50 protein-coding genes (2 of these 50 running past the window's edge) are annotated in these 56,811 nt (G+C 65.3%); 24 read left to right on the top strand and 26 right to left on the bottom strand.

The window, feature by feature from the left end; all coding sequences use genetic code 11:
• Window positions 1–367: the 3' end of an ABC transporter permease gene (locus tag DEM26_RS05225; RefSeq protein WP_109171865.1), read on the top strand. It extends 395 nt beyond the left edge of the window; only the last 367 of its 762 coding nucleotides appear in the window; its start codon lies off the left edge, out of view; the stop codon is at window positions 365–367.
• 140 nt (window positions 368–507) lie between these two features.
• Here the strand turns inward: DEM26_RS05225 and DEM26_RS05220 are convergent, their stop codons facing one another.
• Both DEM26_RS05220 and DEM26_RS05215 read right to left on the bottom strand, forming a co-directional pair.
• Complete coding sequence (locus tag DEM26_RS05220; RefSeq protein ID WP_233243026.1) at window positions 508–3,765, bottom strand: efflux RND transporter permease subunit; 3,258 nt, start codon at window positions 3,763–3,765, stop codon at window positions 508–510.
• Window positions 3,755–4,744 carry an efflux RND transporter periplasmic adaptor subunit gene (locus DEM26_RS05215; protein WP_088719001.1) on the bottom strand — a complete coding sequence of 330 codons (990 nt, stop codon included), beginning with the start codon at window positions 4,742–4,744 and terminating at the stop codon, window positions 3,755–3,757. Before DEM26_RS05215 ends, DEM26_RS05220 begins: the two co-directional genes overlap by 11 nt.
• A gap of 200 nt (window positions 4,745–4,944) precedes the next feature.
• Here DEM26_RS05215 and serS point away from each other — a divergent pair, with 200 nt between their 5' ends.
• Together serS and DEM26_RS20320 are read left to right on the top strand one after the other, a co-directional pair.
• A complete protein-coding gene (gene serS / locus DEM26_RS05210; protein ID WP_075776060.1) occupies window positions 4,945–6,234 on the top strand; it encodes a serine--tRNA ligase in 1,290 nt (429 codons plus the stop codon).
• Window positions 6,235–6,357: 123 nt separating this feature from the next.
• The gene (locus tag DEM26_RS20320) at window positions 6,358–6,531 is read left to right on the top strand and encodes a hypothetical protein (protein WP_158275081.1); all 174 of its coding nucleotides are present in this window, start codon (window positions 6,358–6,360) and stop codon (window positions 6,529–6,531) included.
• 83 nt (window positions 6,532–6,614) lie between these two features.
• On the opposite strand, the gene der is transcribed toward DEM26_RS20320, so the two are convergent.
• From der to DEM26_RS05190, 3 genes are all read right to left on the bottom strand, one after another.
• Entirely contained in the window at window positions 6,615–8,129 is a 1,515-nt protein-coding gene (gene der, locus DEM26_RS05200; protein ID WP_075776062.1) for a ribosome biogenesis GTPase Der, read from the bottom strand.
• 49 nt (window positions 8,130–8,178) lie between these two features.
• Complete coding sequence (locus DEM26_RS05195; protein WP_075776063.1) at window positions 8,179–9,501, bottom strand: outer membrane protein assembly factor BamB family protein; 1,323 nt, start codon at window positions 9,499–9,501, stop codon at window positions 8,179–8,181.
• Window positions 9,502–9,572: 71 nt separating this feature from the next.
• Window positions 9,573–10,250 (bottom strand): hypothetical protein, encoded by a 678-nt coding sequence (locus tag DEM26_RS05190; protein WP_109171864.1) that lies wholly within the window; start codon window positions 10,248–10,250, stop codon window positions 9,573–9,575.
• Between the two features lie 197 nt (window positions 10,251–10,447).
• Here DEM26_RS05190 and DEM26_RS05185 point away from each other — a divergent pair, with 197 nt between their 5' ends.
• A complete protein-coding gene (locus DEM26_RS05185) occupies window positions 10,448–11,614 on the top strand; it encodes an efflux RND transporter periplasmic adaptor subunit (RefSeq protein ID WP_109171863.1) in 1,167 nt (388 codons plus the stop codon).
• Window positions 11,611–15,165 (top strand): efflux RND transporter permease subunit, encoded by a 3,555-nt coding sequence (locus tag DEM26_RS05180; RefSeq protein ID WP_109171862.1) that lies wholly within the window; start codon window positions 11,611–11,613, stop codon window positions 15,163–15,165. The genes DEM26_RS05185 and DEM26_RS05180 overlap by 4 nt, the downstream gene beginning before the upstream one ends.
• 158 nt (window positions 15,166–15,323) lie before the next feature.
• Here DEM26_RS05180 and DEM26_RS05175 read toward each other — a convergent pair whose 3' ends face one another.
• Window positions 15,324–17,171: an ABCB family ABC transporter ATP-binding protein/permease gene (locus tag DEM26_RS05175; protein WP_088719006.1), complete on the bottom strand. Its 1,848-nt coding sequence runs from the start codon at window positions 17,169–17,171 to the stop codon at window positions 15,324–15,326.
• A gap of 137 nt (window positions 17,172–17,308) precedes the next feature.
• A complete protein-coding gene (locus tag DEM26_RS05170) occupies window positions 17,309–18,880 on the bottom strand; it encodes a LysM peptidoglycan-binding domain-containing protein (protein ID WP_109171861.1) in 1,572 nt (523 codons plus the stop codon).
• A 135-nt stretch (window positions 18,881–19,015) separates the two neighbouring features.
• Between DEM26_RS05170 and DEM26_RS05165 the strand changes: the two genes are divergently transcribed.
• On the top strand, window positions 19,016–19,570 hold the full coding sequence (locus DEM26_RS05165; RefSeq protein WP_088721883.1) for a TIGR00730 family Rossman fold protein: 555 nt from the start codon (window positions 19,016–19,018) through the stop codon (window positions 19,568–19,570).
• Here the strand turns inward: DEM26_RS05165 and rarD are convergent.
• Window positions 19,556–20,497: an EamA family transporter RarD gene (gene rarD / locus DEM26_RS05160; RefSeq protein ID WP_088719009.1), complete on the bottom strand. Its 942-nt coding sequence runs from the start codon at window positions 20,495–20,497 to the stop codon at window positions 19,556–19,558. The genes DEM26_RS05165 and rarD overlap by 15 nt on opposite strands.
• A gap of 133 nt (window positions 20,498–20,630) precedes the next feature.
• Here rarD and DEM26_RS05155 point away from each other — a divergent pair, with 133 nt between their 5' ends.
• Window positions 20,631–21,476, top strand: a complete 846-nt coding sequence (locus DEM26_RS05155) for a DUF1206 domain-containing protein (protein WP_075776071.1) — start codon at window positions 20,631–20,633, stop codon at window positions 21,474–21,476.
• 220 nt (window positions 21,477–21,696) lie between these two features.
• On the opposite strand, the gene DEM26_RS05150 is transcribed toward DEM26_RS05155, so the two are convergent.
• The 5 genes from DEM26_RS05150 to DEM26_RS05130 form a co-directional block, all read right to left on the bottom strand.
• On the bottom strand, window positions 21,697–22,152 hold the full coding sequence (locus tag DEM26_RS05150; protein WP_075776072.1) for a baeRF12 domain-containing protein: 456 nt from the start codon (window positions 22,150–22,152) through the stop codon (window positions 21,697–21,699).
• Window positions 22,152–22,379 carry a hypothetical protein gene (locus DEM26_RS05145; RefSeq protein ID WP_088719011.1) on the bottom strand — a complete coding sequence of 76 codons (228 nt, stop codon included), beginning with the start codon at window positions 22,377–22,379 and terminating at the stop codon, window positions 22,152–22,154. The genes DEM26_RS05150 and DEM26_RS05145 overlap by 1 nt, the downstream gene beginning before the upstream one ends.
• A 191-nt stretch (window positions 22,380–22,570) precedes the next feature.
• Entirely contained in the window at window positions 22,571–23,170 is a 600-nt protein-coding gene (locus DEM26_RS05140; protein ID WP_075776074.1) for a superoxide dismutase, read from the bottom strand.
• Between the two features lie 102 nt (window positions 23,171–23,272).
• Complete coding sequence (locus DEM26_RS05135) at window positions 23,273–24,118, bottom strand: DMT family transporter (protein WP_088735314.1); 846 nt, start codon at window positions 24,116–24,118, stop codon at window positions 23,273–23,275.
• Between the two features lie 124 nt (window positions 24,119–24,242).
• Complete coding sequence (locus tag DEM26_RS05130; protein WP_075776076.1) at window positions 24,243–25,262, bottom strand: ribose-phosphate pyrophosphokinase; 1,020 nt, start codon at window positions 25,260–25,262, stop codon at window positions 24,243–24,245.
• Window positions 25,263–25,373: 111 nt separating this feature from the next.
• Here DEM26_RS05130 and DEM26_RS05125 point away from each other — a divergent pair, with 111 nt between their 5' ends.
• The 5 genes from DEM26_RS05125 (at window position 25,374) to purF (ending at window position 30,377) form a co-directional block, all read left to right on the top strand.
• Window positions 25,374–25,973 (top strand): 2-hydroxychromene-2-carboxylate isomerase, encoded by a 600-nt coding sequence (locus DEM26_RS05125; RefSeq protein WP_088735313.1) that lies wholly within the window; start codon window positions 25,374–25,376, stop codon window positions 25,971–25,973.
• Window positions 25,974–26,789, top strand: a complete 816-nt coding sequence (locus DEM26_RS05120) for an alpha/beta fold hydrolase (RefSeq protein WP_109171860.1) — start codon at window positions 25,974–25,976, stop codon at window positions 26,787–26,789.
• Between the two features lie 4 nt (window positions 26,790–26,793).
• Window positions 26,794–28,158 (top strand): DNA repair protein RadA, encoded by a 1,365-nt coding sequence (radA, locus tag DEM26_RS05115; RefSeq protein WP_109171859.1) that lies wholly within the window; start codon window positions 26,794–26,796, stop codon window positions 28,156–28,158.
• 22 nt (window positions 28,159–28,180) lie between these two features.
• Window positions 28,181–28,792 carry a CvpA family protein gene (locus tag DEM26_RS05110; RefSeq protein WP_075776080.1) on the top strand — a complete coding sequence of 204 codons (612 nt, stop codon included), beginning with the start codon at window positions 28,181–28,183 and terminating at the stop codon, window positions 28,790–28,792.
• Between the two features lie 106 nt (window positions 28,793–28,898).
• The gene (gene purF, locus DEM26_RS05105) at window positions 28,899–30,377 is read left to right on the top strand and encodes an amidophosphoribosyltransferase (RefSeq protein ID WP_075776081.1); all 1,479 of its coding nucleotides are present in this window, start codon (window positions 28,899–28,901) and stop codon (window positions 30,375–30,377) included.
• Window positions 30,378–30,445: 68 nt separating this feature from the next.
• Here the strand turns inward: purF and DEM26_RS05100 are convergent, their stop codons facing one another.
• Genes DEM26_RS05100 through DEM26_RS05090 form a run of 3 tightly spaced genes read right to left on the bottom strand, consistent with a single transcriptional unit; the run spans window position 30,446 to window position 31,810 of the window.
• Window positions 30,446–30,868 (bottom strand): MliC family protein, encoded by a 423-nt coding sequence (locus DEM26_RS05100; protein WP_109171858.1) that lies wholly within the window; start codon window positions 30,866–30,868, stop codon window positions 30,446–30,448.
• Complete coding sequence (locus tag DEM26_RS05095; protein WP_075776082.1) at window positions 30,865–31,242, bottom strand: cell division protein ZapA; 378 nt, start codon at window positions 31,240–31,242, stop codon at window positions 30,865–30,867. Before DEM26_RS05095 ends, DEM26_RS05100 begins: the two co-directional genes overlap by 4 nt.
• Window positions 31,235–31,810, bottom strand: coding sequence for a hypothetical protein (locus tag DEM26_RS05090; RefSeq protein ID WP_088719018.1), 576 nt, complete (start codon window positions 31,808–31,810; stop codon window positions 31,235–31,237). The genes DEM26_RS05095 and DEM26_RS05090 overlap by 8 nt, the downstream gene beginning before the upstream one ends.
• 201 nt (window positions 31,811–32,011) lie before the next feature.
• On the opposite strand from DEM26_RS05090, the gene tkt reads away from it, so the two are divergent.
• Genes tkt through DEM26_RS05075 form a run of 3 tightly spaced genes read left to right on the top strand, consistent with a single transcriptional unit; the run spans window position 32,012 to window position 35,846 of the window.
• Complete coding sequence (gene tkt, locus DEM26_RS05085; RefSeq protein WP_109171857.1) at window positions 32,012–34,030, top strand: transketolase; 2,019 nt, start codon at window positions 32,012–32,014, stop codon at window positions 34,028–34,030.
• A gap of 41 nt (window positions 34,031–34,071) precedes the next feature.
• Entirely contained in the window at window positions 34,072–34,959 is an 888-nt protein-coding gene (locus DEM26_RS05080) for a DMT family transporter (protein WP_158275080.1), read from the top strand.
• A gap of 11 nt (window positions 34,960–34,970) precedes the next feature.
• Window positions 34,971–35,846, top strand: a complete 876-nt coding sequence (locus DEM26_RS05075) for a lysophospholipid acyltransferase family protein (protein WP_075776085.1) — start codon at window positions 34,971–34,973, stop codon at window positions 35,844–35,846.
• Between the two features lie 51 nt (window positions 35,847–35,897).
• On the opposite strand, the gene DEM26_RS05070 is transcribed toward DEM26_RS05075, so the two are convergent.
• The 5 genes from DEM26_RS05070 to DEM26_RS05050 all read right to left on the bottom strand — a co-directional run bounded on the left by DEM26_RS05070 (window position 35,898) and on the right by DEM26_RS05050 (window position 41,180).
• Window positions 35,898–37,499, bottom strand: a complete 1,602-nt coding sequence (locus tag DEM26_RS05070) for an APC family permease (RefSeq protein ID WP_109171856.1) — start codon at window positions 37,497–37,499, stop codon at window positions 35,898–35,900.
• Window positions 37,500–37,618: 119 nt separating this feature from the next.
• Window positions 37,619–39,034 (bottom strand): aldehyde dehydrogenase family protein, encoded by a 1,416-nt coding sequence (locus DEM26_RS05065; protein WP_109171855.1) that lies wholly within the window; start codon window positions 39,032–39,034, stop codon window positions 37,619–37,621.
• A gap of 61 nt (window positions 39,035–39,095) precedes the next feature.
• Window positions 39,096–39,881, bottom strand: coding sequence for a metal ABC transporter permease (locus DEM26_RS05060; RefSeq protein ID WP_088719021.1), 786 nt, complete (start codon window positions 39,879–39,881; stop codon window positions 39,096–39,098).
• Window positions 39,874–40,674 carry a metal ABC transporter ATP-binding protein gene (locus DEM26_RS05055; protein ID WP_109171854.1) on the bottom strand — a complete coding sequence of 267 codons (801 nt, stop codon included), beginning with the start codon at window positions 40,672–40,674 and terminating at the stop codon, window positions 39,874–39,876. Before DEM26_RS05055 ends, DEM26_RS05060 begins: the two co-directional genes overlap by 8 nt.
• A complete protein-coding gene (locus DEM26_RS05050) occupies window positions 40,671–41,180 on the bottom strand; it encodes a Fur family transcriptional regulator (protein WP_369907736.1) in 510 nt (169 codons plus the stop codon). The genes DEM26_RS05055 and DEM26_RS05050 overlap by 4 nt, the downstream gene beginning before the upstream one ends.
• 91 nt (window positions 41,181–41,271) lie before the next feature.
• Here DEM26_RS05050 and DEM26_RS05045 point away from each other — a divergent pair, with 91 nt between their 5' ends.
• From DEM26_RS05045 to DEM26_RS05035, 3 genes are read left to right on the top strand one after another with little or no spacing between them, the layout of a single operon-like run.
• Complete coding sequence (locus tag DEM26_RS05045) at window positions 41,272–42,222, top strand: zinc ABC transporter substrate-binding protein (RefSeq protein ID WP_109171853.1); 951 nt, start codon at window positions 41,272–41,274, stop codon at window positions 42,220–42,222.
• A 32-nt stretch (window positions 42,223–42,254) separates the two neighbouring features.
• Window positions 42,255–43,019 (top strand): 2-dehydro-3-deoxygalactonokinase, encoded by a 765-nt coding sequence (locus DEM26_RS05040; protein WP_109171852.1) that lies wholly within the window; start codon window positions 42,255–42,257, stop codon window positions 43,017–43,019.
• Between the two features lie 35 nt (window positions 43,020–43,054).
• Entirely contained in the window at window positions 43,055–43,585 is a 531-nt protein-coding gene (locus tag DEM26_RS05035; protein WP_075776093.1) for a GbsR/MarR family transcriptional regulator, read from the top strand.
• Between the two features lie 34 nt (window positions 43,586–43,619).
• On the opposite strand, the gene DEM26_RS05030 is transcribed toward DEM26_RS05035, so the two are convergent.
• Complete coding sequence (locus DEM26_RS05030) at window positions 43,620–45,263, bottom strand: CTP synthase (RefSeq protein WP_075776094.1); 1,644 nt, start codon at window positions 45,261–45,263, stop codon at window positions 43,620–43,622.
• Between the two features lie 182 nt (window positions 45,264–45,445).
• Complete coding sequence (gene secG / locus DEM26_RS05025; RefSeq protein WP_075776095.1) at window positions 45,446–45,898, bottom strand: preprotein translocase subunit SecG; 453 nt, start codon at window positions 45,896–45,898, stop codon at window positions 45,446–45,448.
• A gap of 292 nt (window positions 45,899–46,190) precedes the next feature.
• Between secG and DEM26_RS05020 the strand changes: the two genes are divergently transcribed.
• From DEM26_RS05020 to DEM26_RS05010, 3 genes are read left to right on the top strand one after another with little or no spacing between them, the layout of a single operon-like run.
• Window positions 46,191–47,486: an adenylosuccinate synthase gene (locus tag DEM26_RS05020; RefSeq protein ID WP_075776096.1), complete on the top strand. Its 1,296-nt coding sequence runs from the start codon at window positions 46,191–46,193 to the stop codon at window positions 47,484–47,486.
• Window positions 47,487–47,490: 4 nt separating this feature from the next.
• Window positions 47,491–47,730 carry a DUF2842 domain-containing protein gene (locus tag DEM26_RS05015; protein WP_075776097.1) on the top strand — a complete coding sequence of 80 codons (240 nt, stop codon included), beginning with the start codon at window positions 47,491–47,493 and terminating at the stop codon, window positions 47,728–47,730.
• Between the two features lie 42 nt (window positions 47,731–47,772).
• A complete protein-coding gene (locus tag DEM26_RS05010) occupies window positions 47,773–48,951 on the top strand; it encodes an amidohydrolase (RefSeq protein WP_109171851.1) in 1,179 nt (392 codons plus the stop codon).
• A 55-nt stretch (window positions 48,952–49,006) separates the two neighbouring features.
• Here DEM26_RS05010 and DEM26_RS05005 read toward each other — a convergent pair whose 3' ends face one another.
• Entirely contained in the window at window positions 49,007–51,763 is a 2,757-nt protein-coding gene (locus tag DEM26_RS05005) for a hypothetical protein (RefSeq protein WP_109171850.1), read from the bottom strand.
• A 141-nt stretch (window positions 51,764–51,904) separates the two neighbouring features.
• Here DEM26_RS05005 and DEM26_RS05000 point away from each other — a divergent pair, with 141 nt between their 5' ends.
• The gene (locus tag DEM26_RS05000; RefSeq protein ID WP_109171916.1) at window positions 51,905–52,558 is read left to right on the top strand and encodes a thiamine diphosphokinase; all 654 of its coding nucleotides are present in this window, start codon (window positions 51,905–51,907) and stop codon (window positions 52,556–52,558) included.
• A gap of 6 nt (window positions 52,559–52,564) precedes the next feature.
• On the opposite strand, the gene DEM26_RS04995 is transcribed toward DEM26_RS05000, so the two are convergent.
• Window positions 52,565–53,515 (bottom strand): LysR family transcriptional regulator, encoded by a 951-nt coding sequence (locus tag DEM26_RS04995; protein ID WP_109171849.1) that lies wholly within the window; start codon window positions 53,513–53,515, stop codon window positions 52,565–52,567.
• 166 nt (window positions 53,516–53,681) lie between these two features.
• Here DEM26_RS04995 and DEM26_RS04990 point away from each other — a divergent pair, with 166 nt between their 5' ends.
• Window positions 53,682–55,040, top strand: coding sequence for an aminotransferase (locus DEM26_RS04990; RefSeq protein WP_109171848.1), 1,359 nt, complete (start codon window positions 53,682–53,684; stop codon window positions 55,038–55,040).
• A 134-nt stretch (window positions 55,041–55,174) separates the two neighbouring features.
• Window positions 55,175–55,672 (top strand): hypothetical protein, encoded by a 498-nt coding sequence (locus tag DEM26_RS04985; protein ID WP_109171847.1) that lies wholly within the window; start codon window positions 55,175–55,177, stop codon window positions 55,670–55,672.
• A gap of 103 nt (window positions 55,673–55,775) precedes the next feature.
• Here DEM26_RS04985 and DEM26_RS04980 read toward each other — a convergent pair whose 3' ends face one another.
• Window positions 55,776–56,811 carry the 3' portion of a DEAD/DEAH box helicase gene (locus DEM26_RS04980; protein WP_109171846.1) on the bottom strand. Its footprint extends 338 nt past the window's final position, so 1,036 of the gene's 1,374 nt are visible here — the last part of the coding sequence; its start codon lies beyond the right edge, outside the window; its stop codon occupies window positions 55,776–55,778.

The following is a 56,811-nucleotide window of genomic DNA, read 5'->3' as shown; positions in this document are numbered from 1 at the left end:
GATCGCCGTGTCAGTAGGGATCGGCCTGTCCACGCTGGAGCCCGAATATCGCGATATCCTCGGCGCGCTGGGGGCCTCGAAATTCACCATCTTCCGCAAGATCGCCCTGCCCAAAACCCTGCCCGAGTTCTTCGGCGCGTTGAAAGTCTCGGTGACACTGGCCTTCATCGGCACCAACCTCGTCGAGATCATCTCGCCCCACGGCAAGGGCCTCGGCGCGCTGTTCCTGTCGGGCCAGACCAACGGGGATTACCCGCTGATGTTCGCAGTGCTGATCGCCTTGGCCTTCCTCGGAATCCTTCTCTATTACGCCGTCGTCGCCCTGGAGAAAGTCTTCGCAGGTTGGGCCGAACGGCAGCCGGAGTAAGGGGCGCTGCCCCTTCTGGCTTCGCCATTCTTCCCCGGGATATATCTGCGAAGGAAAAGGGGGCGCGTCGACCGCGCAAAGAATACCGCCCGCACGAGAGAAACGTGCGGGCGGTTTTGCGTTTCAGGTCAGTGACCGGATCAGGTCTTGAAGATCCGGTAGATCGCCGGGATCACGAGCACCGTCAGCAGGGTCGAGCTGAGCAGGCCGAACAGCAGCGAGATCGCGAGACCCTGGAAGATCGGGTCGGCCAAAATCACCACCGCACCGATCATCGCCGCGATCGCGGTCAGCAGGATCGGCTTGAAGCGGATGGCGCCCGCCTCGATCAGTACCTCGATCGGCGATTTGCCCTCATGGCTGCCGTGGCGGATGAAGTCCACGAGCAGGATCGAGTTACGCACGATGATCCCTGCCAGCGCGATGAAGCCGATCATCGACGTGGCCGAGAATGGCGCGTGGAAGATCCAGTGGCCCAACATGATACCGAGGAAGGTCAGCGGCACCGGCGTCAGGATCACCAGCGGTAGCCGGAACGAGCCGAACTGCGCGACGACGAGGATGTAGATCCCAAGCAGCGCCACGGCGAAGGCTGCGCCCATGTCGCGGAAGGTCACCCAGGTCACCTCCCATTCGCCGTCCCACAGAAGCGTCACGTGGCTCTCGTCCTGCGGCTGGCCATGCAGCGACACGACAGGCTTCTCGCCTTTCGGCCAATCCATGTTGTTGATCGCGTCATCGACGGCAAGCATCCCGTAGAGCGGAGCCTCGAACTTGCCGGCGAGTTCCGCGGTGACCATCTCGGCCTCGCGCCCGTTATGGCGGAAGATCGGATAGGACGCCTTCTCCTTGTCGACGCTGACCACGTCGCCAAGCTCCACGACGCCGCGCGCGCCGGGCAGGACGTTGGCCGGGATCGGCGTCGAGAGCGTTTCCTCGTTCATCACCTTGTTCGATTTCGAACGCTCCATCACGATCGGGATCGGCTGGCGCTCCTGCCCGCGATGGGAATAGCCCACGGTGGTCGAACCGTTCAGCATCCCGAGCGTGTCCCAGACATCGCCTTCGGAGACCGAATAGAACTCCAGATCGTCGGAATTGACCGTGGCGCGCAGCTTGTCGGGCTGGATGCCGAAGCTGTTATCCACGTCGACGATATAGGGCACCTGCTTGAAGGCGTCCTCGATCCGGCGGGCCGCGTCACGGCGCGCCTCGGGCGTGGGGCCATAGACCTCGGCCAGAAGCGTCGCGATCACCGGCGGACCGGGCGGCGGTTCGACCGTCTTCAGGCTCGCGCCTTCGGGCAGCTTGATCGCCTTGATCTTGTCGCGGATCTCCAGAGCGATCTCGTGGCTGGTGCGATCGCGTTCCCCTTTCGGCGCGAGTTGAAGTTCGACATCGCCCTGATTGGGCTGCGCACGCAGGTAGTAGTGGCGCACCAGCCCGTTGAAGTTGAACGGCGCGGAGGTACCCGCATGGGTTTGCACCGAGAGCACCTCGGGCAGTTTGGTCACGATCTCGGCCACCTGCTGGGCGACCGCATCCGTACCCTCGACCGAGGTGCCCGCAGGCATATCGACCACGACCGAGAGTTCGGACTTGTTGTCGAAGGGCAGCAGCTTCACCGTGACATGCTTGGTGTAGAGAAGCCCCAGCGAGCCGAAGGACAGCACCGACACCACCAGCAGGAACAGCCCCGAGCGCGCTTTCGTTTTCAGGATCGGGCGCGCCACGACGCTGTACATCCGGCCGAGCCTGCCGCCGGCATGTTCACCGCCATAGGTGTCGTCATCGCCGTGATGGCCATGCAGCTGCGCCTTGCCCGCGACCTTCACCATCAGCCACGGGGTGATGATCACCGCCACGAAGAAGGAGAAGATCATCGCCGCCGAGGCCACCGCCGGGATGGGCGACATGTAAGGCCCCATCAGTCCCGACACGAACAGCATCGGCAGCAGCGCGGCCACAACGGTCAGGGTTGCGACAATGGTGGGGTTGCCTACTTCGGCAACGGCCTCGATCGCCTTGGTCACGCGCGAGCCGGGCGTTTTCATCGCCCAATGTCGCGCGATATTCTCGATCACCACGATGGCGTCATCGACGAGGATACCGATCGCGAAGATCAGCGCGAAAAGCGACACGCGGTTGAGGGTGAAGCCCATGATATAGGCGGCAAACAGCGTCAGCAGGATCGTCACCGGGATCACCACCGCCACCACGATGGATTCGCGCCAGCCGATCGCCAGCAGCACCAGACCCACGATAGAGATCGTCGCGAGGCCAAGGTGGAACAGCAGCTCGTTTGCCTTCTCGTTCGCTGTCTCGCCATAGTCGCGGGTGACCTTCACCTCGACATTATCGGGGATCAGCTGGCCATGCAGCTCGTGGATGCGGTCGAGGATATGCTCGGCCACGACCACGGCGTTGGATCCCGCCCGCTTGGCGATGGCGAGGGTGACGGCCGGCGTGCGCTCGATCTTGCCGTCCGCGTCGCGCTGGACGTTCGAGACGATATGATCCGAGGCATCGGGCACGTAGGAGACCTTCGCGACATCGGCGACATAGACGGGGCGATTGTCGCGGGTGGTTAGCAGGAGCCCCGCGATCTCGGAAGGCGCGGTCAGCGTCTCGCCAGCCGAGAGGCTGATCTGCTTGCCCTCATGGCGGATATTGCCGGTGTTGAAAGCGCGGTTCGCCTGCGTGACCTTGTTCGACAGCTGCTGCAGCGTGACCCCGTAGAGCGCGAGCTTGTCGGGCTCGGGCTCGATACGGATCTCGCTCGTTGCGTCGCCCACCAGATAGGTCAGGCCGACATTCTCGATTTTCGTGACCTCGGTCTGCAATTCGCGCGCGACGCGGGTGAGTTCATCGCTGTCGACCTGCGCGCCGTCCTTGCCGGTCAGCGTCAGCGAGACGATCGCCACATCGTCGATCCCGCGACCCACGATCACCGGATCGGGGATACCCTTTGGGATCCTGTCCATGTTGGCGCGGACTTTTTCATGCACGCGCAGGATGGCGGCATCCGACGAGGTGCCGACCTTGAAGCGCGCCATCACCAGCGAATAATCGTCCTGAGTGCGCGAATAGACGTGTTCGACCTCGTTGATTCCCTGCACGATGGTTTCCATCGGCTCGGTCACCAGCTTCATCGCGTCCTGCGCCTTCAGACCCGGGGCCTGCAGGTGGATATCCACCATCGGCACGGAGATCTGCGGCTCTTCCTCGCGCGGCAGAGAGATCAGCGCGACCAGACCGACCGCCACGGCGGCGAGGATCATCAGCGGCGTCAGCGCCGAGCGGATGAAGGATTTCGTCAGACCGCCCGCGATACCCAGCTTGCCGTGGATTTCGTCGTCCTCGGGCATCTCCGGCCCGGTGCCTTGGTTATTGCTCATCGTTCGGCACCACCGTGTCGCCGGCGTTCAGACCGGTAAGAACTTCGACCATGTCCTTGCCATCGCTCGTGACATGCACCCCCGGCACGACCGTACGCAGATAGGTGCCCCCCTCTTCCTTCACGCGGACAAAATCGAGCCCCGTGCGGTTGAAGACGTATCCCTGCGGCACGAGAAGCGCCTCTCGCTCGCCCATCGGCAGCTTCACCAGAAGCCGCGCGCCGACGAAGCGCGAATCCAGATCGGGCACTTCCACATCGGCCTGCACCCGGCCACCCTCGATCTCGGGGTAAATCTTGGCGAGCTTGCCCTCGATCTCCTTCCCGTCGGGATCGGTGATCAGGATCGTGTCGCCGGTGTGCAGCGTGTCGGCGTGGCGCTCGGGGATCGACAGACGCAGGAAAAACCCGCCGCCGCCGATCGTCGCGATCGTCTCGCCGCCCATGATGACGGCATCCTTGGTGACCGGAACGGTCACGACCTTGCCGTCGATCGGCGCCGTAACGGTGCCGAATTCCTGCTGCTGCTCATAGACCTTGCGCTGCGCTTTCTGCGCCGCGATCTGGCCTTCGTAGACATTCACCTGCGTCTGCAACTGATCGACATTCTGCGAAGTCGACACGCCGCGGGCCTGCAATTCCTGCCCGCGCTTGAGCTCGGTCTTGGCATTCTCCAGCTGCGCTTCGAGCGCATTGATCTGCGCATCAACCGCGCCGATCTGATAATCGAGCGTCTGGTCGGTGATCTTGCCGATCTCCTGACCGGCTTTCACCTCGTCGCCCTCGGTCACGTCCAGCGCGGTGATCGTGCCGGAAATCCGTGCACGTGCCGCGATCGTGTTCTTCGCCTCGACCTGCCCATAGACAGATTTCCAATCGGTCACGACCTGCGGTTCGACCGTGATCGCCCCGTCCTGCGCCAGCGCGATTCCCGGCAGGATCAACGCGGCGAATGCCAATGGCAGAAGCTTCAACGTCATCTCGGGTTCCCTTCCCTTACCGGCGCGCCCCTGCGCCTGCGGATTTATATTCCGGTTATTGAATATGTATTCACCCGACAGAATACAAGCACCGCACAGTTTCTATTGCCTTGACCTGTGTCATGGCCGCATCGCCGGGGGTTTTCGCTTTCACTTTCATGCGCTAAAGCCGTTCCCGCAACAGTCTTGGAGATGGTGAGATGCACGATATCCGCGCAATCCGCGAAAACCCCGAAGAATTCGACGCGCAACTGGCGCGGCGCGGGCTCTCGCCGCTCTCGCGCGAGATTCTCGCAATGGACGAAGCACGCCGCACGGCGATCCACGCAGCCGAGACCGCGAAAGCCGATCAGAACGCCGCGTCGAAGCAGGTCGGCGCCGCGAAAGCGAAGGGCGACGAAGCCGAGTTCGAGCGCCTGCGCGCGCTGGTGGCCGAGAAGAAGGCCGAAGTGGCGCAGATGCAGACCGAGGCGGGCGAGCTTGACGCGAAGGTCCGCGATTTGCTGATGACGATCCCGAACCTGCCGCTGGCCGACGTGCCCACCGGCGCGGACGAAGACGAGAATGTCGAGGTCAGCCGCTGGGGCACGCCGCGCGCGTTCGCCTTCGACCCGAAAGAGCATTTCGAGCTGTCCGCCGTGGGTGGCGAGATGGATTTCGAGACGGCGGCGAAGCTGTCGGGCTCGCGCTTCGTTGTACTCAAGGGCGGAGTCGCCCGCGTCCACCGGGCGCTCGCGCAATTCATGCTCGACCTGCATGTCGACAAACACGGGCTGTCCGAGAACATCACCCCCGTGCTGGTGCGCGACGAGGCGATGATGGGCACCGGCCAACTCCCGAAATTCGCCGAGGACAGCTATCAGACCACCAACGGCTGGTGGCTGATCCCCACCGCCGAGGTCACTCTGACGAACTACGCCAATGGCGAGGTGATGGAGGCCTCCGCCCTGCCCCAGCGCATGTGCGCCCATACCAACTGCTTCCGTTCGGAGGCCGGCTCCGCAGGCAAGGATACCTCGGGCATGCTGCGTCAGCACCAGTTCGAGAAAGTCGAGATGGTCACGCTCTGCACCCCCGAGACCGCCATCGACGAGCACGAGCGCATGACCAAATGCGCCGAGGCGGTGCTGGAGGCGCTGGAACTGCCCTATCGCCGCATCGTGCTCTGCACCGGCGACATGGGGTTCGGCGCGCAGAAAACTTACGATCTCGAGGTCTGGCTTCCGGGGCAGAACACCTATCGCGAAATCTCCTCGGTCTCCACCTGCGGCACCTTCCAGGCGCGGCGGATGAACGGGCGCTACAAGCCCGAAGGCGGCGGCAAGCCCGAGTTCATCGCGACGCTCAACGGCTCGGGCCTCGCGGTCGGGCGCTGCCTGATCGCGGTGCTGGAGAACGGTCAGGAAGAGGACGGCTCGGTCACCCTGCCCGCCTGCCTGCACCCTTATCTGGGCGGCAAGACGCGGCTGGTGGACGGGAAACTGGTCTGACGCTGCGACGCGGCGACGCGAGACTCGGGGCGGGAACGTTGTTAACGTTTCCGTGTACGAAGTGAGTCGCAGGGGAAACTGCATATGTCGGTAACGATCACGCGTAAGCGGGACAGCGTCTTGATGACCCGCATCCTTGAGATCGGCGAGGACCAGATCCCCGAGCAGATCATTGCGATGCGTCGGGAAAAGACGCTCTCGAAACTGATGGCGGAGATCAATGCGGGTGCGCTCTCGGGCTCGACCGAAGAGCGCGCGCGGGCCCAAGCGGCACTCGATCGGCTGGGCTTTCTCTAAGCCGCGTCCACATCTCCCGAATTAGAAACGCCCGCCGGAGTCTCGATATCCTCCGGCGGGCGTTTTCATTCCAGCTCAGTCGCTCACTCGCCCTTCTTCGCCTCGCGCGCTTTACGCGCCGATTCTTTGTGGGCGGAGCGCTTCTTCGCATCGACGTGCTTTTTCAGACGCGACGGGATCGACTTCTTGCGATCCTTGTAAGGGTTCGTCTTGCCCTGATCGCGCATGTAGAGGCGGATCGGCGTGCCCGGCATGTCGAAGCTCTCGCGCAGGCCGTTGATCAGGTAACGCTCGTAGCTCTCCGGGATCTTGTCGGTATGGGTCGATTTCACCACGAAGCCCGGCGGACGGGTCTTCGCCTGGGTTATGTAGCGCAGCTTGATCCGGCGACCGCCGGGCGCGGGTGGCGGGTGCGCCTCGGTCATCGCGGTCAGCCAGTTGTTCAGCTTCGCGGTCGGCACGCGGCGGTTCCAGACCTCATGGGCCTTCAGGATCGCATTGTGCAGCCGGTCGAGTCCCTTGCCGGTCTTGGCCGAGACGGTCACCAGCGGCGCGCCCTTGAGCTGCGGCAGCAGGCGTTCGAACGCTTCGCGCAGTTCCTTCAGCTTCTCGGGCTTGTCTTCTTCGAGATCCCACTTGTTCGCGGCGACCACGACCGCACGGCCCTCGGTCTCGGCGAAATCGGCGATCCGGAGATCCTGCGTCTCGAACGGAATATTGACGTCGAGCAGCACCACGACCACCTCGGCGAAGCGCACGGCGCGCAACCCATCGGCCACGCTCAGCTTCTCGACCTTGTCGGTGACGCGCGCCTTCTTGCGCATCCCCGCCGTGTCCCAGATCCGCATCGGCGTGCCCATGAAATCGGCGGTGACCGAGATCGCATCACGGGTGATGCCTGCCTCGGGGCCGGTCAGCAGGCGGTCTTCGTTCAGAATCTTGTTGATCAGTGTAGACTTGCCCGCATTGGGGCGTCCGATCACGGCAAGCTGCAGCGGTTTCGTGGCGGAGGGCGGCTGGTAGGCAGGAATGTCGCCTTCCTCAAGCTCCTCGTCGATGACCACATCCGTGACCGGCGCGTTGGCGGCATTGCGCTCGGCGAATTCGTCCGCCAGCGGCACCAGCGCGGTGTAAAGATCGTCCAAACCTTCGCCATGCTCGGCCGAGATCCGCAGCGGCTCGCCGAGACCAAGGCTCCATGCCTCCATCGCGCCGGCATCGCCTGCCGCCCCTTCGGCCTTGTTGGCCGCGAGGATCACGTTGGCGTTCTTCTTGCGCAGGATATCGGCGAAAATCTCGTCGGCCGGCGTCACGCCCACGCGTGCGTCGACCATGAACAGGCAGATATCGGCCTCTTCGACGGCGCGTTCAGTCAGGCGCCGCATACGGCCCTGAAGGCTGTCGTCTTCGGCCAGTTCCAGACCGGCCGAGTCGATCACGATGAAACGCAGATCTCCCAGACGCGCATCGCCCTCGCGAAGGTCACGCGTGACGCCGGGCATGTTGTCGACAAGCGCCAGTCGCTTGCCGACAAGCCGGTTGAACAGCGTCGATTTTCCGACATTTGGGCGGCCCACGATGGCCAGGGTAAAGCTCATGATGCCCTCCTTGGGCGGTCGTAAGCGGCCCCCTTACACCCTAAAGGGCTCACTGAAAAGCGTGCAGTTTCCCATCGCCGCCGACGACGTAGAGGGTGCGCCCCGCCACGACCGGATCGGTCGCAGCCCCGCCCGGGATCTTCGCCTGGCCGATGAGGCTGCCGTCGATCGGGCTGAACACGCGCAGAACGCCGTCGGAAGACGCGACGAACAGCTTGTTGCCGGCAAGAACGGGCCCGTAGCTCGCGACGATGTCGCGCTGACGCTTCGGCTTGTCCTTGGTGTAGTACGGCAGATCCTTCGACCAGATCTGATCGCCGGTCTTGGCATCAAGCCGCACGATCTTGCCCTGATCCGAAACGAGGAAGATCGAGCCGCCCGCAACCTGCACGGGGCTGTTGGCCCCTTCGGTCGCGGTCCAGATACGATCGCCGGAATTCACGTCGAAGGCCGCCAGCTTGCCCGCCGAGGAGCCCGCGTAGACGGTATCGCCCACCACGACCGGATCGCCCGTCAGATCGACGATATTGGCATAGCCCACGCCCGGACGTGCGCCCGGCACTTTGGAGTTCCACATCTGCATCCCGCTTTGCGGCAGAACGCCGCTCAGGAAGCCCGAGGAGAACGGGAAAATCACCATGCGGTCGGTCACCGCGGGCGAGGAGACGCCGGTCATGCCCGAAGCGGACGGCGCACCCGGCACCTGCCAGATTTCCTTGCCGTCGCTGGCGCGGATCGCCCAGGCCGAGGAGTCGCGGGCGACCACGTAGACCACGCCATTCTTCACGGTCGGCGCACCGCCGATGCCTGCGTCGAAATATTGCCGCCACTTGATGCCGCCGGTGGCCGCGTCGATCGCGACGAGCTCGGCGAAATCGGACGTCACGTAGACCGTGCCGTTGGCATAGGCGATCCCGCCGCCCGAGGCGTCGCCCTCGCGGTCGCCGGGCGGCGTGATGTCGGCCTGCCAGACGCGCCCGCCATTCGTCGCGGTTGCGGTGACGCGGGCCTGGCTGTCTAGGGTGTAAATCTTGCCACCGCCCACGATCGGATCGGCGGTGATGCGGTAGCGGCGCGCATTGCCCGCACCAATATCGGCGGACCAGACCGGCGTCGTGCCGTTTCCGATCGCCGCGTTGAACAGGCTATGGGTCGCCGAACCCGCACGTTGCGGCCATTCTGCATTGCTCACCTGACGTGGAAGCGAGATCGGCAGCGACTGCTGGGCGGGCGCATCAGCCAGCGGCAGCCCTTCTTCGGCGCGCAGCGCGTCGCGGGGCGAGAGACGCTCGCCGGGGAGGATGGTTTCCTTGGTACAGCCTGCCACGAAAGCCGCCACACTCAGCACGCAGATCGTCTTGCTCAGCTTCACGCCTGTTCCCCCTGCCTGTCTCGGCTCTCTTGCAGCTCCTGCGCATCCGAAAGGCGCGCCGGTTCAACCCTTTACTCTTGCAGTGCCGGAGCGCCCTGCCCCGGCTGGGTCGGCACTTCGCCACCCAGCGCCACAATCAACTCTGTCGCGCGTTGTTGCAAGCCCGGCGTGAGGCCGGCGTCCTCAAGAATCTGCTGAGCGATCGAGATTGCGCCCTCCTTGTCGCCCGAGGACAGGGCCGCCGCCGCCTGCTGCTCCATCGCCAGAAGGCGGTAAGGCGCTCCGGGGGTGGCCAGTTCCTGCAGCGTCGCGTCGCGTTTGGCGGCGTCCATCTTGTTGCCCGCCGCGATCACCGCCTTGAGCTTGGCGAGATCGCTGATCGAAGCCGGCAGCCCCGGCTCGGCGCTGACCGCATCGAAGAACTTGATCGCCTCGTCGGGCTTGCCCGCCTCGATAGCGGCGTCGCCCTGCATGATCTTGAGAACTGCTGCGCGGCCCGGACCGTCGGGGGTAATCTTCGCGAGGTCCGCGCCCGTGGTGTCGCCGTTGACGGCAGCCATCACCTTATCGCCGAAGGCGCGCGCCTCGGCTTGCGTTTTTTCCTTCTGCCACGCGTTCCAGGCGGTGCCGCCGACGATCGCGATGATGATCACCGCGCCGATCCAGCCCCATTTCTTGAACGCCGCCCAGAGCTTGTCCTGACGCACCGCCTCGGTGACTTCGTCGATGAAACTGTCGGTATCACTCACGCGCGGGTCTCCTCGTAGCTTTGGCGCCCCTCTTACACGGCTCCCCGGGCGCTGCCAAGGGCCGCACGGACCGCTCCGGTCCGCGCATCGCTGAGGAATGCAAGCCTTGAGATCACGCCTCGCTCTCGGTAAGTTGAACTCTGCGGTTCAGTCCCCAATTAAGGCGGAACGCCGCGCCCATTTACAGGAGCCCGCCGATGCGTCCGGTCCCGATCCTCAACGCGATCCTCGTTCTTGTCGCGCTCTACCTTCTGGTGTTCGAGCGCGACCGCCTGATGGGCTATCTCGGCGATGCCGCGACGCCTGCCGAGCAAGCGCAGCAGGTAGAGGAGACCGGCCCCCAAGCCGTGCCGGTGCAGGCGATGGTCTCGACCGCGCAGCCGCTCGACCAAGGCGTTCTGACTCGCGGGCAGACCGAGGCTGCGCGCCGCGTCGAAGTGCGCGCCGAGACGACGGGCAAGGTGATTTCCGAACCGCTGGGCAAAGGCGCGCAGGTCGAAAAGGGACAACTGCTGTGCAAGCTCGATCCTGGCACGCGCCCGGCCGCACTGGCCGAGGCGCAGGCACGGCTGACCGAGGCCCGGCTGAACGCCACCGCCGCCGAGAGGCTGAAGGAAGGCGGCTACCGCTCTGAAACCGCAACCGCTTCCGCGCAATCGGCGCTCGAAGCGGCTACCGCCGCCGTCGAGGCCGCGCAGACCGAATTGGCGCGGCTCGAAATCACGGCGCCCTTCGCAGGGCTGATCGAGGAAGATACCGCCGAACTTGGCTCGCTACTCTCGGCGGGCGGGCTTTGCGCCACCGTGATCCAGCTCGATCCGATCAAGCTGGTCGGCTACGTCCCTGAGACAGAGATCGACCGGGTCAAGGCCGGCGCGATGGTCGGCGCACGGCTTGCGACCGGGCGCGAGGTGATGGGCAAGGTCACCTTTGTCTCGCAATCGGCGGATGCCGCCACGCGCACCTTCCGGATCGAAGCCGAGGCGCCCAATGGCGACCAATCGATCCGCGAGGGCCAGACGGTCGAGATGATCATTGCCGCCGACGGGACCAAGGCTCATTTCCTGCCCGCCTCCGCGATGACGCTGAACGATCAGGGCAAGCTGGGCGTGCGGCTGGCGGTGGACGGCGTGGCCCGTTTCGCCCCGGTCGACTTCCTGCGCGACACGCCCGAGGGCGTCTGGCTGGAGGGCCTGCCGGAAAGCGCCACGGTGATCGTGGTCGGGCAGGACTACGTCACCGAGGGCTCGCCCGTGGCCGTGACCCTCGTCGATCACGCGCCGGGCGATGCGGCGCGCGATAAGCCGATGTCCTTGACGCCCACCGAGCAAGGCGAAGGCTCCACCGACGGGGCCGCGCAATGACCGGCATCGTCGATTGGGCCGCAGCGCGCGCGCGGATGGTGATCGCCTTCGTGGCGATCTCGATCCTCGCGGGACTGACAGCCTATCTGAGCCTGCCCAAGGAGGGCGAGCCGGATATCGAGATCCCGATGCTGTTCATCTCGGTCCCCTTCCCCGGCATCTCGGCCACAGATTCCGAGAAGCTGCTGGTCAAGCCGATGGAGACCGAACTGGCCGGGCTCGACGGTCTGGACAAGATGACCGGCATCGCGAAGGAGAATTACGCGGGGCTCATGCTCGAATTCGACTTCGGCTGGGACAAGACCAAAATCCTCGCCGATGTCCGCGACGCGATGAACACCGCCGAAGCGAAATTCCCCGACGGCGCGGAGAAATATTCGATCAACGAGATCAACTTCTCGGAGTTTCCGATCGTCGTGGTCACGCTGTCGGGCAATGCGCCCGAACGCACCCTGCAAAAGCTCGCCCGCGAGTTGCAGGACGAGGTCGAGGGGCTGGAGCCAGTGCTGGAAGCCCAGATCGCAGGCCAGCGCGACGAGATGCTGGAAGTGGTGATCGATCCGCTGAAGCTAGAGGCCTATAACGTCACTGCGCCCGAGTTGATCAATGTCGTCCAGGCCAACAACCAGCTGATCGCGGCGGGCGAGGTCGAGACCGATGGCGGCGCGTTTTCGGTGAAGATCCCTGCGACCTTCGAGACCGCGCAGGATGTCTACGCCCTGCCGGTGAAGAAGAACGGCGAAAGCGTCGTGACACTCGGCGATCTGGCCGATATCCGCCTGACATTCGAGGATCGCACCGGCACCGCGCGCTTCAACGGCGAGCCGACGGTGGCGCTGCAGATCGTCAAGCGCAAGGGCTACAACGTCATCGACACGGTGGACCTGCTGCGAAAGACCGTGGCCGAGGCGGAGAGCCAGTGGCCCGAGCCACTGCAACGCGCGGTCGATGTCGGCATCTCGCTCGATCAGTCGAAAACCGTGGGCGCAATGGTCAGCCAGCTCGAAGGCTCAGTGCTGACCGCGATCGCGCTGGTGATGATCGTGGTGCTTGCGACGCTGGGCACGCGCTCTGCGCTCTTGGTGGGCTTCGCGATCCCGACGTCGTTTTTGCTGACTTTCCTGCTGCTGGGCGCGATGGGCGTGCCGATCTCGAATATCGTGATGTTCGGCCTGATCCTCGCCGTGGGGATGCTGGTCGATGGTGCGATCGTGGTGGTGGAATATGCCGACAAGCGTATTTCCGAGGGCTCCGGCCCGATGGCCGCCTATACGGAAGCCGCGAAACGCATGTTCTGGCCGGTCGTTTCCTCCACCGCGACGACGCTCTGCGCCTTCCTGCCAATGCTGTTCTGGCCGGGCGTGCCAGGCGAGTTCATGGGCATGCTGCCGGTCACGATCATCTTCGTGCTCTCGGCGTCGCTGGTCGTGGCGCTGATCTATCTTCCTGTCGTGGGCGGCGTCGCGGGCCGCGTGAGCCGACGACTGGATAACGGGGCCGCGCACCTCAAAGGGCGCCCCTATTGGCTGCGCCTGCTTCTGGCCGTGGTCTCCGCCGCACTCGTGTTCCTCGGCGCGCTGCTGACGCTCAACCCGGCCTTCTTCACGGGCACGCATACCGCCTCGGGCGATCTGCTGGCTTCGCTGCCCGGCGTGATCCTCTTCGTGCTCGCGGCGATGCTCAGCTCGATCACCTTCACGGCGGCCAAGCCCCAAGGCAAACCGAAGCCCATCGATGCGGGGTATCGCCGCCGCCCCTTCGGGCATTTCACCGCCGCCATCGCAGGAAATCCGGTGATGCCGCTGATCGTGGTCGCGGTGATCGTGGCGGGCGTATTCCTGACCTTCGGCTATTACGGCAAGAACAATAACGGCACCCAATTCTTCACCGATAGCGAGGTGGAACAGGCGATCGTCTATATCCGCGGTCGCGGCAACCTCTCGCTGACAGAGAAGGACGCGCTCCTTCAGCAAGCCGAGAACATGGTGATCGGCACGCCCGGCGTCGGCGCGGTCTTCTCCTTCGCGGGCGAAGGCGGGCTGAACCAGAACACCGGCGGCGCACAGACCCCGCGCGATACGATCGGCCAGATACAGATCGAGATGATCCCCTGGGAAGAGCGCAAGAACGATCCTTCGCTCGATGGCGATGTGGTGATGGAGAAGATCATGGCAAAGATCGCCACCATCCCGGGGATCCAGTCCGAATATCTCGCGCAGGATCGCGGGCCGTCCTCGGGCAAGCCGATCCAGCTGCGGCTCGAGGGCGATGATTTCGCCGCGCTCGATCAAGCGGTGCGGAAGGTCGAGGCGCATATGGCGCAGATGAAAGGCGTGACCGACATCGAAGACACGCGCCCCCTGCCCGGTATGGACTGGGTGATCGACGTGGACGTCACTCGCGCGGGCCGCTTCGGCGCGGATGTGGCGACCGTCGGCGGCATGGTGCAGCTGGTCACGCGCGGCATCCTGCTCGACACGATGCGCGTACCATCGTCGGACGAAGAGATCGAGATTCGCGTGCGCCTGCCCGAGGAAGACCGGGTGCTGTCGACACTTGATACGCTAAAGCTGCGCACCTCCGAGGGGCTGGTACCGCTTGCGAATTTCATCACTCGCACGCCGCAGCCGAAGATCGGGCAGATCGATCGGATCGACCAGACCCGCTTCTACGACATCAAGGCCGGCGTTCAGGAAGGGCTCACCAACGAAGACGGGCAGCCGATCACAAGCAACGAGCGGATCGCGGCGCTTGGGAAGTGGCTCGAGACGGAGGCCGCGCTGCCGCCGGGCGTCAGCTACGAATGGTCAGGCGATCTGGTCGAGCAAAACGAGAGTCAGGATTTCCTGATGACCGCCTTCGGCGGCGCGCTGGCGCTGATGTTCGTGATCCTGCTCGCGCAGTTCAACAGCTTCTACAATTCGGTGCTGGTGTTGCTGGCGGTGATCCTGTCGACTGCGGGCGTGCTGATCGGGATGCTTGTGATGGGCCAGCAATTCTCGATCATCATGACCGGCGTGGGCATCGTCGCGCTGGCCGGGATCGTGGTGAACAACAACATCATCCTGATCGACACCTATCAGGAATTCTCGCGCTACATGCCCGAGATCGAGGCGATCATCCGCACCGCTGAGGCGCGTCTTCGGCCCGTGCTGCTGACCACGATCACCACGATGGCGGGGCTCGCGCCGATGATGTTCGGCCTGTCGCTCGACTTCTTCAATGGCGGCTATTCGATCGACAGCCCGACGGCGCTTTGGTGGAAGCAACTGGCGACGGCGGTGGTGTTCGGGCTCGGCACCGCGACTGTCCTGACGCTGGTTCTGACGCCTGCGCTGCTTGCGCTTCGCGTCTGGTTCAAGACCGGTGCCTACCGCTCGACCCGCGCGCTTTCGGCGCTGATGCAAGGGGCTGACAGCCGGGCTGCGCGCGATCTGGCGCTGGAACGCGCGATGCGCAAGATGCGTGGCCGCGAGATCATCTGGGATGACGATGCGCCCGAAGGCGGCGTGAAGCCGCATCTGGTGACACGGCCCGACGCGGCGGAGTGAAGCTGCGAAAATGCCGGGGCCGCGCCCGACCCTCCCCCGAGAGGGCGCATTGGCAATGTCATCGCAGGCACGACCGACCTACGGACTTTCGCGATAAAGCGCCACGCCTTGCAGGGATGGCCGCGCCCACCCAAGGGTAAGGCGCCGCCCTTCACGCGTTACGCCGCCCCCTGCTCCGCCTCGTCTTCCTCTTCCGCCGATTGCCGCGCCCACATCGAGGCATAACGCCCGCGCTGCGCCAGCAACTCCTCGTGGCGGCCGCGTTCGACGATTTCGCCCTTGTCGAGCACGAGGATCTGATCGGCATCAGCCACCGTCGACAAACGGTGCGCAATGGTGATCACCGAGCGCCCCTCGCCCATCGCCTTCAGGCTCATCTGGATGTCGCGCTCGGTCTGGGTATCGAGCGCCGAGGTCGCCTCATCGAGCAACAAGATCGGCGGGTTCTTCAGAATCGTGCGCGCGATGCCAACCCGCTGTTTCTCGCCGCCCGAAAGCTTCAGACCGCGCTCGCCCACCGCGGTGTCATAGCCTTCCGGCAGGCTGGTCACGAAGTCATGGATCCGTGCCGCTTTCGCAGCCGCGACGATCTCCTCGTCCGTTGCATCGGCGCGACCGTAAGCGATGTTGTAGCGGATCGTGTCATTGAACAGCACGGTATCCTGCGGCACCACGCCGATCGATTGCTGCAGGCTCTCCTGCGTCACGTCGCGCAGGTCCTGACCGTCAATGCGGATCGCACCGCCAGTCACCTCGTAGAACCGGAACAGCAAACGCCCGATCGTCGATTTGCCCGAGCCCGAGGGCCCGACCAGCGCCACGGTCTGCCCCGCAGGCACGTCGAAGGAAATCCCCTTCAGGATCGGCCGCGTCGGGTCATAGGCGAATTCGACCCGGTCGAAACTGATATGCCCGCCTTTCACTTTCAGAACATCGGCGCCCTCTTTGTCCTGAATTTCGGCCGGTTGCTGCAACAAATCGAACATTTCGCCCATATCGACGAGTGCCTGCCGGATCTCGCGATAGACCGTGCCGAGGAAGCCCAGCGGCATGGTGATCTGGATCATATAGGCCTGCACCATGACGAAATCGCCGACCGTCAGGGTACCCGCCTGCACCTGCATCGCGGCCATGACCATCACCGTAACCAGCCCGATCGTAATGATCAGCGTCTGGCCGGCATTGAGCGCCGCGAGCGACTGGCCGGTCTTCACCGCCATCGTCTCGTAGCCCTTCATCGACTCGTCGTAGCGGTCCGCCTCGCGCTTGGCCGCACCGAAATACTTGACCGTCTCGAAGTTCAACAGGCTGTCGATCGCCTTCTGGTTCGCCGCCGTGTCGGCCTTGTTCATCTCGCGCCGGATGTTCACGCGCCACTCGGTGACCTTGAAGGTGAACTTGATATAGGCCGCGATGGTGACCAGCACGACCGCCGCGTAGCGCCAGTCGAACACGACCGCGAAGATGATCGCCACCAGCGTCAGTTCGACGATCAGCGGGCCGACCGAGAACAGCATGAAGCGCAGCAGGAACTCGACGCCTTTCACGCCGCGCTCGATGATCCGGCTGAGGCCGCCGGTCTTACGGGTGATGTGATAGCGTAAGGAGAGCTGATGCATATGGGTGAAGGTCTGCAGCGCCAGATGGCGCAGCGCGCGTTGCGCCACCTTCACGAAGATCGCATCGCGCAGCTCGCCGAAGGCTACCGTCATCAGCCGTGCGACGCCATAGGCCACGGTGATCGCCACCGCCCCCATGCCCAGTGCCCAGGCCGCCGAGGTTCCCTCGCCCGAGAGCGCATTGACCGCCTCGCGATAGACGAAGGGCGTTGCGACCGAGATGATCTTGGCGAAGACCAGCATCACCATCGCGAAGACGACACGCCGCTTCACCCACGGGGCTTCATGCGCCCAGAGATAGGGCAGCACCGCGCGGATCGTGCGCCAACCGCGGGCGCGCTCCTCGGCATTCATCTTGCCCTTGGTCGTGATCTGTGCCGGAGGCATCGCGCCCTCCTCTTCCTCTTGACGAAAATATCCCGGGGGCTCCCGTCAGGGAGCGGGGCAGCGCCCCTCACGGGTGGAACCTGCGCGCAACCTACTCGGCGGCGCGCAGGAGTCCAGCCATGCAAGCGGTGTGTGCGCTACTGCGCAGCCCCCGAGACGTCCGTCTCGGGCGACGGGATATTGAAGACCTGCCCCGGATAGATCAGGTCGGGGTCGCGGATCTGGTCGCGATTGGCGTCGAAGACCCGGACATAGAGGAACCCGTCGCCATAGACCTCGCGCGCGATCGCCCAAAGCGTATTGCCCTTCACGATCTGCACGACCTTCACCGCGTCGCCGACCTCGCCGGTCGCGCGCACGGAGGCTGCCTGCGCACCGGTCGGATCGGCGGCATTCGCCACGAGGATTTCGTCGGGCTGGTCGAAGCCGGTCTCGGCCCGCGCGACGACCTTGCCCGTGGCGTCCTGCGCATCGATCCGCAATTTATGCTCGCCCGTGCCCAAGCCCGGCAGGTCGAGCGACCAGCGCCCATCCGCGCCCGGCTGCGCCTCGGCGACGAGCGTGTCGTCGAGATAGGCGCTGAGCGTCGTGCCCTCGGGTGCGCCACGGCCTTCGCTGCGTGCGATCTCGCCCGAGCCGAAGGAGATCGTGTCGATCACCAGGTCATCGCTTTTCGGGGCGAGCAGCCGCGCACCGTCTGCATCGGCGATGAGCGGCGCTGCGGGCGGCGTGGGCGTCGATTGTGTCGCCTCGGTCGCCGTAGCGGGCGTCGTGGTCGTCGTGGTCGCAGTTCCGGCGGACGTGCCAACATCGGTCCCGGTCGCGGCGCTTCCGCTCATCGCCGTACCATCTGCCGCCGAGGCCGTCGCATCGGCGCTACTATCTGTCGCACCGTCCGCAGCCGGCCCAACGGGCGTCTGGGAGGGTACGCTCTCCCCTGCAGAGGCAATCCTCTCGGTTTTCGGCTGTCCGCGCAGCACGAGCGTCTCGGCGCTGTCGCGCGCGGAGCCATCCGCGCCGGTGACCCGCAGCGAGAGCGCGCGCGGGCCGTCGGCGGGCGGCAGATCGAAGAGCGAGGCGAAGCTGCCGCCGCCATCGGCCTGCGTGCTCGCCACGACCTTGCCGTCGACGAGAATATCGAGCTTCGCGCCCGGCTCCGCCCGCCCGGCGAGCGTCACCGAGCCGTCGGGTGCGGCCCGCAGCGCGTCGAATTGCACCTGGGCGAGCGGCTTGCCGTCACGTGCCGCCTTCGCGGTGGTGCCGTCAGTCGCCATATCCGCGCCCGTGGCAGAGCTTCCCGATGCGGCCTCCGCACCCGGATCCTTGACCGTTTCAACCAGCTTGTCGGTGGGTTCCTGGGCCAGCGGCGCCGCGGCGCTCGCCGCTTCTTCAGCCTCCTGCGCCACCGTCTCCGCGCTTCGCGTCTGCGGCGCAGCGGTCCCGGAGGTCGCATCGGCGCTCCCCGTTTGCGCGGTTTGCGCTGCGTTGTTCGCCGCCGCATTCACACCGCCGGCCTCCTTGTCAGCCTCGGCCGAACCGGTCGCGGCAGTCGTCTCCGTGCCCGACGGTTGCGCCCCTTCGCGCTCCACCGGGCGCAGGACGCCCCAAAGCACCAGCCCCAAGATCACGAGGAGCAGCGCCGCCGCCCCCCCTTTCACCACACCGAGCCCGGTGCCCCCGGCCGGTTGATCCGTTACGTTTTCATTCATCTAAGTCCCGCCTTAACGTCATCCCCAGGGCCCTGCCGCCTGTTGTTATCTGCGGCTAGGTGACCCGATCCCTTGAGGGAACTTAGCAACCCCGGTATCACCGCTCAATAACAATGCATTTCCGGAGACACCGTCATGACCATTCCCCGTTCCGTCTGTGTCTATTGCGGCTCGCGTGCGGGCGCGAAGCCTGCTTATGCGGCAGCGGCGCGAGACACCGGCGAGATGCTGGCCACGCGCGACTGGCAGCTGGTCTATGGGGCGGGCGATGTCGGGCTGATGGGAGAGGTCGCCCGCGCGGCGCAAACCGCGGGCGGGCGCACCTTCGGCGTGATCCCCGAGCATCTCTTCCCCCGCGAGGTCGGCAAGCGCGACCTGACCACATTCGTCGTCACCGAGACGATGCACGAGCGCAAGAAGGTAATGTTCATGAATGCCGATGCGGTGGTGGTACTGCCGGGCGGAGCGGGCTCGCTCGACGAGCTGTTCGAAGTGCTGACATGGCGTCAGATCGGCCTGCACGAGAAGCCGATCTTCCTGCTCAACACCGAGGGCTACTGGGCGCCGCTCGGGTCCCTGATCGACCATATCATCGAGCAGGGCTTCGCGGATCCGTCGCTGCGCGAGCTGGTGGTGACGGTCGATAGCGTGGCGGAGCTGGAAACCGCGCTCGTCTCAGCTTTCGCCTAAACCGCGCTGCGTCGCGGGCTGTGCCGCCGGCTGCGGTCGGCGCATCTTCAGATTGGCGCTCGAATAGAGCGCGAGCGCCGTCCAGATCAGCGCCAGCGCGATCGCGTGCCAGATGGTGACCGTCTCGCCGAAGGCCAGCGTCGCCACCGCGAATTGCAGCGTCGGGTTGAGATATTGCACCAGACCCACGGTTGCCATCCGCACCCGCTGCGCCGCGTAGGCGAACAGCAGCAAGGGTGTGCCGGTGAGCGGGCCGGAGAAGATCAAAAGAACCGTGGTCTTCCAATCGCCGCCGAAATGGCCCGCGCCGGGCGCGCTGCCCCACCATCCCGCGTGATAGCCCCAGAGCACGATCAGCGCGACTGGCGAGAGCAGCAGCACCTCGGCGCAGACCGAGACCATCGCGCCCGCGCGCAACCCCTTCTTGATCAGCCCATAGGTGCCGAAGGTCGCGGCAAGGATCAGCGAAACCCAGGGCGCGACACCCAGCCCGATCGTCAGGACGATGACCGCCGTGGCGGCCAGCGCGACCGCCATCCATTGCCGCGTGCTCAGCGCCTCGCGATAGACGATCAGCCCGAGAACGACGGCGACGAGCGGGAAGATGTAATAGCCGAGCGACGCCTGAACCGCGTGGCCGAAATGGACCGACCAGATGAAGGTGAACCAGTTGGCCGATATCATAAACGCCGCGGTCGCGATCACTAACGCCCCGCGCCCGCGACGTTCGGCCAGCGCGGCCCAAAGCTCGCCGAGGCGGCCTTTCAACCCGAGGATCACGGCGAAGAACAGGAAGGACCATAAGGTGCGATGGGCGAGCACTTCGATCGGCGGCATCCCGTCGAGCATCTTGTAATAGAGACCCGAGAGCCCCCAGATGACGCAGGTCGTCACCATCGCCCAGAAGCCTTTGACCGCCTCGTTCATCGAAATTCCCTTCTCTCAACCGCGTGACCCTGACCGATCGGCGGGCGAAAGGAAAGACCACGGCGCGGCGGAACCTGTGCGCTTGTCCACGCATTGGGTCTGCGTCAATTCACAACGCCGAGAGAGACCGCCAATGTCCGCCACCAACAGCCACGATCCCGACGATTTCGCTTGGGCAGTGCCCGTAATGCGCACAGGCTACGGCGGGCGCGGTCTGGTCTATCTCGTCGTCGCGGGTGTCTCGCTCTGGTCGCTTTTTCATGGCGGCAGCGCCGAGGGCACCAAACAGGTGATGGAGAAGCTCTCAAGCGGCTGGGGCGCCGTGGTGCTCGTCGGCATTGCCCTTGGCATGGCGGCTTACGCAATCTGGCGCGTGGTGGACGCGGTCTGGGATCTCGAGGCCTATGGCTCCGAGATGAAGGGGTGGATCGCCCGTATCGGCCTCGTGGTCAGCGGTCTCGTCCATCTCGGCATCGGCGGCATTGCGGTCACGGCGCTCGTCGCGCGGGCGAGCAGCGATGGCGGGACGAACAAGCTGGTCTCGACGATCCTGAGCGCGCCGATGGGTCGTATCGCGCTCGGCGTGATCGGCCTGATCGTGATCGGGGCTGGCGGTTACTATCTCTACAAGGGGCTCACCAAGGCCTATCTGAAGCATCTGATGGCCAACGAAGTCACCCGCCGCGCCAATTTCGTCCTGCAGGCGGGGCTTGCGGCGCAGGGCGTGGTGGTCGCGATCATCGGCGCGCTTATCGTTTATGCCGCCTACCGCTACGATCCGTCGAGCGCGGGTGGTCTGGGCAAGGTCTTTGACTGGGTGCGGGGCCACCCGTTCGGGCAATTCCTGACCGGGGCGATCTGCGTCGGATTGCTGGGCTTCGCCGTATTCTGCTTCGTCAACGCGGTCTACCGGATCGTGCCGCGTGCCAGCGACCCGGACATCGAAACGCTCAAGCAGAGCCTCGAGAGCGACGACTGAGGCGCGCCCTGCCCCGTCGACGGAACGCCGCGCCCATCTCGCGCGGCGTTTTCTTGCGCTCTGCCGATGCGCGCGCGATGTGCCCGCATTACAGGTGCGGTCACTGACCTCCCGCGGGTCTCGCCGCTTCCCCGCAGCGCTCCTTCGGGAAAGCCCCATCAAAAAAGCGCCGCGCGGACAACCGCGCGGCGCTTTGTCTGTCAATCGCAGCGAGGCGCGATCAGACGGTCGCAAGCTCTTCTTTCACCAGCTTCTCGATTTCGTCGCGGGGGTGATTGGTCAGCGTCTTGTCGATCTCGGCCACCACGACGTCGGCGACTTCCTTGTGCAGCGCGTGACGGATTTCCCCCAGAACACGGGGTGCCGCGACGATCACCAGCCGCTCGATCCGACCCTTATGGACCATCTTGTAAAGATGTTCGGCCAGATCGTCAGCGAAGCGCATCTTCGCCAGTTCGTGCCAGTCCGTCTCCTGAAAAGCCGAGCGCTGGCCGGGGCCGTCATCGGCCATCCGACCCGGGCTGTCGGTGCCCTGCTCGTGATCGGGCGGGTTGTCCTGCTCGTCGACGCGCCGCACGACGAGGTTCGGATCCTCGTCATCCATCATGTTTTCCAGAAACAGCGCCTTCTCGCCATCCGCGATGACGACCCAAGTACCCTTGGAGAGTTTCTTCATCACATCTTCTCCTTTTCGCCGCTATCTCGCTCGTCGCCACCGAGCGGGCGCGTCGTGCCTGCGGAGGTTTCGTCGAGCTGCTTCTTCTCGTCGCGGGTGCCGACCTTGCGGTTCAGGTTCCCGCCCGAGCTGCCTTGCCCTTCCGGCGTCTCGATATTCTCGGGCTTCTCGCCGAGGACCTCTTCGGTTTCGCGCTTGCCGTCATTGGAGCGAATGCGTTCAGCCATCGTATCCTCCTCTTGGTTACGGGTTTCTGTCAAGAAAACCGATCCGGCGGCGTCGCGGTTCCTGCTTAGCGGTCTTTCCGTTCCGGCAATCGCCCCGGCACACAAACGTGCTCACAAACGGGCGTCCTGAAGCGCGCAAAGAAAAAGGGCGCCCCACGGGACGCCCTTCCAATTCGCTCGTTTCGCGGAGATTACATGCGCGAAGCGACGTTTTCCCAGTTCACCAGCTTGTCGAGGAAGTTCGACAGATAGGCCGGGCGCTTGTTGCGGAAGTCGATGTAATAGGAGTGCTCCCACACGTCGCAGCCCAGAAGCGCGGTCTGGCCGAAGCACAGCGGGTTCACGCCGTTCTCGGTCTTGGTCACTTTCAGCGAACCGTCGCTGTCCTTCACGAGCCATGCCCAGCCCGAGCCGAACTGGCCAGCGCCCGCGGCAGCGAAGTCTTCCTTGAACTTGTCGACCGAGCCGAAGCTTTCGGTCAGCGCCTTTTCCAGCTCGCTCGGCATGGCCGAGTTGCCCGGACCCATCATTTCCCAGAACTGGGTGTGGTTCCAATGCTGCGAGGCGTTGTTGAAGATGCCGTTCTGCGCGACGGCGTTCGGCTGATAGGTGCCTTTCACGATCTCTTCGACCGACTTGCCTTCCCATTCGGTACCGGCAATCGCCTTGTTGCCGTTATCGACATAGGCCTTGTGGTGAATGTCGTGGTGATATTCGAGGGTCTCCTTCGACATGCCGAGATCCGCGAGTGCGTCGTGGGCATAGGGAAGATCGGGAAGTTCAAAAGCCATGATGTCCTCTCTTGAGTTCGAAGGTTCGTACGTCAAACACTAAAGAAGCGCTGGAGGTTCCGAGGTCAAGACGTTTCCGCGGCGAACATCCGACGGTTGTGCTCAGGTTTTCCGCCGCAGCGAGAGCGCGATGCCGCCGATCACCAGCGCCGCGGCCAGCCAGAAGCGCGCCGACGGGATTTCGGCCAGAAGCACCGCCCCGCCCAGCGCCGCGATCAGAGGCACGGAAAGTTGTGCGATCGCGGCGAGGCTCGCAGGGATTTGCGGCAGCACGCGATACCACAGCGCATAGCCCAGCCCCGAGGTCACAGCACCCGAGAGGATCGCGGGCGCCCAGCCCCAGCTTGCGCCCTGCCCCCAGTCGCCCGCGCCGAGCATCCAGATCAGCGCCAGCGGTGTGGCCAGCGCGAAGTTAAGCGCGGTCGCGACCAGCGGATCGCGCGTGCGCCGCCCGTTGAGCGAATAGAGCCCCCATCCGATCCCGGCGAGCGCCATCATCGCGAAACCGCGCGGATCGATATGGGCGTCGCCCGAGGCGGGCAGGAGCAGGACCATAAGCCCTGCGAAGGCCAGCCCCGCCCCGATCCAGCGCCAGAGCGAGATCGCCTCGCGCAGCCACAGCGCCCCCGCGAACATGGTGATCTGCACCATCCCGAACAGCGTCAGCGCGCCGACGCCAGCGTCGATCAGCCCGCTCGCGATGGAAAACCCGAAGATATAGAGCGCGAGCGTCGCGACCCCGGCGCTCAGAACCGCCCTTGGCAGACGCAGGCCCCGCACTCCTTTCGCCCGCATCGCGAGAAGCAGCAGAACAAGCGCCCCCGAGGCGAGCCGCACGAAGCCCGTCGCAGCGGGCCCCCAGCCAGCATCATGCACCGCCATCCGGTTGAGCACCGAATTGGCCGCGAAAGCGATCATGACGAGAGCGGTGAGAGCGAAAAGGCGCATGCCGCCAGAATGGCGCGGAATGCGCCGATGTCCATCGGGCTTTCCGACGAAATGAAATGACCCGGAGCATGTACCCCGGGTCGATCCAAACAAGCGAGCGCGGCGCGTCCAGCGGCGCGACCGCTCAGTCGCGAGTGTACATGCCCTCGTAGATCGGGACGAGCGTGTCTGTCTCGAAGAGCGAGGACACCGAGGTGCCCGACCAGGTGTTCAGGATCGCTTGTGCGAACATCGGCGCGGTCGGCACGATGCGGATATTCGGGCAGGCTTTCACGGCCTCGGTCGGCTCGATCGAGTCGGTGATGACCAGCGTCTTCAGTGCCGAATTGGTCACCCGCTCGACCGCCGGGCCCGACAGCACGCCGTGCGAGATATAGGCGTGAACCTCTGTCGCGCCGTGCTCGATCAGCAGGTCGGCGGCCTTGCACAGCGTGCCTGCTGTGTCGACCATGTCGTCGACGATGATGCATTTCTGGCCCTTCACGTCGCCGATCACGGTCATTCCCGCGACCTCGCCCGCCTTTTCGCGGCGCTTGTCGACGATGGAGAGCGGCGCGTCGATCCGCTTGGCCAGCTCACGGGCGCGGGCCACGCCGCCCACGTCGGGCGAGACGACCATGATATCGTCGGTCTGGCCCTTGAAGTTGTGCAGGATATCGAGCGCGAAGACCGGCGAGGCGTAGAGGTTGTCCACCGGAATATCGAAGAAGCCCTGAATCTGGGCTGCGTGCAGGTCGAGCGTCAGGATGCGGTCAACGCCCGCTTCGGTCAGCAGGTTCGCGACCAACTTGGCCGAGATCGGAGTGCGGGCCTTGGTGCGGCGGTCCTGACGTGCATAGCCGAAATAGGGGATCACGGCGGTGATGCGATCTGCCGAGGAGCGTTTGAGCGCGTCGGTGATGATCAGCAGCTCCATCAGGTTGTCATTGGCCGGGTTCGAGGTCGGCTGAATGATGAACATATCCTCGCCGCGCACGTTCTCGAAAACCTCGACGAAAATCTCGCCGTCGTTGAAACGCTCGACCCGCGCATCCACCAAACCGACGGACATGCCGCGATGCATCGACATGCGGCGCGCGATCGATTGCGCGAGCGGTTTGTTGGAATTTCCGGAGATGAGCTTCGGTTCGGTGACGACGGACATGGGCCAGTTCCTTCGTGACGCCGGGCAGCCCCGGCGGGATTCGCTTGATTGCGCCTGCCTTAGCACCGGGGTAGCGTGGCGGCAATTTCGACTGTCAAGAAAGTGTTATGAATGGCACGGATCGACTACTATTTCGGCACGTTCAGCCCGTGGGCCTATCTCGGCGGCCCGCGATTCGAAGAGATCGCGGCGCGTCACGGCGCTGACGTGACTTACAAACCGCTCGACCTTCTGGGCCTGTTCGACCGCACCGGCGGCGTGCGCCCGGCGCAGCGTCACCAGAGCCGGATGGAATACCGGATGCAGGAGCTCAAGCGCTGGTCGAAGCGGCTCGGGATGGAGATGAACTACACGCCTCCCGGCTATCCGCCGAACCCCGCACCGTCGTCTTATGCGATCATCGCGGCGCAGAAAGCGGGCGGCGGCGACGTCGGCGGGCTGGTCAACGCGATCCTGCGCGCCTGCTGGGCGGAGGACAAGGACATCGCCTCGGACGAGGTGATCCGCGAGGCGCTGGAAGCCAACGGTTTCGACGGCAATCTGGCGACCGCCGGCCTCTTCGACGGCGCGGTCACCTATGAGAAGAACCTCGAGGACGCGGTCGAGGCCGGCGTGTTCGGCTCGCCCTTCTATATCGTGACCGACACCGATGAGCGGTTCTGGGGGCAGGATCACCTGGAGTTGCTCGACGACTACCTGGGGACGCTCTGAATGCCGCGCGACCAACGACAAGGGGCCGAAGTCTTCTGGCAGAGCTTCGGTCAGGGCGAACGTCCGGCTATCGCGATCCATTGCACGCTCGGCAGTTCGAACCTCTGGGCGAAGGCGCTGATGCCGTTGGGCCAGCAGATCACGGCGACCGCCTTCGATCAGCCGAGCCACGGGCAATCCGCACCCTGGCGCGGCGATGCGAGCGAGCCCGGGAGCTTCCAGACGCAGGTGACACGGATCGCTGCAAGCTTCATTGAGCGCCCTGTCGATCTGATCGGGCATAGTTTCGGCGCCTCGGTCGCGCTGCGCATCGCGGTCGGCGCGCCCGAGGCCGTGCGCTCGCTGACGCTGATCGAGCCGGTGCTGTTCGCGGCGCTGCCCGAGGACGACCCGGATTGGCAGGACCTGCGCGCCAAGCAGGATCACTTCGAGCAATTGATGGAAGCGGGCGATTACGAGCCGGCCGCACGCGGCTTCATGCGTGACTGGGGCACCGGCCAGCCGTGGGACAGCTATACCGAAACGCAGCGCGAACGTTTCACCGCGTGCATGCCGATGGTCGAGAATATCTCTCGCGCCAATTTCGCGGATCCGGCGCAGATAGCACGGCCCGACGGGATCGAGCAGATCGACGCGCCCGCAATAATCATCCATGGCGACCGCTCGCCGCCGACGATGCCGAAAGTGGCCGAGGCGATTGCCGCGCGCCTGCCCGATGTGGGCGTCGCCTGCGTCGAGGGCGCGGGCCATATGCTGCCAGCCACTCATCCCGAACAATGCGCGAGCCTCATCGCCGCCAATCTGGAACGTAGCTGACCTCATGGCCAAGCAATCCGCGATCTTCCGCTGCGCCGAGTGCGGCGCGACGCATGCCAAATGGTCCGGGCGTTGTGACGCCTGTGGCGCATGGAACTCCATCCACGAGGAAGCCCCGATCTCGACCACGCCCGGCTCCGGGATGAAAGGCGCTAAGGGCAAGGTGATCCCGCTCACCGCGCTCGACACCAAGGAAACCCCGCCCGCCCGCGTGAAATCGGGCATGGAGGAGTTGGACAGGGTTCTGGGCGGCGGTCTCGTGGCGGCTTCGGCGGTGCTCGTGGGTGGCGATCCGGGCATCGGGAAATCGACGCTTCTGCTGCAGGCGACCGCCAGCTTCGCCCGCAAGGGAGTGAAGGCACTCTATATCTCGGGAGAGGAAGCGGCGAGCCAGGTGCGGATGCGCGCGCAACGGCTGGGCCTTGCGGACGCGCCGGTCGGGCTGGGCGCTGAAACCTCGCTTCGCGACATCCTGACGACGCTGGAAGTCGAGCGCCCCGACCTCGTCATCATCGATTCGATCCAGACCATGTGGTCGGACAATGTCGACAGCGCACCGGGTTCGGTAAGCCAGCTGCGCGCCGCCGCACACGAATTGGTGAGCTTCGCAAAAAAGCGCGGCACCGCCGTCATCCTCGTGGGTCACGTCACCAAGGAAGGCCAGATCGCGGGCCCGCGCGTGATCGAGCACATGGTCGACACGGTGCTCTATTTCGAGGGCGAGCGCGGCCACCAGTTCCGCATCCTGCGCGCGGTGAAGAACCGCTTCGGCCCGGCCTCCGAGATCGGTGTCTTCGAGATGACCGGGGCGGGTCTGGCCGAGGTCGCCAACCCCTCGGCGCTGTTCCTGTCCGAGCGCGGCCAACCCGCGCCGGGATCGGCGGTTTTCGCAGGAATTGAAGGCACGCGACCGGTGCTGACGGAGATTCAAGCGCTGGTTGCACCCTCAACGCTTGCTTCGCCACGTCGTACCGTAGTCGGGCTCGACAGCGGGCGGATCTCGACCATTCTCGCGGTGCTGGAATCGCGATGCGGCATCCCCTTCGCGGGGCTCGACGTGTTCCTGAATGTCGCGGGCGGGATGAGGGTGGTTGAGCCCGCAGCCGACCTCGCCGCGGCCGCCGCGCTTCTCAGTGCGCGCGAAGATGTGGCGCTTCCAGCGGACATGGTGATTTTCGGGGAAATCAGCCTGTCGGGCGCGCTGCGTCCCGTGGGTCAAGCGGAAAACAGGTTGAAAGAAGCGGCGAAACTTGGTTTTTCACAAGCGATCGCACCCTCGGGAACGAAAGCCGAAGGGTCGAGCGGGATGTCCCTGCGCAAGCTGGGCGATCTCGTGACTTTTACCGGGGAGATGTTCGGCGCCGGATAACGCCGAGAACACAGGAGCGAAAATGGACGGGTTCACCATTGTCGATGCCATCGTGGCGGTCGTCATCATTCTTTCGGCGATCCTCGCCTATTCGCGGGGCTTCGTGCGTGAGGCGCTGGCCATCGTCGGCTGGATCGCGGCGGCGATCGTCGCTTACATTTTCGCCAACGAGGCGCGCCCTCTGGTGCAGCAGATCCCCGGCCTCGACAAGTTCATCGGCCAAAGCTGCGAGCTGGGCATGATCGGCGGCTTCGCGGTGGTCTTCGCCGTGGCGCTCGTCGTGTTCTCGATCCTGACGCCCTTGTTCGCCTCCGCCGTGCAACGCTCGGCCCTTGGCGGGATCGACCAGGGGCTTGGCTTCCTGTTCGGCGTGGTGCGCGGCGTGATCCTCGTCGCGGTGGCCTTCGTGGTCTACGACCGCGTGATGAGCAACGACCCCGTGCCAGTGGTCGACGACTCGCGCTCGGCCAAGGTGTTCTCGCGCGCCTCCGGACAGCTCGACGAATCGATGCCCGCCGATGCGCCCGGCTGGATCGTGCAACGCTACGAGCAACTCGTAGCCGCCTGCCCCGCGCCTCCGGGTGCCGATGCCCCGGCCCGGACGGACGAATTGCCCCCGGCAACGGCGAATTGATGACAGCCACATGACGGTTTTTGCAGGCGCGAGGGGTTAACACCTCTCGCGTTTGCATATAAATGAGCGCAAGCGCCCTCCCCTTGCGTCATACGGAGCTGATGCCATGTCCTGCCCCGCCGCCCAGAAGACCCACTTCGCCCATCCTTTCGACGACGACAAGCTCAAGGAAGAATGCGGCGTCTTTGGTGTGGTCGGCATTTCCGACGCCGCGAATTTCGTGGCTCTTGGTCTGCACGCCCTGCAACACCGCGGTCAGGAAGCGGGCGGTATCGTCGCGCATGATGCCGCAACCGGCTTCAATTCTGCTCACCGCTTCGGCTACGTCCGGGACAATTTCACCAAGTCGAGCCTGATGGAAACGCTGCCGGGCGATATCGCCATCGGCCATGTGCGCTACTCCACCGCAGGCTCCAAGGGGGCGGTGATCCGCGATATCCAACCCTTCTTCGGCGAGTTCTCGATGGGCGGCTGCGCGGTCGCGCATAACGGCAACCTCACCAATGCCGACGCGCTGCGCCGCGAACTGATCGAGCGCGGCGCGATCTTCCAGTCGTCGTCCGACAGCGAATGCATCATCCACTTGATGGCGCGCTCGATCCAGCGCAAGCACGCCGACCGGATCGCCGACGCGCTGCGCCGCGTGGAAGGCGCGTTCTCCATCGTCGCGATGACGCGCACCAAGCTGATCGGTGTGCGCGACCCGCTGGGCGTGCGCCCGTTGGTGCTGGGGAAGCTCGGCGAACATGGCTATGTGCTCAGTTCCGAGACCTGTGCGCTCGACATCATCGGCGCGGAATTCGTCCGCGAGATCGATCCGGGCGAGATGGTGGTCATTCAGGACGGCCATATCGAAAGCTCGCGTCCCTTCGGCCCCTCGACCGGGCGCTTCTGCATCTTCGAGCATGTCTATTTCTCGCGCCCCGACAGCATGATCGGCGGCCGTTCGGTCTACGAGACCCGTCGCGCCATCGGCGTCGAGCTGGCCCGCGAAGCCCCGGTCGAGGCCGATCTGGTCTGCCCCGTGCCCGACAGCGGCACCCCCGCCGCGATCGGCTACAGTCAGGAAAGCGGCATCCCCTTCGCGCTCGGGATTACGCGCAACCAGTATATGGGCCGCACATTCATCGAACCGACCGAGCAGATCCGCAACATGGGTGTGCGCCTCAAGTTGAACGTCAACAAGTCGCTCATTCGCGGCAAACGGGTGGTCCTTGTCGACGACTCGGTCGTGCGCGGCACCACCTCGCGCAAGATCAAGGACATGATCCTCGATGCGGGCGCGAAATCGGTGCATTTCCGGATCGCCTCGCCGCCGACCGCATGGCCGTGCTTCTACGGCGTCGACACGCCGAACCGCGACAAGCTGCTGGCGGCGCAGATGACCGAGGAAGAGATGCGCGAATGGGTCGGCGTGGACAGCCTCAAGTTCATCTCGCTCGACGGGCTGTATCGCGCGGTGGGCGAGGCCAAGGGCCGCGACAATTCCTGCCCGCAATATTGCGATGCCTGCTTCTCCGGCGAATATCCGATCACGCCTTCGGATCAGCTGGAAAAGGGTTTCGAGATGAAGGCGGCCGAGTAAGCGCGCGGCGCTTTCCGTTCGTCTGATACGATTTCTTCAGGGCCGCCGCGCGTATCGCGTTGCGGCCCTCAGTCTTCCTGACAGGCGCGGAACAGCGGTTGCGCCTCGCCATCCTCGGCGATCCAGTCGAGCATCGCGCCGTGGCCCTTTGTCCACCACACATAACCCGCCTCGCCCTCGCCATCCTCGGCGTATCTCGCGCCGTCGGCAGAGCGGATACGGCTCATCACGACGAGCCGTCCCTGCAGGAACAGGGCGACGCGCTGGGGATCGGTGTCGTTAATGTAGGCCGCGTGCACTTCCGCGCCGCGCTCGCAATGATAGGTGACGGTCACCACCGGCTCTACCGTATCGCCGGTCGTCGGGTTGAGCGGCTCAAGCCGCTCGACGGGCGTGTCGTGTTGCCCCGATGGCGCCGCCGCATCCTGCGCCTCCACCGGCCCCGTCAGCGCGACGCCCGCGAGCAACACGCCAAATAGCGTCCGTCTCACGCGTCGTCCTCGACCCGGTCGGCGAGCGACTCCGCGCGTGCGGCGATCTCGGCCAGCGTCTCGGTCACTTCGGGCGGCAGGATCGGCACTTCGACATGGGCCGGGTTCGACTGCAATTCGTCGATCTTCGCCTGCAATTCGCCAAGACGGTTCATCGCGTCGCGCAGCTGATCCTCGATGCCCGCGGCCTTGTCGGCCAGCATCAGCCCCGACATCAAGAGCATCCGGTTCTCGGGCACGCGCCCGATCTGGCCCAGAAGCACCTGCGCCTCGCTGTCGAGCATCCCGGCAGCCGAGCGCAGGAAATGTTCTTCACCCTCTTGGCAGGCGACCTGAAAATCGCGGCCGCCGACGGAAATCGTCACCTCAGGCATCGGTCCCCTCCTCGCGGTTCGCCGCTTCGATGATCGGGTCGAGACCCGCGATGATCTGCTCAAGCTCGGCGCTTTCGCCGTCGCGCGCGGCGCGCAGGCTTTGCAGCTCGGCCATCAGCGCCTCGTCGGAGAAGGCCACGCCCTCGTCCATCAGCTTGCGATTGGCCGCGACCAGCGCCGCGTTGGCTTGCTTGAGGGCAGCGACCTCCTTGAAGGCAGATTCCTGCGCCCGGACGGCGGCTCCGTATTTGCGCTCCATCGCGCCCAGCGTGGTGTCCTGTTTCTCGCGGATCGCTCGGACGCGTTCGGAGAGTTGTGCGTTCGCTTCCTGCTCCGCGGCGAGCGCGGCTTTCAGTTCGGCCACCTCCGCCGGATCTGCGACAACTTCGGGCGGCGGCTCCGGTACCGGGGGCAGTTCCGCCTCGGCGGCCTCCGGCTCGGTTTGCTGCGCTGCGGATTGCGCTGCCTTGGCCTGCATTGCCTCGCGCTGCTTGAGCGCTTCGACCCCGCGCCCGATCCGTTCGAGCGCGAAAGCGATGCGGCGTTCGTATTCGGCGATATCACTCATGCACGCCTCCTCGTCCTCATGTTTTTCGCTTGCCATGGCCGAATCGCGGCCCGGCTGCGGATTTCGATCAGTCTAACCCTTTGCGACAGGGCAAGCCCACCCTTTTGCCCCAAGCACTTGTGGGCCACGCTTGATCTTGGGCCGATCCCTGCTATCAGGGGCGCGGACCCATCCAACTGCTGCCCCGCGAAAGGACGTTTCATGGAAATCGAAGAGCTGCGCGCCGCCCATCCTGAGCATTGGAAACTTGCCTCCGCGATCCGCGCATTGGCGATGGATGCGGTGCAGGCCGCCAATTCCGGTCACCCCGGCATGCCGATGGGTATGGCCGACGTGGCGACCGTTCTGTTCCAGAACCACCTGAAATTCGACGTGAAGAACCCGAAATGGGCTGACCGCGACCGCTTCATCCTTTCGGCCGGCCACGGCTCGATGCTGATCTATTCGCTGCTCTATCTCTGCGGCGATGAGAAGGTCACGCTCGACCAGATCAAGAACTTCCGCCAGTCGGGCGCGCTGACCGCGGGCCACCCCGAGAATTTCCTGCTCGACGCGGTGGAAACCACCACAGGGCCGCTCGGCCAGGGCCTCGCGACCTCGGTCGGCATGGCCATCGCCGAAGAGGCGCTGCGCGCGCAATGGGGCAAGAAGCTCGTCGATCACCGGACCTGGGTCATCGCAGGCGACGGCTGCCTGATGGAAGGCATCAGCCAGGAGGCCATCGGCCTTGCCGGGATGCAGGAACTGTCGAACCTGATCGTGCTGTGGGACAACAACGACATCACCATCGACGGCCGCGTGTCGATGTCGGACAAGACCGACCAGCGCAAGCGCTTCGAGGCGTCGGGCTGGACTGTCTTCGCCTGTGACGGCCACGATCCGGTTGCCATCGATGAGGCGCTGACCAAGGCGAAGCAAGCCAAGGGTCCGGTTCTGGTCGACTGCAAGACCATCATCGGCTTCGGCGCCCCCACCAAGGCCGACAGCTACTCCGCCCACGGCTCGCCGCTGGGCGACGAGGAGATCGCGCGCACCAAGGCGATCTACGGTTGGGATCACGGCCCGTTCGAAATCCCCGCCGACGTGAAGTCGCAATGGGAAGCGATCGGCACCCGCGGCGCAGCAGAGCGCGCCGAATGGGAGGAGCGCTTCGGCAAGCTCTCGGCGGCCAAGCAGGCCGAGTTCACGCGCATCATGGAAGGCGGCGTCTCGAAGAAGCTGACCGGCGCGATCCGCAAGTTCAAGAAGGAACAGGCCGAGGCCAAACCGAAGGTCGCGACCCGCAAGGCGTCCGAAATGGTTCTTGGCGTGATCAACGCCGCCTGCCCCGAGACCATCGGCGGCTCGGCCGACCTCACCGGCTCGAACCTCACGAAGTCAAAGGACATGACGGTCTTCAACGCGGAGAACCGCAAGGGTCGCTACATCCACTACGGCATCCGCGAGCATGGCATGGCCGCCGCGATGAACGGTCAGTGGCTGCATGGCGGCGTGCGCCCTTATGGCGGCACGTTCTTCTGCTTCACCGACTACGCGCGCGGCGCGATGCGTCTCTCGGCTCTGATGAAAGTGCCGACCGTCTATGTCATGACCCATGACTCGATCGGTCTGGGCGAAGATGGCCCGACGCACCAGCCGGTCGAGCATCTCGCGATTTGCCGCGCGACGCCGAACACGCTGACCTTCCGCCCCGCCGATGTCATCGAGACCGCCGAGGCGTGGGAAATCGCGATGAACCAGGAGGGCACGCCCTCGGTTCTGGCGCTGTCGCGTCAGGGTCTGCCGACGCTGCGCACCGAGTACAAGCCGCAGAACCTCACCGCGCGCGGCGCCTATGTTCTGGCCGAAGCCGATGGCAAGCGTCAGGTGATCCTGATGGCGACCGGCTCGGAAGTGGAAATCGCGCTGAAAGCTCGCGAGATGCTGCAGAAGGAAGCGATCGGTACCCGTGTCGTCTCGATGCCCTGCATGGAACTGTTCGCCGAGCAGGACGAGGCCTACCGCAAGCGCGTGCTGCCGCCGAACTCGGTCCGCGTGGCGGTCGAGGCCGCCGTGCGCCAGCCGTGGGACCGCTGGCTTCTGGGCGAGCGTGGCCGCGAGGCGAAAGCCGGCTTCGTGGGCATGGAGGGCTTCGGCGCCTCCGCCCCGGCAGGCGAGCTTTACGAGAAGTTCGGGATCACCCCCGAGGCCGTGGCCGAGAAGGTCAAGAGCCTCCTCTGATGGCTCTGCCCGGGTTGAAAGCGACAGCGAGGGGGCCCGGCGTGGCCCCCTCTTTACTTCCCGAGGGCGATCGCCCCGGGATGGGGATCGCGCTGATGCTCGGCGCGTTCTCGATGCTGACTCTGATGGACGCTTTCGCGAAACTTCTCGGGCAAGGTTACCACCCGCTTCTGATCGTCTGGGCGCGCTTCGCGGTGAATGCCGCCGTGCTGGCGGTCATCTATCGCGGCAGCCTGCCGCGCAGGCTTCGCAGTGCACAGCCGAAGTTCCAACTGGGCCGGGCCTTGTTCCAGATGGGTGCGATCGTTTCGTTCTTCTACGCGCTGAAACATGTCCCGCTGGCCACCGCGACCGCGCTTGGCGATCTGAACCCCGTGATCGTGACGCTCGGCGCCGCCCTGTTTCTGGGCGAGCGGCTGGGCCCACACCGCATCTTCGGCATCGCGGCCGCGTTCATCGGCGCGATGATCATCCTGCGCCCGGGTTTCGCGGGCTTTCATCCGGCAGCACTGTTGGCGCTACTCGCCGCCTTCAGCTTCGCGGGCGCGGTGCTGCTGACGCGCTACCTGCGCGGCGATAGCGCGGCCACCTCGCAGCTCTGGTCCGCCTATACCGGGCTTGCGCTTTCCTCGCTCGCCCTGCCCTTCATATGGCAGCCGATCGCGCTCTCCGATCTGTGGGTTTTCCTCGGCCTCGGGCTTGCGGGTAGCCTCTCGCAATTTCTGCTGATCCGCGCCTTCGCGCTGGCCGAGGCCTCGACGCTGGCACCGTTCGGCTATTCGGGTCTGCTGTTCGCGTCCTTCTGGGGCTGGTTGATGTTCGGACAGTTTCCCGATGGGTTCACGATCGCCGGGGCGCTTGTGATCGTAGGGGCTGGCCTCTATGTCTGGTCGCGTGAGCGCCGAGCTGCGCGCCAAGCCAGAGCCTGACACCCGAAACGATGAAGTACCGCGAACCCACCTTGTCCGACCGCGTCTCGAATGCCCTTTTCGTGGCGGTGATGCGGCTGGTCCAGCGGCTACCCTACGAGCGGCGCATCCCGGCGGCGGGGCGGATGGTGGCGCGGCTCGCGCCGGTCCTTGGCTTCACCCGCAAAATCCGCGAGAACCTTGCGATCGCCTGTCCTGATCTGTCCGAGGACGAGATCAAGCGGCTGCAGCGCGAGATGCCCGACAATCTGGGCCGCATGTTGGCGGAGATCTATTCCGGCGAGGAATTCGTGGCCCGCGTGCGCGATCTGCCGATCGAAGGCCCCGGGGCCGAGACGCTGGAAGCCGCCCATCGCGAGGGGCGTCCGGTCGTTCTGGCTGCGGGCCATTTCGGCAATTACGACGCGTGGCGCGCGGCGCTTGCAGGGCGCGGCTACCGGGTCGGCGCGATCTACCGCCCGATGAACAACCCGCTCTTCAACGAACAATATGTCTCGACCATTTCCGCCATCGCCGAGCCGCTGTTCTCGCGCTCGCGCCGGGGTTTGGGCGACATGATAAAGTTCCTGCGCGATGGCGGGATGGTCGCCTTCGGCTTCGATCAGCATTTCAGCAAGGGCGCGGAATTGAGCTTCTTCGGCCTGCCCGCCTTCACACCTCTGTCTGCGGCGGAAATGGCGCTGAAGATGAAGGCCGATCTGGTGCCGATCTACGCGATCCGCCAGCCCGACGGGCTCAGCTTCAGGATCTACGCTGACAAGCCCGTGCCCCATACCGACCCCGAAACGATGACCCAGACCCTCAATGACGGGCTGGAGGAGATGATCCTCAAGCACATGGAGCAATGGCTCTGGATTCATCGCCGCTGGAAGGGGAAACGCAAATAAGAAAAGGCGCGCGAGATTTTCTCGCGCGCCTTTTTGGCCTCTCGGACCGGCTCAGTTGCCGCGCTGGATCCGCTCCATCAGCGCGCCGGTTTCTTCCGCCGGAAGTGCCGCGCGCAGCGCGAACCAGATCACGACCAGCGACCACACCGCGACGAGGGCCATCCCACCCCAGAAGTTCAGCACCCCCAGCGCGTGATCCGAAGTGCCGAGCGCGGTGATGATCCAGAGCCCGCCGAACCACAGCGCGAGCCAGCCGATATGGCGCCAGCCGAACTCGGAGGCGGATTTCTTCTGCACGACGTGGAAGACGAGCGCGTAGATGGCGAAGCCCACGAGCAGCATCCCGAACAGGATCGAGTCGGTGTAGAACCCGGTCCAGTAGATCACGAGGTTCGAGGCAATGAAGGCCAGTGGTGCAAGGAACTCCGCCCCTTTCAGACGGAACGCACGCTCGGCATCGGGCTGCGACCGGCGCAGCACCATCAGCACGATCGGACCAAGGCCATAAGTCAGAACCGTGATCGAGCTGATATAGCCCACCAGCAATTGCCACGCCGGGAAGGGCAGCAGGAAGAAAACGCCCACGGCCCACATCACCGCAACCGCCAGCCACGGCACGCCGTGACGGGTGGTATGCGTCAGCGCGCTCGGCCCGCTATCGGTATCGCCCACGGCATAGAGGATGCGCGAGCCGCCAGTGACGTAGATCAGCCCCGTCCCGCCGGGCGAGATATAGGCGTCCACGTAGAGGAGCAGCGCCAGCCAGCCCATGCCGAGCGTCGCGGCGAGACCGGCGAAGGGACCCGCGGAACCTTTGAAGCTCAGGGACGACCAGCCATTCGCCAGATCGCCCTTCGAGAGGGCCATGATGAAGGCCACTTGCAGCAGGATATAGACGATCGCGGCAAGAATGACCGAGCCGATCACCGCCATCGGGATATTGCGGCCGGGATTGGCGCTCTCGCCGCCCAAGTCGATCGCCGTGCGGAAGCCGAGGAACGAGAACACGATCCCTGCGGCCGGAATCGCGGTGAACATGCCTTGCGCCTTGTAGGTGCCCGGAGCCGCATGCCAGACGCCCCAATGGGACGAAGCCGCGATCAGGCCGACCACGGTGATCAGAGGCACCGCGATCTTCCACCACGTCACCGTATTGTTAACCTTCAGCAGCGCCTTGATCGCCAGCAGGTTCAGCAACGCCAGAACGCTCAGGAGAAGCGCGGAGGTGATGAAGCCCACCAGCGTCAGCGTGCCCGTCCCGTCTCCGCGCAGAAAATAGGGCAGGTAATTGTTCGCATAGGTCACGATCCCCTCGGCCTCGACCGCAGGCACCGGCGCATAGCTGAGAAACAGCATCCAGCCCCAGAGCCTACCCAAGGTCGCACCGTGGCTCGCGTGGCTCATATGGACCAGCGCGCCGGATTTGGAGAACATCGTGGAGAGTTCGGCGAAGCACAGCGCGATCAGCATGATGATCGCCGCCCCGACCACCCAGGACCAGACCGAGAGCGGCCCAGCGATTTTCGAGGCGTGATAGGCCCCGAAGAGCCAGCCCGAGCCGATCATCGACGTCGTGGAGGCGAAGAGCAGCCCGATGACCCCGGCGTCCCGCCGCAGCTTGCCTCCTCCCGCCATCGTTTCGGTTGATGCCATTGGTGAATCCCCTGTTTCTTATTGATCACAGGAGTTCAACTAGGGCGCGATCTCGCCAACCGGAGCGATTACACGGGCTTGTGGCGGAACGCGATCACGCGTGAAATCCGCAGTCAGCCTTAGCGCAGAAATTTCTGGGCGAGCTTCGCCATGCGTCCGCTGCGATAGGGCGGCATCAGCATCGCAAGCGGCGCGAAACGGTTCTCGAGCACGGGTTTGAGATGAGTAAATGCCTCGAAGCCCCAATGGCCATGCGCCGCACCCACGCCCGAATTGCCGATCCCGCCGAAGGGCAGGTTCTGGTGCAGGTAATGAACCAGCGCGACATTGATGCCCACCGCGCCGGAACTGGTTGCGCGGCGCAATCGGTCGATCAAGCCGCGGTCGCGCTCGAAGATGTAAAGGGCGAGCGGCTTCGGCCCGGCCTCGATCCGCGTCACCACATCCACCGCATCGTCGAAGGGAATGACCGGCAGGACGGGACCGAAAATCTCCTCCTGCTCGACCGTCATCGACGGATCGGTGCCCATCAGGACGGTCGGCGCGATATAGCGGCTCTGCGCCTCACCGGTTGCGCCGGTCAGCGCCTTTGCGCCCGCTGACTGCGCGCTCTCGATCATGCCCATGAGCCGGGCGAAATGATCCGGGTTGATGATCCGCGCGAGATCGCGCGAGGCCGCCTGCGCCTCTTCCGTCTTGCCATACATCCGCGCAATCGCGGCTTTCAGCTCGGCCAGGAACGGGGCCTCGACCTGCTTGGCGACATAGACGTGATCGGGGGCGATGCAGGTCTGACCGGCATTCGCGAACTTGCCCCAGGCGATCATGCGCGCGGCCTTTTTCAGGTCGGCGCCGGGGCCGACGATGACCGGGGATTTGCCGCCCAGCTCCAACGTCACGGAGGTGAGATGCTTCGCCGCCGCCGCCATCACGATCTTGCCCACCCGCGGCGAGCCGGTGAAGAAAATGTGATCGAAAGGTTGCTCTAGCAGTTCCTGACTGACCTCGACCCCGCCCTGCACCACACGCACGAGATCGGCAGGTAGCGCCTCGTCGACGATCTGCGCGATCACGGCGGCGCTGGCCGGGGCCAGCTCTGAGGGTTTGACGATCGCGGCACAGCCCGCCGCGATGGCCGAAACCAGCGGCCCGAGCGACAGCGCCAGCGGGTAGTTCCACGGCGCGATGATCAGCGCGGTGCCCTTCGGCTCCGGCACGATCCGCGCGCGGGTGCCCAACATCGCACGGGTCGGGCGCACCCGACGCACTTTCGTCCACGTTTTCAGATTGCGCAACGCGTGCGAAATCTCCGCCTGAACGGGCAGGATCTCGGTCAGGCGAATTTCGGCCTCGGGCTTGGCGAAATCCTCCGCCAGCGCTGCGAGGATCTCCGCCTCGCAATCATGGATCGCGCGCGAGAGCGCCTGCAGCGCCGCGCGCCGTTGCGCCGGATCGAAAGCCATGCGGCGCTGCGGGTTGCCCGCCGCTAGGTCGACGAAAATCTGCGCCGGGGTCTTGAAACTGCGATGATCCATCGAGGCTCCTTTGTCGCGCATCTCACCGCGCGGGACGGGAATTGGCAAGCGGCAGCGCGGCTTAGCGCGCGCGACGCAGCGGCAGGGACAGCACGAAGAGCACAGCGGAGGCCGCCACGATCGTCGGACCCGCAGGCGTGTCGAACTGCAACGAGCCCCATAGCCCGAGCAGCACCGAGGCGATCCCCACTCCGGTCGCGCCCGCCGCCATCGCCTCCGGCCCGCGCGCAAATTGCCGCGCCGTAGCCGCCGGGACGATCAGCAACGCCGCGATCAGAAGCGCACCGACGATCTTGATCGCCACCGCCACGGTCAGCGCCAGCGCGATGGTCAATGCCATCTGCTCGCGTCGCGGGTCGAGCCCGGAAGACATCGCCAGCTCGTCATTGATCGTCGCGGTCAGCAGCCCCTGCCAGCGCCATGCCAGAAGCGCTGCGACGACTGCGGCCCCACCCCAGACTACGGCCAGATCGCTGCGCGACACGGCGAGGATATCACCGAACAGCCAAGCCGACAGGTCGACCCGCAGCCCCGATTGCAGCGACGCCGCGACGAGGCCGAAGGCCAGCGCGGAATGGGCGAGCACCCCCAAGAGCGTGTCCATCGCATGGCCGCGCCCCGAGAGCCGCGCGACGGTGAGCGCCATCGCCAGCGCCACGCCAAGCGTGCCGAGATAGACCGAGATGCCGAAGGCGAAGCTAAGTGCCACGCCGAGGATCGCCGCATGGGCGGTCGCATCGCCGAAATAGGCCATGCGCCGCCACACAACGAAAGAGCCCAGAGGCCCGGTCGCGAAAGTCAGGCCGATCCCGGCCAACGCCGCGCGGAAAAGAAAATCGTCAAACATGCGCCTGCCCGTGCGTTTGAGTGCCGTCCTTCGCCGCGTCGTCGGCGTGATCGTGATCGTGGCTGCAGGTTGCGTGATCCGCATGTTCGCCATGATCGTGGCTGTGCTGATAGAGCGCGAAGGCCCCTTGCGTGCCCATCCCGAATAGCGCGCGATATTCCGGCGCCTCGGCCACCACCTTCGGCGTCCCCTGACAGCAGACATGGCCGTTGAGGCAGATCACCCTGTCCGAGGCCGACATCACGACGTGCAGATCGTGACTGACCATCAGCACCGCGCAGCCGGTTTCCTGACGGACCTCCTCGATCAGCTTGTAGAACCCCGCCGTGCCGGGCTGGTCGAGCCCCTGCGTCGGCTCGTCGAGGATCAGGATCTGCGGCTCGGACAGCAGGGCGCGCGCCAGAAGCACACGTTGAAACTGCCCGCCCGAGAGCCGCGAAATCTGCCGCCCGCCCAAATGCGGAACGCCGGTGCGCTCCAAAGCGGCCTCGGCGCGGGCGTTCGAGACGCGCTTGGGTAGCGACAGGAACCGGCGCACGGTCAGCGGCAGGCTCGCATCGACATGCAGCTTTTGCGGGACGTAACCGATCCGCAGCCCGGCCTCACGGCTCACTTTGCCCCGCGCCGCACGCTCTAACCCAATCAGGGCGCGGATCAGCGTCGATTTCCCCGACCCGTTGGGCCCGACGATGGTAACGATCTCGCCGGAGGAAATCGTGAAGTCGACGCCGTGAAGCACCTCGACCTCGCCATGGCGCACGCTCAGACCCTGCGCCGTGATCAACTCGCTCATTGCGCCTCCTCGGCGGCGCAGTTGGGGCAGAGCCCCAGCGCCTCTACGGTGGCCCGCTCGACATGGAAATTCAACCGCTCGGCCGCGCCCTGCAACGCGTGACGCACCTCGTCGGCCCCTTCTTCGGGGCCGGCCTCGGCGACTTCGCCACAGTTGCGGCAGATCAGGAAAACCGGCGCATGTTTTTCGCCCGGGCTCATGCAGGCGGCGAAGGCGTTGAGGCGACGCACGCGATGCGCGAGACCGTGCTCGACAAGGAATTCCAGCGCGCGATAGGCGACGGGCGGCTGCTTGCCGTACCCATCCGCCGCGAGCCGGTCGAGCACTTCGTAGGCCCCCATAGCCCGATGTTCTTCCAGCAGTATTTCCAGTGCACGCTTACGCACAGGAGTCAGCCGCGCGCCCTTTTCGGCGGCGACAGCCTCGGCGCGCGCCAGCGTCGCGCCGGCGCATCGGCTGTGGTCATGCGGCGTGAAAGCCTTTGCGGAAGAGGTCGAAGAACCCACGAGCATGTTACCTTATCACATTTTTTCTTGACGAGTGATTTTATAACATACATTTTCCGCTCCTCAGATCAAGCTGGACAGGAGACATCAGATGCGCCCCACCCTTCCCGTTCTCGTGAGCGCCCTTGCCGCACTGCCCGCCCTCGCCCAAGCCGAGGTGCCCAGTGTCGTGACCGATGTTCCGCCGGTGCAGTCACTCGTCGCGCAGGTGATGGGCGATCTGGGGCAGCCGGAGGTTCTGCTCGGCCAGAATTCCGACGCGCATCACTATCAACTGAAGCCCAGCCAGGCACGCGATCTGCAAGACGCGGACCTCGTCTTCTGGGTCGGCCCGCGGCTGACGCCGTGGCTCGAACGCGCGATCGACGGCGTCGGGGTGAAAGGCCAGTCGGTCGAATTGCTTCACGCGCCCGGCACGACCCTGCGAAGCTTCTCGGTGCCGGACCCGCATGATCACAGCGTCGACGCCGACGCGGATCACGCCGAGGCCGGGAATGGGGACCACGCCGAAGTCGACCAGATGACCGATCCGCATGCGTGGCTCGACCCCGACAATGCGAAGCTCTGGCTCGGTCTGATCGCCGAAGACCTCTCCAAGGCCGATCCCGAACATGCCGAGACCTACGCGGCCAACTCCGAAGCCGCGCAAGCGCGGATCGAGACGCTCGACGCCAAGCTCAAGGCCGAGTTCGCGCCGGTCGCGGACAAGCCTTTCCTCGTCTATCACGCGGCGTACGGCTATCTCGCCGATCATTACGGCCTGACCATCATGGGCGCGCTTTCCCCAAGCGATGCCTCCACCCCGGGGGCCGCCCATCTGGTGAGCCTGCGCGAAGAGGCGTCGGCCAAGGAAGCCGTCTGCGCCTTCCCGGAAGCGAACCACGACCCGAAAATGGTCGAAATCCTCGTCGATGGGACGCCGGTGAGGCTCGGCAAATCGCTCGATCCTTCCGGCACCGCGCTGACCTATGGCCCCGGTCTCTATGAGGACCTGATGCAAGGAATGGCGGACACGATCACCGCCTGCCTGTCGCAGGGTTGATCCCGCACCACCTCCATGCGATCTGATGCGCCATGGCTGGTTGGATCGCACTCACGGAAGAATTCGGGCGCTGGCGCGCCGCACATGTGTCGGACGGGGCGGTGACCGACCGCAAAACCGGGCCCGCCGCGCGCCCGCTCTTGCCTGAAGGGGCTGCTGCCGTCGTGGCGGCCTCCACTGCAGGCCCTGACCTTCGCGCGCTTCCCTGCACGCCTCGCCCCGACGGAGCGCTGCCGCTAACCGAGATCGGCGGGCAAAGCTACCCCGCCCTGCCCGGCCTCATCCAAGACAGCGACGGCACCGAGATCACGGCCCCCGAGGCCGCCCGAATCGCCGGTATCCTCGCAGGCATCCCGCAATTCGATGGCGTGATCTGGATTTGCGGCGCAAGCGCGATCTGGGCGCATATCTCGGCGGGCGAAGTCGTCAGCGCGATGCGCGCAGGCTCCGCCGCGATGCTGGCCGCGCTCGGCGCACCGCTCGAAGCCGGCGACGGGTTCGACGCAGCTCTCGCCGATACGCTTTCGCGCCCCGAACGCCTCGCCCGCGAATTGGCCCCGCTCAGCCTTGGACGCCACACCCCGCGCGCCGCCGGCGCCGTGCTGGGCGCGGAACTCGCCGCGGCGAAACCGTGGTGGCTGGGCCAGACCGTGCTGGCGCTGTCCTCCGCCTCCGCCCCCGGCTGGTCGGAAATTTGCGCCCGTGGCTTGCAAGCGCAGGGCGCGCAGGTCACTTTGGGCGACGGAGAGGCCGCGCTGATCGCGGGACTGTCCGCGGCGCGCCGGCCCGGCGCGTAACCCGGCGGCAGAGACAGGCGGCAGAGGATGAATGCATGAGTGATACCGAACTGCCCGAAGCCTTCGCCGAACTCGCCCCCCGTTTCGGATTTTCCCGCCCCGCCGGCCGCTGCCTCGGCGCGATCTGGCGCGCGGCTCAAGCGCCCTCGGCCGACGATTTGGTCGCGCAGCTTGGGTTGTCGCGCTCCAACGTCTCGACCGCGTTGAAGGAATTGCGCGATGCGGGCCTCGTGCAGGCGGCCCGGTCCCCTGGCTCGCGCAAGGATTACTTCGTCGCCCCGACCGAGCCGTGGGAACTGGCGCGGCTGATGCTGGCCGAGCGCGAACGTCGCGTGATCGGCCCCGCACGTGATCACCTATCCGCCCTGGAGGCCCGCAGCGCCGATCCGCGGGCGGCGGCCTTGTGTGAACTCCTCGACGCGGCCTCGGGCTATATACAGGCGCTGATCCGCCTCGATCCGACCGAACTGGCCCGGCATATCGACCCCGCACGCGGCGGCGGTCAGACCGGGAAACCCGCACCGAAAACCTCCAAGAAGAAAAAGAAAAAAGCCGCGCAGGGATAGGCGCGGCTTTCTCGATTTCAGAGGGAAGCCGGGATCACACCAACCGGCTCTGATCCAACGCGGCCTTGATGAAGCCCGCGAACAGCGGATGCGGAGCGAAGGGCTTCGATTTCAGCTCGGGATGGAACTGCACGCCGATGAACCACGGGTGATCCTTGTGCTCGACGATCTCGGGAAGGCGGCCATCGGGCGACATGCCGGAGAAGGTCATCCCGCATTTCTCCAACGGCTCGCGATACTTGATGTCGACCTCATAGCGGTGGCGGTGACGCTCCTCGATATCGGTCGCGCCATAGACCTCGGCGACCTTCGAGCCCTCCTTCAGCGCCGCCGTGTAGGCGCCCAGGCGCATGGTGCCGCCCTTGTCGTCGGTGACCTTGCGCTCGACCCTGTGGTTGCCCTGCACCCATTCCTTGAGGTGATAGACGACCGGGGTGAAGCGCTTCTTGCCCGCCTCGTGATCGAACTCTTCCGAGCCCGCATCATTGACGCCCGCGAGGTTCCGCGCGGCCTCGATGACGGCCATCTGCATACCCAGACAGATGCCCAGGTAAGGAACGCCCTTTTCGCGCGCGAATTGGGCGGCGCGGATCTTGCCCTCGGTGCCGCGCTCACCGAAGCCACCGGGCACAAGGATCGCGTGGTAGTTTTCCAGATAAGGTGCCGGATCTTCGTTCTCGAAAATCTCGGCGTCGATCCATTCGGCCTTCACGCGCACCCGGTTCGCCATCCCGCCATGGGTCAGCGCCTCGGCGATCGACTTGTAGGCGTCTTCGAGCTGAACGTATTTGCCCACGATCGCGACGCGCACCTCGCCCTCGGCATGATCGAGACGGTCCATCACGTCTTCCCAGCGGCTCAGCTCCGGCTTCGGCGCGGGAGAGATGCCGAACGCATCCAGCACCGCCTGATCGAGACCGACGCGGTGATAGGCCAGCGGCGCCTCGTAGATCGACTTGAGATCGTAGGCGGGGATCACCGCCTCGGGGCGCACGTTACAGAACAGCGCGATCTTGCCGCGCTCCTTGTCGGGGATCGGCTGCTCCGAGCGGCAGACCAGCACGTCGGGCTGGAGGCCGATAGAGCGCAGTTCCTTGACCGAGTGCTGCGTCGGCTTGGTCTTCAGCTCGCCGGACGCCGCCAGATAGGGCAGCAGCGTGAGATGCATGAAGATCACCTGACCGCGCGGTCGGTCCTGGCTGAACTGACGGATCGCTTCGAAGAAGGGTAGACCTTCGATATCGCCCACCGTGCCGCCGATCTCGCACAGCATGAAATCGACCTCGTCATCGCCGACATCGAGGAAATCCTTGATCTCGTTGGTCACGTGCGGGATCACCTGGATCGTCTTGCCCAGATACTCCCCGCGGCGCTCCTTCTCGAGCACGTTGGTGTAGATCCGCCCCGAGGAGATCGAGTCGGTCTTGCGGGCCGAAACCCCGGTGAATCGTTCGTAGTGACCAAGGTCGAGATCGGTCTCCGCCCCGTCATCGGTGACGAAAACCTCGCCATGCTCGAACGGGCTCATCGTGCCCGGATCAACGTTCAGATAGGGATCGAGCTTGCGCAGCCGAACCGAAAAGCCGCGTGCTTGCAGCAATGCCCCCAGGGCGGCGGATGCCAAACCCTTTCCGAGCGACGAGACGACGCCGCCGGTAATGAAGACATAACGTGCCATGAAGACCCCCGTGATCTGCGAAATTCGAATGGTTTCCCTGCCCCAAGAGGGTCAGGATCACGGGATTTAATGCTTACACGATTCGCGGCCTGCCCGCAACCAGACCGCAAGCTATTGAGTTTGGATAGGACGCACCCGCAAGTTTTTGTGGGTGCGAACCGATGGTTGACTGAAGTGACGGCTTAGTTGGCGGCGGGCGGCGTGACCGGACCGCTTTGCGTATCCGTCGTGGTTTCGCCCGCGTTTCCGCCGGTCGAGGCATCCGAACCGCTGGCAGGCGGCGGCATCACCACGTCGAGCGAGGGCGTCGAACCGGTCGTGTCATTGGCCGGCGCGGTATCCGCCGGCGCGCTTTGCTGGGGCGCAGCGGTGTCGACCACCGAGCCGGTGCCCGCTTTCTGCGCGGCCAGAACCGTCAGCGTCACCGAGGTCGCGAAGAAGCCGGCGGCCAGAACCCAGGTCACGCGGGTCAGCGCATTGGCGGCCTGCCGACCGGTCATCAACCCGCCTACGCCACCGCCGGAGCTGTTGGACGACCCCATGCCGAGACCACCCCCTTCGGAGCGTTGCAGGAGCACCACGCCAATCAGCAGCAGCGCGAGGATCAGGTGGATCGAGAGAACGACGTTTTCCATGAACGGGTCCGGGCCTTCTTTCTTGCGACGCGCCTATCTAGGCGGATGAGGCTGAGGGCGCAAGGCCGCATAGGCGGATTTTCGGCTTTCGCGGGGTCAAATCGGCCCACGCCCGGCCTACACGCGCGCTTTGACTTTCGTATTGGCCCAAATATCCCCGCCGGAGGCTCCTGCGCTGCCCGCCTGCGCGCGGCGTATGGATAGAGCGATCGCCTCTCGCAAATGCGGTCTTTCGCCCCGCGCGCTCAGCCGCTATACCTCGCGCGGTTTTACACCTGCCAAGGAGAGAGCAATGGCCAATGTCGTCGTCGTCGGCGCCCAATGGGGTGACGAGGGGAAAGGCAAGATCGTGGACTGGCTCAGCGAGCGCGCGGACGTGATCGCGCGGTTTCAGGGCGGTCATAACGCGGGCCATACGCTCGTGATCGACGGCAAGGTATACAAGCTCAACGCACTGCCTTCGGGCGTGGTGCGGGGCGGCAAACTCTCGGTGATCGGCAACGGCGTCGTGCTCGACCCGTTCCACCTGCTCGCCGAGATCGAGAAGATCCGCGACCAGGGGGTGGAGATCACCCCCGAGACGCTGATGATCGCGGAGAACACCCCGCTGATCCTGCCGATTCACGGCGAGCTCGACCGCGCCCGCGAGGAAGCGGCCTCGAAAGGCACCAAGATCGGCACCACCGGCCGCGGTATCGGCCCGGCCTACGAAGACAAGGTGGGTCGCCGTTCGGTCCGCGTGGCCGATCTCGCCGATGACGCGACGCTGGAGGCCCGCGTCGACCGCGCGCTGCAGCACCACGATCCGTTGCGCAAGGGGCTCGGTATCGAAGCGATCGACCGCGACGCGCTGATCGCCAAGCTCAAGGAAGTCGCCCCCGAGATCCTTAAATACGCGGCCCCCGTCTGGAAAGTGCTCAACGAGCAGCGCAAGCAGGGCAAGCGTATCCTCTTCGAAGGCGCCCAGGGCTCGCTGCTGGATATCGACTTCGGCACTTACCCCTTCGTGACTTCGTCGAACGTGGTCGCAGGTCAGGCTGCGGCCGGCACCGGCATGGGTCCGGGCGCGATCGATTTCGTGCTCGGGATCGTCAAGGCCTACACCACCCGTGTAGGCGAAGGCCCCTTCCCGACCGAGCTGGACGACGAGGACGGCAACCGCCTCGGCACGCGCGGCCATGAATTCGGCACCGTCACGGGCCGCAAGCGTCGCTGCGGCTGGTTCGACGCGGCCCTGGTGCGTCAGACCTGCGCGATCTCGGGCGTGAACGGCATCGCGCTGACCAAGCTCGACGTGCTCGACGGGTTCGAAACGATCAAAATCTGCACCGGCTACGAACTCGATGGCGAGAAGCTCGACTATCTGCCAACCGCCGCGGAAGAGCAAAAGCGCTGCATCCCCGTCTATGAAGAGATCGAAGGCTGGGCCGAATCGACCGAAGGCGCGCGCAGCTGGGCCGATCTTCCGGCCGCCGCGATCAAATATGTTCGCCGGATCGAGGAACTGATCGACTGCCCGGTCGCGATGCTTTCGACCTCGCCCGAGCGCGACGACACGATCCTCGTGACCGACCCCTTCGCGGATTGATCCGATGGCGCTGAGCTACAAGGCCCGTCGCCGCCTCTCGCTTCTGGCCCTCGTCGTGGGGTTGCCCGCCTATGTCGTCGTCGCCGTCACGGTGGTGAACTGGGCGGGCGCGCGCTGGGGGCGGCTGCCGATCTGGGCGGAGTTCTGCGTCTATGTCGTGCTCGGCGTGCTTTGGATCGCGCCGCTCAAGCCGATCTTCAAAGGTGTCGGCAAGGACGATCCGGATGATCCACCGCGCGAGTGACACCCTCTGGCGGGCGCGCCGGAAAACGGGCAGGTTAGTCTCATGACCAGCGCGCCTTTCCCCCTCCCGCCCGACAGCCTAACCAATTCCGACATCACGGAATTGACCGCGTGGCGGCACCGTCTGCATCAGGATCCCGAGCTTTCGGGCGAGGAACGCGACACCGCCGCGCGGGTCGTCGCGATGCTGCTGCCAACCGCACCCGACCGGACGCTGACCGAGCTTGGCGGGCACGGGGTCGCCGCAATCTACGACGGCGCGGAGCCCGGACCCACAATCCTGTTGCGCTGCGAACTGGACGCGCTGCCGATCCATGAGACCGGCGCCCCGCCCTACCGCTCCAACTTTCCCGGCAAAGGGCATCTGTGCGGCCATGACGGGCATATGGCGATTCTCGCGGGAGTCGCACGCTGGCTGTCGCGCAACCGTCCCGCCCGTGGCCGCGCGGTCTTGCTGTTCCAACCGGCCGAAGAGACCGGCGCAGGGGCTGCAGCCGTGATTGCCGATCCGCGCTTTGTCGAGATAGCGCCCGACCTGTCCTTCGCCTTGCACAACATGCCGGGCGTCCCTCTCGGAACGGCGGCGCTGCAGGACGGGGTAATGAACTGCGCCTCGCGCGGCATGAAGATCACGCTCACCGGCTGGACCGCTCATGCTTCGTTACCAGAAAGCGGTCGCTCCCCTGCCCCGGCGCTGGCCAGGCTGCTGACCGATCTAACGGCGCTCGGCAACGCGTTGCACCAAAGCGATCCCGATTTCGCGCGCGTCAGCGTCACCCATGCGCGGCTCGGTGAGCCTGCCTTCGGCGTCGCCCCCGGCGCAGCAGAGCTTTGGGCGACCCTGCGCACCCAGCGCGATGCGGGGATGGCGGGGCTCGTCGACAAGGCCGAGGCGATGGTGCGTGACGCCGCCGATGCGCTCGGGCTGGAGCGCGAGATCACCTATCATGATATCTTTCGCCATTGCGAAAACGCCCCCGAAGCGAATGGCATCCTGCGGGGGGCGCTTCAGGCCGAGGGGATCGAGACCACCGAGACCGATCTACCGATGCGCGCCTCCGAGGATTTCGGTCGTTTTGCCGATCACGGACCCGCGGCGATGGCGCTTCTGGGCGCAGGCGACCGCCCGGCCCTGCACAATCCCGATTACGACTTTCCCGACGAGCTGATCGCCCCCGGCGCGCGCGTGCTGATACAATGCCTGCGCGCACGGCTCTATTGATCCAATAAGAAAGGGCGGCCCCGAAGGACCGCCCTTTTCTGATCTTTCGCCGGGGTTACTGCCCCGAGGCCATCTTCGCCTCGTCCCAGTAGCGCGAGGCTTCGGTAATCGCGTATTGGCCGCGCTTCACCTTGGTGATCTTGCCCTGACGCAGCAGACGCCCGAAGACACGCATCCGCTCCTCGCGCGGCACATCAACTGCATCGTCCATGAATGACAGCTTGCGCATGATCTGCGGCGGCGAGAAATGCGGACGCCCTTCGACGGCCGAGGTATAGGCCGCAGCGGCTTCCAGCAGGTCGGAGAGACCCTGCGTACCAAGGCTTTCGGCGAATTCGGCGAAGCTCGTCGCCTGCTCGGGGTTCATCGGCATGGCTTCGGCCTCGTCCGCTCCGCCAGCGGCGAACTGACTTGCCGAGACACGGCGCGGGCGGATCGCGGCGGCGGGCTGAGGCGCGGGCTGCTCATCGGCGGTTTCTTCTTCCGCATCGACGCGCTGTTCCGAGACCAGTACCAGCGGCGCCGGTCGCATCGGTTCGGGGCGACGCGAGCCCGTCTCGCCCGAGCTGACCGGGCGACGCGGGCGCACGGCTTGGGTCAGGTCGGCACGATATGGCTCGGACCCGTCCTCGTCCTCGACGCCGCCTTTCGCGGTGTCCTGCCCCTTGGCCAGACGATCCGCGACGGTCGCAGCCACGGCGGCCTTGAGATGCGCGATCGCGGAGAAGCGGCGGCGCGTCTCGACACCTTCGGCCTGCTTGTCGGCCTCGGCGAGGAGGCGATCCATCTCCGCCTCGCGGTCGGTCTCTCTTTCGGAAAGCGACGCGACCTCGCGCGCGGCGAGCTCGGTCGGGGCCTGCGCCTCTTCCGTGTCTTCCGCGTCTGCGGCCCCGGTGGCTTCGGTTTCTTCCGATGCCTCGGCAGCGAACGTGTCGGCGCGGGTATCTTCCTCCGCTTCCGCCATGGCGTCATCTTCCGACATCGCCTCGACCTCGGCTTCCTCGGCCTCGATGATCGTGTTGCCCAGAACCAGCACGTCCTGCGCGTCGAGCGACGCGGTCTCCATGTGTGCCTCAGGCGTTTCCGCCTCGGGCGCCTCGGCATCGTCCTGCGTCAGAACCAGCGGGGCGTCGACCGACTCGTCTTCCAGTTCGGACAGGTCGATTTCCGGCATCGCGTCGTCTTCGGCCACTTCGCCCTGCGCGACGGCCTCTTGCGGAGCCTCGTCGTCGGTCTCGATCTCGGACCCGGTGAAGAGGTTCTCCATCTGCAGTGCCGCGAGCTCGCGCATGAGATCAGCTTCGGCTTCCGGCGACAGGCCGCCAGGCACACGGCTGCCGTGATCGGCATCGTCCCGGGCGCGTGGCTGCTCTGCCTTCGGCGCCGGGCCTGCCTCCGACGAGGCGTCGCCCAGTTCCGCAGCCAGTCGCGCGGCGAGGTCGTCATCCTCCGCTTCTGCTTCCAGCTCTGCCTCGGTTTCCACCTCCTGCTCGGCCTCTGCGGCGACTTCAGGCTGTTCTTGCGCCGCATCGGCCTCGGCTTCGACCTGCGCCTCGGCCGGGGTCGCCTGATCTTCCTGGACTTCGGTGGTGGCAACTTCGGCGGTGGCACCGTCTTCGGTCTGCTCCGAACCCTCGTCAGTAGCGGCCGATGCTGCTTCCGCAGACTCGATGGTTTCGCGGCGGCGCACCTTGATCACGCGGGCACGCAAGCGCGGCGTGGCGGGTGCGTCGACCGGCGTTTCGGTGTCGAGGGTGACATCTGCCGAGGCCGCCTCGGCGCTGTCCTCGGATTGATCGGCGTCGGTCTCTTCGGTCGCGCCGAGTTCGTCTGCAGCGGCCTTGAGCGCCGCGATGCGTTTGGCACGCTTGGCCGAACGGCGCGCGCGGCGGGTCGCCTGACGGCGCTGCATCTGATCGTCGCTCGTGTTGAAGTCGGTGTCGGCTTCCTCGTCCTCGTCTTCGTCCGCGTCAGCCTCATCCTTCTCGGCGACGGGCTCTTCGGCTTCAGCCGCTTCGATGTCTTCCGCTGCCTGTTCGAGCGCGACCTCTGCCGCTTCTTCTGCCACGTCTTCTTCGGGCATCTCGGCGTCGGGCTGTGAAGGCTCGGAGGCTTCGGGTTCTATTTCCTCGGCGCTCAGCGGGCCGGAGATGTCCAGGTCGTAGCCGAAATCCTCGGCTTCGCTCGACGGTTCAGCCTCGAAGCGCCCCAGAAGCGCCTCGGGGGCGGAAACGGGTTCGTCTTCCTCGGAGAAGCTGTCGGCCTGAACCTCGCGAGCACGGGCGACGGCTTCGCGGATACGCTGCAGCTTGGCGGCAACGGTTTCCGGCTGCGCGAAGCCTGCTTCGGGCTCGGCGTGCTGCGCCGCAACCTCGGCTTCGGGCTGCTCTGCGACCGGTTCGGGCGCTGCCACCGGCTCGGGCGTCTCGGCGACCTCCGGCTGCGCGGGCGTTTCGGCGGCAGGCGCGGCTTCTTGCGGCGCTTCCGACGTCACAAGCGGCTCTTCCTGAGCGGGCGCGGGCGCCTCGTCGGCTGCAGCCTCGCCACCCAAGAGCGTGTCTTGCTGGCGCAGCACGACGCCGTTTTCCTGAATTTTTGCCTCGACCCGGCGCTGAATCTCCCGCTCCGCGATACGGTGAAGCATCTCCGCATCGGGTTGGGGCGGCTCTGCGCCGAAATACCGGTCGTCGGCGGCCAGATCGCGGAAATACTCCGCAATCGCCTTCATCGTGTTGAAAGGCTCGTCAAATCCTTCCAAGGTGCACGAAAAGGTGCCGTAGGATACGGTCAGGATCTTGCTCGCACCAACCATGGACCACTCGCTTTCTATTGGACCTCAATGCGTCGACATTCCTGTCCAACTGGTTCTTTCGCGTGGACGAAAGAAGGCATTTGAAAGGTTTTTTACCGGTCTCGATTGTCTTTCTTTGCCACAATCGTCATCAATCAATCCATGATTAGCAGTATTGTCCATTCGTCAACCGGGGTTTCGCTTCTCGGCGCCGGCGCGATCAAACAGGCGGATGTTGACGAAGCGTTGACAATCGCCCCCTGCCTCGTGGCCGCCGATGGTGGCGGAGATCGCGCGCTGGCGATGGGCCTGACCCCGAAAGCGGTGATCGGCGATCTGGATTCTCTGTCGGATGCGGCACGGGCATCGCTGGGCCCACGCGTCCATCAGGTGGCCGAGCAGGACAGCACCGATTTCGCGAAATCCCTGCAACGGATCGAGGCACCGTTCATCCTCGCGCTCGGTTTCACGGGGATGCGGCTGGATCACACGCTGGCCGCGATGACCGACCTGATCCGCACGCCGCATCGGGTGGTGATGCTTGCTGAGGAGGAGGTGATCTTCCGCTGCCCTCCGTCGCTCTCGCTCGATCTGGCGGAAGGCACGCGCGTGTCACTGTTTCCTTTCGGCGAGGTAAAGGCGCGCTCGGAAGGGCTCCATTGGCCGCTCGACGGGATCGGCTTTACCCCCGCCGAGCGGGTCGGCACCTCGAACCGCGCGACGGGCTCCGTGAGGATCGTGATGGACGGCCCGGCACTGATGATGCTGCCGCGCGAGGAATTCGGCGCCGCGCTGGCCGGTTTGGGGATCGGCTGAGCCGCCCTAGCCCGCCTCGACCCGCAACGTCTCCTCCAGCCACGGCGCTTCCGCCAGAGCCGGTTCGACCACGCGTTCTTGCAGCAGCGTCCGCAGTCGGCCCGCCACTTTCGCAGGCCAATCCGCCATCATCCCGTCGCGCGCCGCCAGCACGATCCGCCGGGTCAAAGGCGGCCCGTCGAGCGGCGAGAGCGCCAGCCCCGCGCGCGGCGCATGGCGCACCGCCGAAGGCGTGAGGATCGTCCAACCCCGCCCCGCCGCGACCAGCGCAAGGATCGCTGGGTAGCTGTCGAGTTCCAGTTGATGCGGCGGAGCCTTGCCCGTTTGCGCGAGATGCGTGGCGATCTGTCGGCCCATCAGCGTGCGCTGGGAATAGTGGATCAGCGGCAGCGGCGGATCGCTCTGCGCAGGCGCATCGGCGGGATGGATGGCGAGGAACGGTTCCGTCAGAAGCGGATGCAGCTCGATCCCGTCGAGCGCGGCGCCCTGCGGCTCGGCGGCGACGGCGACATCCAGACCGCGCGCTTCGAGCTTCGACAGCAGGCGGTGGCTCGGCCCGGTTTCCAGCTCGAACCGGCAGGTGCTGAGCTCATCCGCCATCCCCGCCAGCAGGAGCGGCGTCACCTCGGCCTCGAAATCCTCGATCATGCCCAGCCGGAAACTCGTGAGCCCCGCCGGATCGGCTTGGCCCACCCCGGCGCGGCCCCGCGCCAATTCGTCCAACATCGCCTCGGCATGAGGCAGGAAGGCCCGCCCGGCAGCCGTCAGCGCGAACGGCCGGGCCGAACGGTCCACAAGCTCCGCGCCCAAAGCGCTTTCCAGACCTGCGAGTTGCTGGCTGACCGCCGAGGCCGAAACGCCGAGGCGGCGCGCGGCGGCGGTAGTCACGCCTTCCTCTGCCGTGGCCACGAAGACTTCGACCGCCCAGAGGCTGATGCGGGGATGGGCGGCGGGCATGGGAGGCTCCGTGGTCGGGGAGGCGATAAGTCTTGCCGCGCAGACTGCCCTGCCCCGCCCCGGTACGCAAGCCGCGCGCAACCATGGGACATCGTAGAGCATTGACGCCGACCGCGCCGCGGATAGCCTCGCTTCCATCCATCGCCCATCCCGAAGGAGTCGCGAGATGAAAGACCAAAGCTGGCAGGCCCGCGCCGATGCGCATAGCTTCTACGGTTTCACTGATCTGCCCACGATCCACGATCGCGGCGCGGTCGTCGTGACCCATGGCGAGGGGCCGTACATCTTCGACACCGAGGGGCGGAAATATCTCGATGCGAATTCCGGGCTCTGGAACATGGTCGCCGGGTTCGACCATCCCGGGCTGGTCGCGGCGGCGCAGGCGCAATATGCGCGCTTCCCGGGCTATCACGCGTTCTTCGGGCGGATGTCGGACCAGACGGTGATGCTGTCCGAGAAGCTGATCGAGGTCTCGCCTTTCGGCGACGGCAAGGTGTTCTACACCAATTCCGGCTCCGAGGCGAATGACACGATGGTCAAGATGCTGTGGTTCCTGCACGCCGCCGAGGGCAAGCCGCAGAAGCGCAAGATCCTGACCCGCAAGAACGCCTATCACGGGGTCACGGCGGTCTCGGCCTCGATGACGGGCAAGCCCTATAATTCGGTCTTCGGCCTGCCGCTGCCGGGGTTTCTGCATCTCACCTGCCCGCATTACTGGCGCGAAGGGCAACCCGGCGAGACGGAGGAGCAATTCACCCAGCGCCTCGCGAACGAGCTGGAAGCGACGATCATCAAGGAAGGCGCGGACACGATCGCGGGCTTCTTCGCGGAGCCGGTGATGGGCGCGGGCGGGGTGATCACGCCGCCGAAGGGCTATTTCCAGGCGGTCGCGAAGATTCTCAAGAAATACGACATCCCGCTGATCTCGGACGAGGTGATCTGCGGCTTCGGGCGCACCGGCAACACATGGGGCTGCGAAACCTATGACTTCCAGCCCGACGCGATAATCTCGTCGAAAAACCTCACCGCCGGGTTCTTCCCGATGGGTGCGGTGATCCTCGGCCCGGAACTGTCAGCCCGCCTGCAAGCCGCCTCCGAGGCGATCGAGGAATTCCCCCACGGATTCACCGCCTCGGGCCACCCGGTCGGTTGCGCGATCGCATTAAAAGCGATCGACGTGGTGATGAACGAGGGGCTGGCCGAGAATGTCCGCCGCCTGAGCCCGCGACTGGAGGCGGGCCTCGCCCAGATCGCGCAAAACCCCAATATCGGAGAATTGCGCGGCGTGGGCTATATGTGGGCGCTGGAGGCCGTGAAGGACCGCGAGAGCAAGACGCCTTTCGACGGGTCGCTCTCGGTTTCGGAACGCATCGCCAATGCCTGCACCGATCAGGGGCTGATCTGCCGACCGCTCGGGCAATCGGTGGTGCTGTGTCCGCCTTTCGTCCTGACCGAGCCGCAGATGGACGAGATGTTCGAGAAGCTGGAGAGGGCGCTGAAGAAGGTGTTTGCGGAGGTGGGGTGAGCCTCCAAGCCGCGAGAACACCAGTTCTCCCGTTAGCCGCCCCGGCACATAACTCGGCCCAACTAACGAAAATTATGCTATCATTACCTTGCCCTTATGGGGCGAGGTAGATTGCGTTGGTCGGAGGAACGCGCATGAGCCGTCTTCTCAGAGTACTTTCCTGCGCCGCCCTGATTGCTCTCGGTGCGCTCTCGCCATCCCACGCCGCCGATAGCATCGGCAATGTCGGGAAGTGGAGCGTTTTCGAAGAGAGAAACGGAACCATCAAGACCTGCTGGGTCGCGACCGCGAATGATCGGCGCATTCTGCTGAATGGCTCGCTTCTCTACGTCGCGGTTACGAAGCATTCGGGGAGGCAACCGGAGGTGTCCGTTTATGCCGACCGACGGCTGCCGCGCTCTGGCGGAATGACCATCACCATCGGGCAGAACAAATTCCGTCTGCGTTCGACCGGACAATATGCCTGGGTGGATGAACGGACCGACAAGCTTGCGATCAACGCGCTAAAACGAGTCGAGGCGGCAGGCGGGAAGGCGAATTTCTACGTTTCCATTCCGAAAGTGGGCGTTTTCGATTTTTCTGCAAACGGCTTCGCCGCGGCGTTAGACATCACATTGAAGCGATGCAGGTGAAGGCAGTGGATGCGTTTCGGTTGGATCGTTCGGACGCGCCTCACATAGACCGGACGGTCGAACTGAAACGGGCCGCATCTTGCGATGCGGCCCGGTGTCAATTTCATGCGGCTCCTGCGTTGCGCCGACGCGGGCGACGCCGCTTCGGCGTAGCGTTGCCGCCGGCGTCGACCTTGGGCTTGGCTTCCGCGCGCGGTTTCGAGCGCGCTTGGGCCTGAGCTTGACCCTGGCCTTGCCCCTGCGGTTTGCCCTGGGGCTTGCCGCCGCGACCCTTGTTGCCGCCGGAGCGCGGACCGCCGCGACCGCGGCCACGACCTGCGCGCGCGGAGGGGCGCACGGCCTCGGACGGGCGTTCGCCGCTCGCGGTCGGGATCTCGATCTTCATCAGCTTTTCGATCTGCAGGAAGTTATCCGCCTCGTCCGGCGAGCAGAAGGCAATCGCCTCGCCCTCGCGACCGGCGCGCGCGGTGCGCCCGATACGGTGGACATAGGCATCCGGCACGTCCGGCAGGTCGAAGTTCACGACATAGGACACGCCCGGAATGTCGATCCCGCGCGCGGCCACATCGGTCGCGACCAGCACGTTGACCTTGCCATCGCGGAAGCCCTTGATCGCGCGGTCACGCTGGCCTTGCGATTTGTTGCCGTGGATCGATTCCGCGTTGTAGCCGTCTGCGCGGAGGCTCTTCATCAGCTTTTCCGCGCCATGCTTGGTGCGGGCGAAGACGAGCGTCAGCGCGCCCATGTCGGCCGAGAGAATATCGCGCAGCTTGCGGGCCTTCTCGGCCTTGCTGTCGAGGAAGTGCACCGATTGGGTGATCTTGTCGGCGGCCTTGCCGGGGGGCGAGACCTGCACACGCTTCGGATCGGTGAGGTAGGCCTGCGAGATCTCCTCCATCTGCTTCGGCATCGTGGCCGAGAACAGCAGCGTCTGGCGCGGGGCGCCAAGGCGCGATGCGATCTTGCGAAGCGCGTGGATGAAACCGAGGTCGAGCATCTGGTCGGCCTCGTCGAGCACCAGATGGCGGGTGTAGCGCAGGTCGACCGCGCCGCGATCCATAAGGTCGATCAGACGGCCCGGGGTCGCGACGAGAATGTCGTTGCCGCGATGCATCATGGTGATCTGACGGTTGATCGAC

Source organism: Thioclava sp. NG1 (assembly GCF_003122275.1).
Lineage (GTDB): Bacteria > Pseudomonadota > Alphaproteobacteria > Rhodobacterales > Rhodobacteraceae > Thioclava > Thioclava nitratireducens.
Note: the sequence above shows the minus strand (reverse complement) of the source record. Positions and strands in the feature narration are given on the sequence as shown.

Excerpts from the sequence above, each read along its gene's own strand:
- DEM26_RS05220 (WP_233243026.1), bottom strand. The coding sequence starts at position 3,765 with ATGAGCAATAACCAAGGCACCGGGCCGGAGATGCCCGAGGACGACGAA.
- DEM26_RS05215 (WP_088719001.1), bottom strand. The coding sequence starts at position 4,744 with ATGACGTTGAAGCTTCTGCCATTGGCATTCGCCGCGTTGATCCTGCCG.
- serS (WP_075776060.1), top strand. The coding sequence starts at position 4,945 with ATGCACGATATCCGCGCAATCCGCGAAAACCCCGAAGAATTCGACGCG.
- DEM26_RS20320 (WP_158275081.1), top strand. The coding sequence starts at position 6,358 with ATGACCCGCATCCTTGAGATCGGCGAGGACCAGATCCCCGAGCAGATC.
- der (WP_075776062.1), bottom strand. The coding sequence starts at position 8,129 with ATGAGCTTTACCCTGGCCATCGTGGGCCGCCCAAATGTCGGAAAATCG.
- DEM26_RS05185 (WP_109171863.1), top strand. The coding sequence starts at position 10,448 with ATGCGTCCGGTCCCGATCCTCAACGCGATCCTCGTTCTTGTCGCGCTC.
- DEM26_RS05180 (WP_109171862.1), top strand. The coding sequence starts at position 11,611 with ATGACCGGCATCGTCGATTGGGCCGCAGCGCGCGCGCGGATGGTGATC.
- DEM26_RS05175 (WP_088719006.1), bottom strand. The coding sequence starts at position 17,171 with ATGCCTCCGGCACAGATCACGACCAAGGGCAAGATGAATGCCGAGGAG.
- DEM26_RS05170 (WP_109171861.1), bottom strand. The coding sequence starts at position 18,880 with ATGAATGAAAACGTAACGGATCAACCGGCCGGGGGCACCGGGCTCGGT.
- DEM26_RS05165 (WP_088721883.1), top strand. The coding sequence starts at position 19,016 with ATGACCATTCCCCGTTCCGTCTGTGTCTATTGCGGCTCGCGTGCGGGC.
- rarD (WP_088719009.1), bottom strand. The coding sequence starts at position 20,497 with ATGAACGAGGCGGTCAAAGGCTTCTGGGCGATGGTGACGACCTGCGTC.
- DEM26_RS05155 (WP_075776071.1), top strand. The coding sequence starts at position 20,631 with ATGTCCGCCACCAACAGCCACGATCCCGACGATTTCGCTTGGGCAGTG.
- DEM26_RS05150 (WP_075776072.1), bottom strand. The coding sequence starts at position 22,152 with ATGAAGAAACTCTCCAAGGGTACTTGGGTCGTCATCGCGGATGGCGAG.
- DEM26_RS05145 (WP_088719011.1), bottom strand. The coding sequence starts at position 22,379 with ATGGCTGAACGCATTCGCTCCAATGACGGCAAGCGCGAAACCGAAGAG.
- DEM26_RS05140 (WP_075776074.1), bottom strand. The coding sequence starts at position 23,170 with ATGGCTTTTGAACTTCCCGATCTTCCCTATGCCCACGACGCACTCGCG.
- DEM26_RS05135 (WP_088735314.1), bottom strand. The coding sequence starts at position 24,118 with ATGCGCCTTTTCGCTCTCACCGCTCTCGTCATGATCGCTTTCGCGGCC.
- DEM26_RS05130 (WP_075776076.1), bottom strand. The coding sequence starts at position 25,262 with ATGTCCGTCGTCACCGAACCGAAGCTCATCTCCGGAAATTCCAACAAA.
- DEM26_RS05125 (WP_088735313.1), top strand. The coding sequence starts at position 25,374 with ATGGCACGGATCGACTACTATTTCGGCACGTTCAGCCCGTGGGCCTAT.
- DEM26_RS05120 (WP_109171860.1), top strand. The coding sequence starts at position 25,974 with ATGCCGCGCGACCAACGACAAGGGGCCGAAGTCTTCTGGCAGAGCTTC.
- radA (WP_109171859.1), top strand. The coding sequence starts at position 26,794 with ATGGCCAAGCAATCCGCGATCTTCCGCTGCGCCGAGTGCGGCGCGACG.
- DEM26_RS05110 (WP_075776080.1), top strand. The coding sequence starts at position 28,181 with ATGGACGGGTTCACCATTGTCGATGCCATCGTGGCGGTCGTCATCATT.
- purF (WP_075776081.1), top strand. The coding sequence starts at position 28,899 with ATGTCCTGCCCCGCCGCCCAGAAGACCCACTTCGCCCATCCTTTCGAC.
- DEM26_RS05095 (WP_075776082.1), bottom strand. The coding sequence starts at position 31,242 with ATGCCTGAGGTGACGATTTCCGTCGGCGGCCGCGATTTTCAGGTCGCC.
- DEM26_RS05090 (WP_088719018.1), bottom strand. The coding sequence starts at position 31,810 with ATGAGTGATATCGCCGAATACGAACGCCGCATCGCTTTCGCGCTCGAA.
- tkt (WP_109171857.1), top strand. The coding sequence starts at position 32,012 with ATGGAAATCGAAGAGCTGCGCGCCGCCCATCCTGAGCATTGGAAACTT.
- DEM26_RS05075 (WP_075776085.1), top strand. The coding sequence starts at position 34,971 with ATGAAGTACCGCGAACCCACCTTGTCCGACCGCGTCTCGAATGCCCTT.
- DEM26_RS05070 (WP_109171856.1), bottom strand. The coding sequence starts at position 37,499 with ATGGCATCAACCGAAACGATGGCGGGAGGAGGCAAGCTGCGGCGGGAC.
- DEM26_RS05065 (WP_109171855.1), bottom strand. The coding sequence starts at position 39,034 with ATGGATCATCGCAGTTTCAAGACCCCGGCGCAGATTTTCGTCGACCTA.
- DEM26_RS05060 (WP_088719021.1), bottom strand. The coding sequence starts at position 39,881 with ATGTTTGACGATTTTCTTTTCCGCGCGGCGTTGGCCGGGATCGGCCTG.
- DEM26_RS05055 (WP_109171854.1), bottom strand. The coding sequence starts at position 40,674 with ATGAGCGAGTTGATCACGGCGCAGGGTCTGAGCGTGCGCCATGGCGAG.
- DEM26_RS05045 (WP_109171853.1), top strand. The coding sequence starts at position 41,272 with ATGCGCCCCACCCTTCCCGTTCTCGTGAGCGCCCTTGCCGCACTGCCC.
- DEM26_RS05040 (WP_109171852.1), top strand. The coding sequence starts at position 42,255 with ATGGCTGGTTGGATCGCACTCACGGAAGAATTCGGGCGCTGGCGCGCC.
- DEM26_RS05035 (WP_075776093.1), top strand. The coding sequence starts at position 43,055 with ATGAGTGATACCGAACTGCCCGAAGCCTTCGCCGAACTCGCCCCCCGT.
- DEM26_RS05030 (WP_075776094.1), bottom strand. The coding sequence starts at position 45,263 with ATGGCACGTTATGTCTTCATTACCGGCGGCGTCGTCTCGTCGCTCGGA.
- secG (WP_075776095.1), bottom strand. The coding sequence starts at position 45,898 with ATGGAAAACGTCGTTCTCTCGATCCACCTGATCCTCGCGCTGCTGCTG.
- DEM26_RS05020 (WP_075776096.1), top strand. The coding sequence starts at position 46,191 with ATGGCCAATGTCGTCGTCGTCGGCGCCCAATGGGGTGACGAGGGGAAA.
- DEM26_RS05015 (WP_075776097.1), top strand. The coding sequence starts at position 47,491 with ATGGCGCTGAGCTACAAGGCCCGTCGCCGCCTCTCGCTTCTGGCCCTC.
- DEM26_RS05010 (WP_109171851.1), top strand. The coding sequence starts at position 47,773 with ATGACCAGCGCGCCTTTCCCCCTCCCGCCCGACAGCCTAACCAATTCC.
- DEM26_RS05005 (WP_109171850.1), bottom strand. The coding sequence starts at position 51,763 with ATGGTTGGTGCGAGCAAGATCCTGACCGTATCCTACGGCACCTTTTCG.
- DEM26_RS05000 (WP_109171916.1), top strand. The coding sequence starts at position 51,905 with ATGATTAGCAGTATTGTCCATTCGTCAACCGGGGTTTCGCTTCTCGGC.
- DEM26_RS04995 (WP_109171849.1), bottom strand. The coding sequence starts at position 53,515 with ATGCCCGCCGCCCATCCCCGCATCAGCCTCTGGGCGGTCGAAGTCTTC.
- DEM26_RS04990 (WP_109171848.1), top strand. The coding sequence starts at position 53,682 with ATGAAAGACCAAAGCTGGCAGGCCCGCGCCGATGCGCATAGCTTCTAC.
- DEM26_RS04985 (WP_109171847.1), top strand. The coding sequence starts at position 55,175 with ATGAGCCGTCTTCTCAGAGTACTTTCCTGCGCCGCCCTGATTGCTCTC.